The organism is Bacillus cereus group sp. Bce041, from assembly GCF_052646455.1.
In genome coordinates this window covers 1-57671 of the sequence record NZ_JBQXON010000008.1, presented here as the reverse complement: position 1 = coordinate 57671, position 57671 = coordinate 1, and the positions used below count along the sequence as shown (strand labels likewise).

Below are 57671 nucleotides of genomic sequence, written 5' to 3'. Positions count from 1 at the left end.
ATCAATACTATTCAGCTATCCTTAGTGATTTTCATGTTTTTGATAGGCTATATGGAATTAATACAGAAGGAATGAAAGCAGAAATCGATCATTATTTAGAACTTCTCCAACTGAGTGACAAGGTTGGCATTGAGAATGGGCGTTTTACTACTACGCAACTATCAACTGGACAAAAGAAAAGGTTGGCATTGCTGGTTACGTATTTAGAAGATCGACCTATACTTTTATTTGATGAATGGGCAGCGGATCAAGATCCTGGTTATAGACGCTTCTTTTATGAAGAATTGTTACCTCAAATGCGAGCGAAGGGTAAATGTATTATTGCTATTACTCACGACGATCAATATTTTCATTTAGCAGATAAGCTTATAGTGATGGAGATGGGAACTGTGAAAATGAATAAAACAAAGGAGGCATTATCATGAGTAAGGAAATTAAATGTGTTGTTTGGGACTTAGATTGTACAATTTGGGATGGTGTTTTATTAGAGAGTGGCACAGTTACTTTAAAACCTGGAATTTATGAAATTATATGTGAATTAGATCGACGTGGAATACTGCAATCAGTTGCTAGTAAAAATAATTACGAAGATGCAATAGCTAAATTACGGGAATTTGGAATAGAAGAGTACTTTTTATATCCAGAGATTCATTGGAACTCTAAATCTAGTTCCATTGAGAAAATTAGTAAAAATTTAAACATAGGTATTGATACTTTTGCGTTCATTGATGACCAACCTTTTGAATTAGAGGAAGTACAGAGTGTTCACAATGATATCCTGTGTATACATGTAAATGAATATAAGTCGTTATTAGACTTGCCACGACTACAACCAAAAAGAATTACAGAAGACTCACGTCGTCGAAGACTGATGTATTTAGAAAATCTTAAGAGAACGAAGGATGAAGAAGAATATGAAGGCCCAAAAGAAGAGTTTTTAGCTTCACTTGGGATGAATTTTGTGATTAGTGAGGCTCGTGAGGAAGATTTGCAGCGTGCAGAGGAGTTAACAGTACGTACGAATCAATTAAATTCGACTGGTATTACCTATGATTATGATGAATTAAACTATTATCGTAATCATCCAGATTATTTATTATTAGTATGTGAGTTATCAGATAAATATGGCTCCTATGGGAAGATTGGTTTAACACTTGTAAAAAGGACGGAGGAAGCCGACTGCCTAAAACTTCTTCTCATGTCTTGTCGTGTAATGTCACGTGGCGTTGGTACTATACTCCTCACATATCTAATGGAAAGAACAAAACAGGCAGGTAAACGCTTTTTGGCTGAGTTTCGACAGACTGACCGTAACCGTATGATGTTTGTTACGTACCGATTAGCTGGATTTAAGGAAACTAGCAACGAAAATGGAATATTAATTTTAGAACATAATCTTGAGAATATAAATCCTTATCCTCACTATATTAATATACAATTTCCGGAAACACCAACGGATGTGGATAGAGGGGAAGTGGAAATATGCAACAAACAATTGTAAAGCATTCTCTTACGCATCCACAAAAAAGAGTTTGGTATAATGAACAAATTTATCCAAACACATCTATGTATAACATCGGAGGGATGGTTCTTATTAATGGGGAAATTAATTTTACAATTTTAGAAAAAGCAATTCAATTATTCATTAAGAAAAATGATGGTTTACGTCTACGGATTTTTCAACAACATAGAGAACCCCACCAATATATATCACCATTTGAACCTACACCAATACGTTTAATTGATTTTTCTAATCACCATAATCCAAGTTTAGAAGCTAGAAAATGGGCCCAGGATGAATTTCAAAAACAAATTCCACTTGAAGGAGGCCCTCTGTTTGAATTTGTGCTCTTGAAAATAAGTGATGTAGAAAGCTCCTATTTTGTTAAGTTTCATCATATTATAGCTGATGGTTGGACAATCCAACTTATGACGAGTCAAATTATCGATTTTTACTCTAAGTTAAAGAATGATGAGCATATAAATGATACGGTTGAATCTACTTATCTGTCTTATTTACAAGCAGAGGAGAAATATCTGGGATCCCCTCGATACGTAAAAAATAAGAATTATTGGAATGAGAAATTTATGAATCTGCCAGATTTCTTTTTATCAAAAACATCTCATTCTCTAGAAGGGAAACGAAAGATATTTTTAATTGAAAAAGAAAAATCGGTTGCACTACAGTCTTTTATACAAAAACATAGAATATCTATGAATACATTATTTTCAACCTTTATGCTTATTTATATTCATAAAATGTATGATCAATCAGACATAATTATTGGATCTCCTGTACTAAATCGTTCCGGCGTACTAGAAAAGAAAATAGTGGGTATGTTTACTAGCACAATGCCGTTACGGTTAAATGTGGATGAAGATGAGAGTGTTCTATCTTTCATTAAAAGAGTAAATCATGAAATAAAACAATGTCTATTTCACCAGCGTTATCCTTATAACTTATTGGTAAAAGACTTGCAATTGACTAGTAAAGGATACGATGGTTTATTTCAATATAGTGTGAATTACTATAATACAAAACTTAAAAATACTATTGATGGATTTTCTTTAGAAAACGTGGAGTTTTACAGTGGTTACCAAGCCTATTCATTGCAGTTAGTTATTAAGGAATGGGCAGATGAAGGTTTAGAAATTCAATATGATTATAAAGTCGCGGATTTTGAAGAAGATCAAATCAATTGTATGCATGAGAGGTTTTTAGCTTTAATAGAACAAGTTTTACGTAATGAAGATCAATCGGTAAAAGAATTATCTTTGTTATCGGATGATGAGCAAAAGTTTATGTTAGAGAAATTTAACAATACAGCTGTTGTGTATCCGAAAGAAAAAACTATTCAAGAATTATTTGAAGAACAAGTAAAACAGACACCAGAAAAAATAGCAATTCAACATGCTGATAGATCAATGACTTATCTTGAATTAAATAAGAAATCTAATCAGTTAGCAAGAAAGTTACGAGAAAAAGGAGTCAAAAATGGTCAAGTCGTGGGTATACTAGCTAAACATTCACTTGAGATAGTAATTGCAATTTGGGGAGTTATTAAGGCTGGAGGTACATATTTGCCTATAGATCCTTCCTATCCAGAGGACCGAATTCGTTATATTTTGAATGATAGCGGCACAACATTACTTTTAACTGACTATACAAATGAGGGTAATTTAGAATATTTAGGTAAGGAAATTAATATATGTGATCAGAAACTTTATGAAGGAGATAATGCCAATCTAAACCTAGTAAATGCACCAAATGATCCAATATATATAATTTATACCTCTGGAACCACGGGGAATCCTAAAGGAACTGTAATCACTCAATGTGGATTGGTTAACTATATTTCCTGGGCTAAAAAGAACTATATTAGTAGTGAAAATGATGTTTTTGCATTATATTCATCCGTTTCTTTTGATTTAACAGTAACTTCAATATTCACTCCTTTAATAAGTGGTTTATTGTTAGTAATATATCATGATAATGAAGATGAGTTTATTTTGTCAAAAATACTCAAGGAAAATGTAGTAACAGTGTTGAAAGTTACGCCTTCACATTTAGCATTGTTAAATAACTATTCACCCCCAAGAGTTTCATCTCTTCGCAGATTGATTGTGGGTGGAGAGGATTTGAAAACCTCAGTAGCCGAAAAGATATATGATCTTTTTAGCGGTAAAGTTGAAATAATTAATGAATATGGACCAACTGAAACTGTGGTTGGATGTATGATTCATCGTTATGATCCAGATCTAGATCGAAGAGCATCCGTACCAATTGGTATACCAGCTGATAATGTTCAAATATATTTATTGGATAAGAATCTTCAGCCGGTTCCTATTGGTGTAAAAGGAGAAATTTATATATCGGGTGATGGGGTAGCTAAAGGTTATTTAAATCGTCCGGATTTAACAGCGCAACGTTTTTTATCCAATCCATTTATATCGAGTGAGAAGATGTATCGAAGTGGTGACTTAGCTGTCATGTTGCCAAATGGATTAATCGAGTATCAAGGACGGATGGATTCTCAAGTGAAAGTTAAAGGATATCGTATTGAAATAGGGGAAGTTGAGAATGCACTGTTACAACACAAGTCTGTTAAAGATGTAGTAGTGGTGAATTGGCAAGGTGAGGATAATTCAAATCATCTAGTTGCTTACATTGTTTTGAAAGACAGTGTTCAAAATATAGAAATACGCAGCTTTATTTCGCATATGCTACCAAGTTATATGATTCCTTCATTTTTTATCTATATGGATCAGCTACCGCTTACTATCAATGGAAAGGTAGATCGTCAAGCGTTGCCAGATCCGATGTTAAATAACGGTTCTAACCATACTCATTTAGAAGAAGTAGATGAAGATGTTACTGGAATGGTTAGTGAAGTTCTCAAGGAAATATTACAGACTGATAGAATCGAATTGCATAGTAATTTTTATCATTTAGGTGGAGATTCTATTAAAGCGATCCAAGTGAGCGCTAGATTACAAGAATTGGGATGGAAAATTAGAGTTAAAGATGTACTAAATTATCCAGTTGTAAGTGAATTGGGAGCAATGTTAGTTAAACAAAAAGATGTTACAGTCTCACAAACATTGGTAACAGGAAAGGTAGAGCCTACTCCTATTATGCGTTGGTTCCTTGATCAACAGTTTAAGAACCCGCATCATTGGAATCAATCGGTACTACTGTCTTTGAAGAAGTCAGTTAAAGAAGAATATATTAATGAGATGTTAAATACGATCATGCATCATCATGATTTGTTGCGGCTAAGGTATGAGGATAATCAGGATTACTTCTATTATGACGAAGATATGTCCATTGCTGATTCTAAGGTTACCATGTTTGATCTGTCTGAAATTCCAATTGAAATAGCTTTGAATCAAGTTCATATAAAAGGTGAAGAGTTAAAAGGAAGTTTAAATTTGAATGAAGGACCATTATTTAAAGGGGGCTTATTCCGGCTTCCAAATGATCAACAGTTGTTGTTATTAACTGCACACCATCTTATTGTTGATGCTGTGTCCTGGCGTATTTTAATTGAAGATGCAAACCGATGTTTGAATAGCTTGTATTTAGGAGAAGTTCCATCGCTACCATTAAAAACTAACTCTTTCCAAGATTGGTCTGAAGCTTTAAATAGTCGAGGCGTTAATTTAGTACGTGCTGAATTAGATTATTGGGAATCCATAGATAACACGCTAGATAATAATTTTCAAATTAATAGAGAAAAAGAAAATAGTACTGTTGAAAGTTGTACTACTCTTACCTTTACATTGAATGCAGATGATACAAGAAAACTATTAACTACTGCAAATGTGCCTTACAATACACAGCCAATGGAGTTGTTACTCGCTGTGTTGACAGAAAATTTAGGTAAATATACAAACCAAGATCAAATTAAATTTGAGTTAGAAGGTCATGGTCGAGAGGAATTATTTGAGCATCTTGATATTTCACGTACAGTAGGGTGGTTTACGACGATGTATCCTATTGTATTACAAGTTTCGCATAATATTGCTAATCAAATAAAGAGTGTTAAAGAAGAAGTTCGTAAAAGACCTAATAAGGGAATTGGATATGGAATTCTTAAAGAGAGGTTTCCTTCTTGCAAAGATTTAACTCAAAATACAATTCGTTTTAACTATTTAGGGGAGATAGATAATTCTCTCGGAGATGGATGGTTTACTATTGTTGATTATCAAAGTGGCAGTGAACAATCAAAAGATAATCATATTACTGCATTATTAGATATTGTGGCCATGGTTAAGAATAAAAACTTAGAAATTCATGTGACATTTAGTACAAGTCATTTTCAAAAGAATTTTGTAGAAAATTTATTTTCAGATTATCTAGAACGACTACAGATATATATCCAATCCTGTTGTCAAATGCAAACAAAAGAATTTACTTCATCAGATTTTGAAACCTTAAACCTTAGTGATGAAGAAATTGATAATTTGTTTGACTAAACAACTATTTGATGAAAATTTTATTTAATAAAGGAGAAGTCACTTGAGAAAATTAATGAAAGATTTATCGCCAGGATTGAATAGTAACAAATATTTGGTTTGTGTTCCTTATGCTGGGGGCTATTCGAATTCTTTTTTACCTTTAAAGAATTATTTGCCGAAAGATCTAAAACTTATTTCATTTGATCCCCCAGGCCATGGTCCCAATCTTTCTCCACTAGTTGATAACATAGATGATCTTGTTAATTTATATTTAATGGAGATGCAACCAATTTTAGAGGGAGAAGTTACATTATTTGGCCATAGCATGGGAGGAATTATAGTTCACCGTATGGCTCAAATTTTAGAAAGTAAAGGTATAAATCCTAAAAATGTTATTATCTCAGCTATGAATCCACCGGAAATAAGAAGAAAAACAAATCATTTAGATGATAAAGACTTTATAGATTATATAAAGTCTTTGGGAGGATTACCGGATGAAGTATTACAACATCAGGAGCTTTTAAACTATATCCTTCCAGTCATTCGATCAGACTTTCGCGCCATTGAGAATTATATAAATGATGACACAACATTGTTGAAAGCGCCCCTATACATAATTAGTGGAACAACAGACTCCAATTATACTGTAAAAGGGGCTAAGAAGTGGGTAGAATGGGGCAATGAGGTTCATTTTCTAACAGTGAATGGTGGTCATATGTTTTTACTACATCAAGCTGACATCGTGGGCGAGTTAATTATGAAAATACTAGATAGGGTAAAATCTGTGAAGTGAAAAAATTAAGAGATGTATCTGAGTAAGAGAAAAGTGCATTTCTATGCTTTATGTTGAAACTTCTATCGCTAAAGTAGCAATCCAATTGGTCGTCATTGGGAGTTTTATTACCGAGGAAGAAAACTCCCAATGACGAGTATGATTGTGCCCCCTCATGATAAAACGGATGGGTCTATGGGGAACATAACCACTAAATATGTAGTATTTAGTATCAATATCATAGAGAATGGTGGGAAGAAAAAATGCTTGATAAATTTACCCAGCAGGTTTTATTATCTAGTGAAAAATTTAAAAAAGAAAAAGAATATTGGTTAGACAAGTTATCAGGTGATGTTGAGTTAAGTAGATTTCCCTGTGATTGTCTGTCTTTAAATAGTATTCAGGCTTCTAAAGAAAGTTATTATTGTCAATTCCCATCGGATATTGCGAAGAGAGCTGTAGCAATTAGTAATAATTCTGATATGTTACTGTACACTATTTTATTATCAGGTGTGAAATATCTCTTAAGTAGATATACCGATAGGGATGATGTAGTAATTGGAATGCCAGTTTTTAAGCAAGGTCAAGAAGAGACGGTTTTTCAAAACAACTTTTTATTATTACGTACTCAAATAAATCAAGAAGATAATTTTAAAGAAATAATATATAAAATTAAAGAAACAATTTTAGAGTCAAATGAACATTGTCATTTTCCTTTTAATAAACTTACTCAATTATTAAGTCTAGGTGGAGAGAGTAATAATCTTCCCTTATTAAATACAATAGTAATGTTAGATGGTATTCATTGTTATGAGAGTACAGATAAAATAAACTCTGATATGGTTATTAGGTTTATGAAAAATGAAGAACAGCTAAAGGTTCAAGTGGATTACAATTCTACTTTATATAGTGAAGGATTAGTTAGTAGAATAGTTAATCATTTATATAATATTTTAGATATATTAATGAAAGATCCAAATAAATCTGCAATAGATCTAGATGTAATGTCTAAAACAGAAAAGAATCAAATATTATATGATTTCAATCATACGACTAGAGTTCATAAAACATTACTTTGTGAGACTGTAACAGCTCCTCAATTATTTGAAGAGCAGGTAAAACAGAATCCTAATCAAATAGCGATTGTATGTAATGAAAAAGAAATTACATATAAGCAATTAAATATAAAAGCTAATCAGTTGGCGAGAAGGTTATTAGACCAGGGAGTTAAAAGAGAATCCATTGTTGGTGTGATGATGGAACGCTCTATTGAGATGATTGTAGGCATATTAGGTATCTTAAAAGCGGGTGGGGCGTATTTACCGATTGATACCGATTTACCAAAACAAAGAGTGGAATACATGCTGACAGACAGTGGGTGTTCACATGTACTAACATATCAAAACTCTATTATAAAGGGAGTAGCATTCCAAGGTAGTGTAATAAATCTAATGGATATTCCTTTTGAAGAAGAACAAGTAGAAGATTTGCAGATAACGATGAAACCTCACAACTTGGCATATGTTATTTATACATCAGGTTCTACAGGCCAGCCCAAAGGGGTAATGATTGAACATCGTTCCTTAACTAATTTTTTGTGTGCAATGTATGAGGACTTCTCTCAAGATATAGGGATAACTGATAATGTTCTATTCTCTAGTAGCATCTCTTTTGATGTTACTATATTTGAAATATTTGTCCCATTGGTATATGGCGCAAGAATGACTATTTATCAAGGTGAGAAGTTTGATGTACCAAAACTTGTACAAGTCATTCTTGAGGAACAGGTCACTTTAGCATATATTCCACCTACTTTATTAAATGAAATATATGATTATTTTGTAAGGGCGAATCAGAAGATATTGTTAAATAAACTTTTCGTGGGAGTAGAACCAATTAAAACAAAATTACTCGCAAAATACGATCATCTATTTGAGGGGAATCTCCAAATATTAAATTTATACGGACCTACAGAGGCTACAGTCTGTTGTACATCTTATCAATATGAGACGAATAAAAAAATTACAACACAAAACGTACCGATAGGTTCGCCATTGTTAAATACTAAAATTTATATATTGGATTCATTGCACAGAATACAACCTATAGGTGTTCCAGGAGAAATATGTATTTCTGGCATAGGGTTAGCTAGGGGATACATCAATCGAAAAGAATTAACAGCAGATAAATTTATTGATCATCCATTTGAACCTGGTGAGAAACTATATAAAACAGGAGATATAGCAAGGTGGCTACCTGATGGTAACATTGAATACTTGGGACGAGTTGATCATCAAGTGAAAATAAGGGGATATCGAATAGAACTAGGTGAGATAGAAGCAAGTTTGTTAAAATATGAGACAATCAAAACCGCCGTAGTAATACAGCGAGAAGATGAAAGTGGAGAAAAGTATTTATGCGCGTATGTAGTTACCGAAAAAGATATTCCTATTCCAGAGGTAAGAGCATATTTAGCAACAAAATTACCATATTATATGATACCTCAACAGATCATACCCATTCAAAACATACCGTTAACACAAAACGGAAAAATAGATAGAAAAAAATTACCTCAACCTATTTATAATTTAAAATCTAGTCATATAGAGCCGACAAATTCTACAGAAAGAAAATTAGTTGAGATTTGGAAAGATGTTTTAGGAATTCAAAGGGTAGGAATACAGGATAACTTTTTTGAGATAGGTGGTCATTCGTTAAAGGCTGCTAAGTTAATTTCTATTGTTAATAAAGAATTTGATGTGCAATTATCTATTAAAATCCTATTTAAATTTCCTGTTTTGATTGATTTTTCAAAATGTATATTAGAAATGGAAAAAAGTAATTATATTTCCATAGAACCTATAAAACAACAAGAGTATTATTTAGCTTCTACGTCACAAAAGAGAATGTTTATAGTAGATCAATTCGAAGATGGTACAAATACAACTTATAATATGCCCACAATACTTAAAGTAGAAGGGGATATTTGTAAAGATAAGTTTGAAAATATATTTCAATCTTTAATACAAAGACATGAAATATTAAGAACTTCTTTTCAAATTTTAGATGGAGAATTAGTGCAGAAAATTGAGCCTAATGTAGAATTCAATATTAAATACGTTCATGTAAATGAAAAAGATGCGGATTATTTAATACATGAGTTTATAAGTCCATTTGATTTATCAAAAGCGCCATTATTAAGAGTGTTGCTTTTAAGGATAGCAGAAGAAAGACATATCCTTGTAGTAGATATGCATCATATAATCTCTGATGGTTTATCAATGGGGATATTAATAAAAGAGTTTGTAGAATTGTATAAAGGAAATGAACTTCCAAAATTGAGAGTGCAGTACAAAGACTATGTGATGTGGCAAAATGGAACTTACTATAAGAATTTAATTAGTGAACAAAAGAATTATTGGTTAACAACTTTAAAAGGAGAACTCCCGGTTTTAAATTTACCAACCGATTTTCAAAGACCGACTATACAAAGTTTTAAAGGTAAGGTTTGTTCCTTTAATTTGGGAACAGATTTAACTTTTAAAGTAAATAAGCTAGCAACTGAAACTGGTACCACGCCATATATGATTTTATTGGCTATTTATAACATACTTTTATCTAGATACACAGGTCAAGAAGACATTATTGTAGGTTCACCAATTGCTGGAAGGTCTCATTCTGATACTAATCATATGATTGGTATGTTTATTAATACTTTGGTAATGAGAAATTACCTAGAAAATGACGATGAGTTTATTGAGTTTTTGAGTAGATTAAAACTCAATACATTAGAAGCTTATGAAAATCAAGACTATCCTTTTGAAAAACTATTAGAAGATTTAGACTTGCATAGGGATACAAGTAGAAATCCATTATTTGATACCATGTTTGTTTTTCAAAATATGGATATGAATCCAATATCTATTGGTGAATTAGAATTTACACCGTATCAATTTAAACAGTCAGTTTCAAAATTTGATTTGTCATTAGTAGCAACGGAAATAGATAATAACATTCATTTAAAAGTAGAATATAGTACTAAGTTATTTAAAGCGGAGACAATAGAAAGGTTAATGGTACATTTTACAAATATAGTTCAGGAAGTAACTAATAACCCTAAAATACGATTGCATAATATTAATATGTTATCTGTAGAAGAAGAACATTGTATAATGAATGAATTTAACAAAAAAGAGAATTCAAATTCTAATCATTTTTTAGTGCATAAAATGTTTGAAGAACAAGTGAAACGGAACCCTAATCAAATAGCCGTTGTATGTAATGAAAAAGGAATTACATATAATGAATTAAATATAAAAGCTAATCGGTTGGCGAGAAGGTTATTAGACCAAGGGGTTAAAAGAGAATCCATTGTTGGAGTGATGATGGAACGCTCCATCGAGATGGTTATAGGTATATTAGGTGTCTTGAAAGCAGGTGGGGCGTATTTACCAATTGATACTGACTTACCAAAACAAAGAGTGGAGTATATGCTTATAGACAGTGGATGTTCACATGTATTAGTACATCAAAACTCTATTATAAAGGAGATAGAATTCCAAGGTAATGTAATAGATCTAATGGATATGTCTTTTGAAGAAGGGCAAGGAGAAGACATGCAAATGATGATAGAACCTCACAACTTAGCGTATGTTATTTATACATCAGGTTCTACAGGAAAACCTAAAGGCGTAATGATTGAACATCGATCCTTAACGAATTTTGTGTGTGCAATGTATGAAGATTTCTCTCAAGATATAGGGATATCTGATAACGTTCTATTCTCTAGTAGCATCTCTTTTGATGTTACCATATTTGAAATATTTGTCCCATTGGTATATGGCGCAAGAATGACTATTTATCAAGGTGAGAAGTTTGATGTACCAAAACTTGTACAAGTCATTCTTGAGGAACAGGTCACTTTAGCATATATTCCACCTACTTTATTAAATGAAATATATGATTATTTTGTTAGAGATAACCAGAAGATAGTGTTAAATAAGCTACTTGTAGGAGTAGAACCAATTAAAACAGAATTACTCGCAAAATACGATCATCTATTTAGGAGGAACCTCCAAATATTAAATGGATACGGACCTACAGAGGCTACAGTCTGTTGTACAACTTATCGATATGAGAGTGATAAAGAAATTACAACACAAAACGTACCGATAGGTTCGCCATTGTTAAATACTAAAATTTATATATTGGATTCATTTCATAGGATACAACCTATAGGTGTTCCAGGAGACATATGTATTTCTGGCATAGGGTTAGCTAGAGGATACATCAATCGAAAAGAATTAACAGCAGATAAATTTATTGACCATCCATTTGAACCTGGAGAGAAACTATATAAAACAGGAGATATAGCAAGGTGGCTACCTGATGGTAACATTGAATACTTGGGCCGAGTGGATCATCAAGTAAAAATAAGGGGATATCGAATAGAACTAGGTGAGATAGAAGCGAGTTTGTTAAAATATGAGACAATCAAAACGGCCGTAGTAATAGATCAAGAAGATGAAGATGGAGAAAAGTATTTATGTGCATACGTAGTTACCGAAAAAGATATTAGTATTCCAGAGGTAAGAGCATATTTGGCAACAAAGTTACCATATTATATGATACCTCAACAACTCATACCAATTCACAATATACCATTAACACAAAATGGGAAAATAGATAGAAGCAAGTTACCAAAGCTAAATACAATGAGCAATAGTAATTATGTACCACCAAGAAATGAAATAGATAGTAGTTTAATTGATATTTGGAGTAGTATATTAGGCGTAAATAATATTGGTATAAATGATAATTTCTTTGAATTAGGTGGTCATTCTCTTAAGGGATTAAAGTTATTCGAAAATATCAAGAGAATGTTTAATGTGCAACTGCCATTAAGTTTATTATTTCAAAAGGCTACTATTGAACAATTAAGTGATGTAATAAGTAGGAATAAAGGAATAGACAGTGAGTGTTTAATTCCAATTCAAAATGGAACAAACAAGGATAGTCAATGGTTCATTGTTCATGGGCAAGGCGGGGGTATATTAAACTATTATGATTTGGCTAGAGAATTAGGAGAGGATAAGACTGTATATGGGTTACAATCTATAGGATATGATGATGGTAGATTTCCAAACTTATCTGTAGAGGAAATGGCGGTAAGATATATAGAAGAGATTAAACAAGTAAAAAAGGAAGGGCCATATACCTTATTAGGATGGTCTTTTGGAGGGATAGTTGCATTTGAAATGGCTAGAAAATTAGAAGAACTAGGTGATAAAGTTAGTTTTCTAGGTTTACTTGATGTTCATCCTATTGAACAAGGTAAGGAGATTCTTAGTTTAAATATTAGGAATGCATTTGAAGAATTGGAAAAATTCAATGATCAGTTAGGGATTGAGAAAAATAGTTTTGAGCAAATGAGTGAAGAACAATTAATAGAATCTTTACTGAAAAAATTTACATTGAATGAAAATAGTTGTCAGCAAAATTTTGAAGATCCAATGATGAATAAGTTAAAAGTAATGATAGCTAATAGATATGCATACCTAAAATATAATTGTAAACAAAAAATAAAAGCAGATATCTTTCTATTTAATGCATCTATTAATGACATTCACCCACAAGTAGATTATAACAGATGGAATGAATATACATCAGGGGAAGTATACGCTTTGCAAGTGCCAGGTTCCCATCTGAGTATGTTAGAGAAACCGCATATTCATGAATTGGTAAAGAGTATAAAAATGAATTTTAAACAAATGCTCTTATTAGCACATGTAAATAAGTGAAATATTATTTAAAATTGTACACTATTAGTTTTCTAAAAGTCTCATAAATTCGTGTATAACATATTATGAGACTTTTTTCTTTGAGCCCATTCAATAATAAATATAAAGGGATTGGAAAATAAGTGGAAAATATGAAATAGAATATTATCCTCTGAAAATGTTTTTTACTATCAAAAATAAATAGGAATTGTTCATTGAGAGTTTTTAAATTTATATAAGATGTTAGGTGGGAAGGAAATAATGAATATATATAAGGTACGTGTGCCAGGAAATATAGAACATCATATTATGCAGAAACTTATGCGTTTGGTCTCAAAAGAAAAGCAGATGAAAATACAGAAATATAAAAGAAAGCCCGATCAATATAGCGCCTTAATTGGAGATATTATAATAAGATATTTAATTACTACAAATTTCTCAAAAGAAAATAAAGATATTAAATATAAATACAATGAATACGGAAAGCCTTATGTTGATGAGTTAAATAATTTTCATTTTAATATATCACATTCCGAAAGTTGGGTTGTTGGAGCTATTCATGAGGAAGAAGTAGGAATAGATGTAGAAAAAGTCCGGCCCATAGATACTACAATGATTAAAAATATTTTTACTGAGGAAGAATTTAATTATTTAAATTCATTAAATGTAGAACAACAATTAGATGTGTTTTATGAATTATGGACTATAAAAGAAAGTTTTGTTAAATGGATAGGGAAAGGACTAACTATACCTTTAAACTCTTTTGTTATTAATAAAAATACAATATTTTATGGTGACATGCTATCTAATGAGGTTTATTATAAAAAGTTTACTATTGGTAAAGATTATAAGCTATCTTGTTGTGCTTCTTTAGATAGTTTTCCAGAATCAATAATTGAAATTGATTTTGTTGATTTGTGTAATTACTTTATAGAAGATAAGCATTCTTACATAGTTTAAAATGATCGATATTTCTCTAAGGAAAGAAAATTTTTGGGGATTTAATTTTGAAAATTCTAAAAGTAAATATTTGAATAAGTAATTAAACTTGCTGGATATGCAATCATTTTACGCTTAATAGATTACTTTGTGTATATATTAGTATGTCATTCATTGTTTGTTTACTTAGATCAATGGTTGCAATAACAATTGTTAACGTTGTAGCTATAACAATTAAGAGATTATCATAATTACTAATAGCGAGCCAGTAGAAGGAGTATATCTCTTTTAAAGAGGGCTCTTTAATAACTGCAGCAGTAATTTGCATCTTAACTGACAATCTGGAAAACGTTACTTTTGAATGGGTGGGTTTTTTAGAGATGGGGCTATAAAAGAAACGGCCAACATTGTATGTATATTATTAGTAAAAAAGAGAATACAAGTATGAATTGACAGAAAATTGATAAAAGAATTGAGAAAGCTGAAAATTCAGTATTTTGAGTATATTTTTAGCGTTGTAGTGTGTAATATATTCAGCAGAGCTATATCATAAAAAATAAGAATATAGACTAACAATAGAATTATATTTAAGTATGTATGAGTAAAAATAGCATTCGAGTTCATATAGGCTATATGTCAACTGCTATACGTTAGTTTAAAAACAAATATAGAAAAGTGTGGTAATGGATCCACATGAATTATATTTGCAATCTATTATTTTTTACCTTAGCTGTTTTAATAGTTTGTATTTACATACATATGTAAATGCATTTTTGTTACATGCACTTATTCAAAAGGGAGGTAATATGATAATGGCTATTCGAAAACATTTAATTACTCTTGAGGATCTTACTGATAGTGATATTAACCAAATTGTAACTCGTGGGGTAGAGTTTGCCACAGGTAAATCGCAACCTAATCAAATATTAGCTGGAAATATAATTGGGATTTACTTCCGTAAAACATCGACTAGAACTCGATCGGCATTTTCTGTTGCAGCATTAAAGATGGGTGCACAAATTGTATCGTATGGTCCAAATGATTTGCAAGAAAATACAGGTGAGTCTATAGAAGACACTACTCAAGTACTTTCGCGAATGCTGGATGGACTAGTAGCAAGAACTGCAGATAGTCAAAAGGAAATGGAAAAACTGGCATCTCAAAGTCGTATGGCAGTCATTAATGCAATGAGTGCGGAAGAACATCCAACACAAGCACTAACAGACCTAACAACAATGAAACAAAAATTTGGTGAAATAGCTGGATTACGGGTTTTATATATGGGAGAAGGTAATAACAGTGCAGCAGCTCTAGCTCTTTCTTTATCTCGTTTTCCAGGTACGGAGTTATATCTTTTTACACCTGCTGGTTATGGAGTGTCTCCAAGTGTACTTGAAAAATCAAAAGAATATGCACGATTTTCTGGTGCTAAAGTTATTGAATGTCATGATATAAAAATGTTACCTAGTGAAGTGGATGTTGTATATACAACAAGGTGGCAAACAACAGGGACAAGCAAAATAGATCCTTTATGGAAAGATGCATTTAATCCATTTGCAGTGACAGAGGAAATTTTGACTTTATATCCGGAAGCTACTTTTATGCATGACCTCCCAGCACACCGGGGTGAAGAAGTAGCAGCAACAGTTATTGATGGACCGAAAAGTATTGTATTTACCCAAGCCGAAAACAAGCTAAATAGTGCTATGGCAGTACTTGAATGGTGCTTAGCTTACCGATACTAAAGAATCTAGCATTTATTGTCTTTCAGCTATAAGTTCTATTTGAGCTACATTCGAAAGGACATTTAAAGTAAACCTGAATATAAGTTAATTAAAAGTGATTTATATTTGAATTTGCAAATGTTTAATTAATTTTTTTTAGATTTTAATCAAGAAAGGAAGCAAATTATGCTCAAGAAATTAGAGAGTTTAGAAAGGGTAATCGGCAACACACCTATGATTAAATTAGAGCATGAAAAGATTAATCTGTATGCAAAACTAGAATATTACAATCTAATGAATAGTGTTAAAGTACGTGCTGCTTACCATATTTTAAAATCAGCAATAAGTCGCGGTGAAGTGACTGAAAATTCTACGATTATCGAATCTTCATCTGGTAACTTTGCGGTTGCTCTTGCTACTCTTTGTAGGTATATTGGTCTGAAATTCATACCAGTTATTGATCCAAATATTAATGATAGTTATGAGAATTTTTTAAGAGCAACTTCCTATCAAGTAGCTAAAGTGGATGAACGAGATGAAACAGGTGGCTATTTATTAACGCGTTTAAATAAGGTGAAAGAACTTTTAAATACTATTCCTAATGCATACTGGACAAATCAATATAATAATGCCGATAACTTTGAAGCTCATTATCAAGGAATTGGTGGAGAAATATCTAATGATTTTAATCAGCTAGATTATGCCTTCATTGGAGTGAGTACTGGAGGAACTATCGCTGGGGTATCTACACGATTAAAAGAAAAATTCCCTAATATTAAAATTATTGCGGTAGATAGTCAAGGATCCATTATTTTTGGTGATAAGCCTCGTAAACGATACATACCAGGAATTGGTGCCAGTATGATACCTGGTATGGTTAAGAAAGCATTGATTGATGATGTAATTATTGTACCGGAGGTTCATACTGTTGCAGGTTGTTATGAGCTATTTAATAAACATGCAATATTTGCTGGTGGATCATCAGGGACTTCATATTATGCAATCCAAAAGTATTTTGAAAATAGGGATGTTCAAAATACACCTAATGTTGTTTTCTTGTGTCCTGATAATGGACAAGCTTACACATCAACTATTTACAACGTAGAATGGGTAGAATGGCTTAATACACAAAAATTAGTAGAAGACCAATTAGTTTCTTTATAAAAATGATATAGAAATGAGGAAGCAATTATGATGTATTTAAATACTAAACATATCAATGAAATGGGTGTTAATTGGGAAGATACAATAAATGTCATTTCAAAGGCAGTACAAAGTCTTGATGCAGAAGATTTTTCTCAGCCAATTAAGCCATACTTACGTTTTGATGATCCGGCTAATAGAATTATTGCTATGCCAGCTTATATTGGAGGAGAATTTAAGGTTTCAGGAATCAAATGGATAGCTAGTTTTCCAAAGAATATTGAGAAAGGTATTCAACGTGCTCATTCAGTTACTATATTAAATGATGCTATGACTGGGAAACCATTTGCGACACTTAATACAGCAATGGTTAGTGTAATACGAACAGCTTCTGTTACAGGGTTAATGATTCGAGAGTTTGCCAAGTTAAGAGATTTAAATAATATTAAAGTTGGAATTATTGGATTTGGACCAATTGGTCAGATGCATTTAAAGATGGTAACTGCCCTATTAGGCGATAAAATCGAAAGTGTTTGCTTATATGATATTAATGGAATTAAAGACGAATTAATTCCTGAGGAAATTTATTCTAAAACTCAAAAGGTTAATGCATATGAAGAAGCCTATAATGATGCTGATATTTTTATTACTTGTACTGTTTCTGCAGAAGGTTATATTGATAAGAAACCTAAAGATGGGGCGCTACTACTAAATGTTTCTCTTCGTGATTTTAAGCCTGATATCTTAGAATATACAAAATCCCTAGTTGTTGATAATTGGGAAGAAGTCTGTCGTGAAAAAACTGATGTTGAAAGAATGCACCTTGAAAGAGGTTTACAAAAAGAAGATACAATATCAATTGCTGACGTTGTAATCCGAGGAGCACTGCAAAATTTCCCTTATGACAAAGCAATATTATTTAATCCAATGGGTATGGCAATATTTGATGTAGCCATTGCTGCTTATTACTATCAAAGGGCTAGGGAAAATGAAATTGGTGTTTTATTAGAAGATTAGTAAAATTAATAAACGTAGTTTGAAATAATTGTCTAATAGCTGCTAAATATCGGTATATACGACTAATCATTATAGAAAATTAGTTATTTGATAAGCTTAGAATTTATGTAATTATTTGAGGAGCTGTTTTTATGAGTGAAATTATTTCGGCCTTAGATCTCTTACATCCCAAGCAAATTCGCTTTCATGAATCATATGAACACAAAAGATTGGAACAAATTTGTCGTGTAATGGAAAGCGAAGGTGTTTTACGGAATCCTCCCTTAGTATCTGAGCTTAGTGATGGTAATTATCTGTTACTTGATGGTGCCCATCGTATGAAGGCTATGATGGCATTAGGTTGTAAACGCGTTGCTGTACAGGTAGTACCTGATGAAAAAATAAAAATTCGTGCTTGGAATCATTTATTACCAATGGGGGAATGGGTAAATAATTTAAAGAAAGAATCTACAATAATTTGGTCAGGTAAGAGTATTGCTAATAAACGTTTGCTTGCAAAAATTACAGAAGCAAATAAACAAGAATATTTTTTATATGCAAGGGATTTAAATAGCGATTTATTTACCCATTTAGAGATATGGCATCGTATTGTCGGTTTATATCAACATGAGTATACGGTACGCCGTCATTCAAATGATACTGAGGTCTGGCCTCATTCAAATGAAATATTGATGAGTTATCCAGAATACTCGTTGATGGAACTGAAAAAGGTAATTGAAGCAAAGTTTTTAATGCCAGCGGGAGTTACTCGTACGACGCTTAGTGGTCGGTTATTGAATTTACGTATACCACTTCATATATTGCGTACGGAAGTATATCCTGCTGGTGAATGGGAAACGTTATGTGGAAATTGGTCAAAATGTTTACGCCTTTATGACGAGCCAATATATGTTTATGATGCATAATATATTGTTTAGTGATTATGATGTATATTTTTTATTTATTTGTAAAAATTTCATTATATGATTTATGTTAATTCCAAAATATTTTTATTATGCTATAAAAACTGTTTGAATTAGTATTTAAGACTAATCTAAGAGAGGTTTGTTATCGGATGGGGTAAATATTACCAAAAAAGATAAAGTGGAGATCTCTAAAAAATTAAAAACTTTCTTGGGTGATCAATATTCACTTGAATTAGGAGATTACATAAGTTTTGAGATACTTGAATTTATAATAAAAGAATTAAATCCACATTTTAATCTAGCTACAAAAAATAGATTGGAAATTCTCTTGAAAAATATAGAGAAAGAGATATATAGTGAATTAGTTTCACATGAAAATAATAAAGTATAGGCAATATTACATGTATTTAAATGTAGAATAGTATAAACCTATACCTACATAATGTGATGCTATTAATTTGGTAGAATAGCGAGGAACAAGAGAATTGATGATATACAATTTTTAAAAGAGATGGAATTGAGAAGTGAACATACTTACAATTTCATCTTTTTATTTTTGACACGCTTTTTGCAATTCAAGCTTGATAATAGATCCTGACAAAGCCTTTTAGGCAGGGTGGATTTTGTAAGAGAAATTAAATATATTAAAGTTATTTCATAATTGAAATTTTTGGTTGAAGTCTTATACAATTAAAGAAAAAGAGTGGTTTATCCCTTTTTATGGAAAAATATTCTTGAGTTATATCTTCTATAATCTAATTTTTTTCATAAGTGTAATTACAATTCTTAATCGTTAGTTAGGAAAATAGTGTTCAAATTTTAAAGATATAATAAGTAAGTCTCTTTTAATTATATTAATATAATTAAATATCCTATTATTTTATTTTTTTATAAATATATCTTTTTTTTATTAACATTTAATGGTATATTATTTTCAGACAATGTTGTGGTAAATTATTGAATTTATAACATCATTTTCAAAAAAATAAAAAGGTAGGTATCGAAATGGAAACTGAAAAATATTTACAAGTCGTAGAAGATGAAGAGATTGAACAATTAGTTGGTGGGGCAGGACCTGGTTGGGTTGAAACTTTAACTAAAGATTGTCCTTGGAATATGCCTGTAGCATGCGTCACGATTTTGGGACAAAGAATTTGTAAAAAATGCTACTAATAGTTAAAGAGAGTAAGGCGAAAGGCCTTACTCTCTTTAATGAGAATGAATTTCTAACTGTTTCTCCTACCTATAAAAAGAAGAGGTTATTATGAAAAATAATTCACATGAAATTTTGAATACAATAGATAATGGATCACATTCTTTAGTAACAAAAGAATATCTAGAAAAAAATTTTGTTATCTTTTTAGAGGATTTTTCATGTAATGATGTCATTAAGAATGACGAAAACTATAACTTTCAAAAAATAATACAAACATATGTAGTATTCTTTAAAAATATGATGTTAAATAAAATTGATTTTTTTGGAAATGTTGAGAGGATTTCTGAATCAATAATGTTTGATTTAGAAAGAAGACTATACCAAGTTTTAAGACCAAGCTTAATTGTATACATAAATAAACTTAGAGTAGAAAACGTTTTGATAGGAATGGATAGCGGTGAAGAATATAAGTATTTTACAAAGAACTTCTTTCATTTTAAAAGGTTCTATATAAATTTTTTTGAAATATTACCTTTATTAAATGAAAAAATTTTTACAATCATTGAAAATGAAATAAATTATATGATTTGGTTACAAGGAGCTCTTGAAAAAGATCAAAAAGAAATTCATAAAATGTCAGCTTTTAATATTATGCATGTAGAAAAAGTTACTAACCTAGGTGACTATCATAATAATGGAAAGAGAACAATACTTTTAGAAGATAAATTTAATAATAAGGTAATCTTAAAACCAGTTGATTTGAAAAATTCTATCTTATATCATAGTTTAATTAATCAACTGAATAAGGATTTAAATACTAATATCTTTATTCCGCAAGTAGTTAATAAGAGAAATTATGGATATATGGAATATATTAATCATGAATCATGTGAATCTACTGAGCAAATTAAAGCTTATTATTATAATTTAGGTGTAGTGCTTTCTGTAATGTATTTGATTAATGGAAGTGACATACATAATGAAAATATCATAGCTAAACAATCCTCACCAGTCATAATTGATTTTGAGACATTAGGAAGTACATTAAATCCAAGTATCACTGAAGAAACCAGTAGTTTTATATTATCTAATTCAGTATTAAATTCTAGAATGCTACCTATAAAGTTTAGTGGAGGTAGAGAGGTAATAAGAGATTACAGTGCCATTGGGAGAGTAATGAAGAATTTGGTAAAAACAATTAAAATAAAAAATGAATTTACATCGAACCCGATTGAAATAAAAGAAGAGACAATAGTAGAAGATACAGTTCAGAATTTACCGTTTTTTAACGGTGATATATACGAGTATGATAATTATATAAAAGATATTATTAAAGGTTTTGAGGATGCATATAATACAGTCTTAAAAAATAAGAAGGAATATTTGTATATTTTGAAAAATAGTGTTTCTAAATGGAATTATCGAAAAGTATATCGAAATACAAAAATTTATTCTCTTTTATTAGATAGACTAAATGTTCCAGATCTATTAGAGAATAAATCAAAGACTATAAAGTATTTAAAAAATATACTTGAGAAAAATATCTACTTGGCTACTAGGAAAGATATTATTCAAAAAGAGATAGAGGCACTATTATCTTATGATGTTCCATATTTCTTTAATAAGTATGAATGGGGGTCTTACGAGAGTTTATCAAGTAATGAAATAGATTTAGAAATGAAATTCGAAAAATTTTCATATGCTGACTTTTTATTACAAAGAAAAATCATAGAAATATCCCTTTCTAATCAAAATGATAATCTATATAAGCTGAATACAGTAAAGGAAACAACTAATTTTCAGACTAATTTGCCTACAAATAAAATATGGGAGGCAATTACAGAGAAAATTCTTGATGGTTGTTATATATCAAGAGACGGTGATGTAGATTTTATTGGATTAAAAACAAATTGGCAAGGGGAGCTCGAGATAAACCATTTGAATAATGGAATATATGATGGGGTATTGGGAATAAGTACATTATTGAGAAATAACGCTGACCCTAATTACATTGAAATTATAAATAAACTCGAACAAAAAGCTTTGCAAGAAATACTAAACAGAAATAAAAATAATTATGGTTTTGTAAATGGTGTTAATGCTATCATTTCTTATTATTTAACAAATTTTCCGGATACAACATATATTGATGAAAAGGTAGTATTGCAAATATTTATGGATATCAACTCTGATATTGAAAAAGGTCGATATAACGATAAGCATTTTGACATATTAGGGGGTTCAGCTGGTTTAATTATAACTGCAGTTAAGTTCTATCAAGTTAATCCTAAGTATAAAATATTACTTGAAGTGGCTGAAAATCTCGGTGACTACATTGTCAATAATATGCAAACACATAATGAATTTGTATATTGGAAAGCTCACGATACTCTAAATTTAGAGGATTCATTAAAGGGGTTTGTTCATGGATTATCAGGACAACTTCTTGCATTTTATAAGTTAAAAGACATATTAAAAACAAATAAGTACGATAGAGTAATACATGGTATACATAAAAGTGAGAAAATGAGTATGAGTAAATATGAGTATACAGATAGCTGGTGTAAAGGGTTTAGTGGAATGGGAATATCGAGAATTAAAATTTTAGAATCGTATCAAAATGAAGATATACAATCAGATTTAATCTTTTTTAAAAAACAAATCTTAAGTACATTACATGAAAATAGTGATTATTGTTTATGTCATGGTTTAATGGGGAAACTAGACTTTTTATTGGAGTTAGAAAATAGAGGTATGCTAGAGCGCAATGAAAAACAAATTGTTATGAAAGTAACAAATAACTTTTTGAATAATTTTGATATAGAAGATTTTAATCCTCATAAAATCGCATTATTTACAGGTCTAGGAAGTATTTTGTATTTTTTACAAAGGTTAGAGGATAATAAACTAAATAGCATTTTATACTTTAATGCCTAGAATAGGTGATAAATATGTTAAGAAAGAAAATTAAATTTATACCGCAAATGACATCTTTTGATTGTGGGCCTAGTTGTCTAGCGATGATTATGCATTATTATGGTTCAGCAGTACAAGCTTCGGAAATTAGAAATAGTAAAATTATCAATAAAAAATCGGCATGGAGTTTGTTGGATATTAAAAAAGTTAGTAAATCGTATGGACTTTCTGCAACTGCATATAGGATAGAAAATATAACTGATTTACAAAGGATACAAAAGCCGATGATAGCATTTTGGGGCTTTAATCACTTTGTAATTATTGAAAGGGTTAAAGCAAATAAATTTTATATTGTAGATCCTAAGGCAGGGCCGATGATAATTGATATAAGAAGTTTTGAGGAAATGTTCTGTGACTATATCCTAGTAATAGAAAACAAAAAAGATATACAGCCAAATACTAAAAGGCGTGAAAAACATATATTACTTAGATATATTGATCATTTTGTATCTCCTAGCCAGATTGTTTTATTAGCACTATTAGCATTGTTAGCACAAATCTCAATTCTTGCTTTTCCCTTTATTTTGAAAAAGTTTATGGATATTTTGAATGCTTCAAAGGAAGTGGATGTAAGATACCTTTTAATTATTTTGGGAAGTTTAATCGTTGTTATAGGGATAAAATCTATAACTTCTATTATAAAAGTAAACTTTCAGAAAGAAATTGATAGAAAAAGTACAACAAAAGTTTTTGAGCATATGTTTAATACCCCCATAGAAAAGATTACTACACGTCATGCAGGGGATTTAAATGTAAGAATCATGAGCTTAGAATCAATAAGAGGATATATTTTAGAGGATCTAATTGAAATGATTATATCAATAGTAGTTATCATTCCATTATTGATGTATCTATTATATACTGAGACTTTTTATACTTTAATATTGATGTTTTTTATTGCTAGTTCCCTATTTATCAATATTTCCTTAGGGAAATTCATATATAATGCTAATTTAGTCGAAACGTATTACCTAGGAGAACATAGAGGGAAAATTAATGAATCATTAAAAGCGATGTATTATGTAAAGGCTACAGGGATTTTTTCTAGAATTAAATCTGTATGGCAAAAAGATTATAATAAATACCTAGATACGGTACATAAACGAGCGCTAAAACAAAATGCTTTAGAATCATTTAATAGTTCCCTATCAACAATATTTATTATCATAATGCTTGCTGTAGGATTTTATAATTTTAGTAAAGGAGAAGGGGATTTAAGTAATATTTTCTTCTTTATTGCTATATCTAGTATTATATTTTCTCCTGTTTCAACAATTATAGGATCAATTTTAAATTGGAATTCAGTTAAACCACTTTTATTAAGAACTTTAGATATCTTGGAAGAGGAACTAGAAAAAGATGGATCAGATACTAAAGTAAACATTCTTAGAGGATCGATTCAATTTAATAATATTTCGTTTAGTTTTGATGACAAAAAAATAATAGAAAACTTAAGTTTGAACATTAAAAATAACGAAAGTATTGCTATTGTTGGAGAAAGTGGCAGTGGTAAGTCCACTTTAGCTAACTTATTATTAAAATTGCATACTCCCGATAAGGGGAATATATTAATAGACGATAGAGATATTAAAGATTGGAACAGTGAGGAACTAAGAAAAAATGTAGGACTAATGACTCAGGATGGAGTTTTATTTAGAGGAAGTTTATCTGAGAATTTATCTTACTTTGATATAAATTATGATCCTTCAAAAATCCAGGAGTCTATTGATAAATTGAATCTAAGTAATTATATTCAATTTCAAAGTATAAATGATATTTTAATCTCAGAGGGAGGAACAAATTTCTCCGGTGGCCAAAGACAAAGGTTGGCTATGTTACGATTGTTCATGAAAGAATATCCGATTCTTATTTTGGATGAACCAACTAACCATTTAGATAGGGAAACGGCAAATGCTGTTATTGAAAATATATTTGCCATGCCATCCACTAAGATTATTATCACTCATGATGAAAATATTTTAGAGCGTGTAGATAGAGTTTATGAACTTACTGATAAAAAATTAAAACAACGAGAAATATTTTCTAAATCTAAATTGCAAACATTAGTTAAAGGGTAAATAGAATATCTAATAGATCAAGAATTTAATAGATACTTACTTTTATTTGAGAATAAGAAAGTGAGGAACAAAATGAAATTAGCAATCCAAACTAAAAATTTAACAAAGTCTTTTGACAATCAATCCATTGTAAGGGATTTAAACTTATCTGTTCCTGAAGGAAGTTTATATGCTTTTATTGGACCAAATGGTGCAGGAAAAACAACAACAATGCGAATGCTATTAGGGTTAATTCCATTAGATAATGGAACGATATTATTTAATAATAAAGATATCAAAGAATGGAAAGAAGAATTATTTGAAAATGTGGGTTGTTTTATTGATTCACCTACCTACTATCCTAATTTGACAGCATATGAAAATTTAGCCTATGTACAAAAAATGATTAATAAGCCTTTAGATGAAATAGACAGAGTATTAAAAATTACGGGAATATATAAAGCAAAAGATAAAAAAGTGAAAGATTTTTCTTTAGGAATGAAACAAAGGCTAGGTATTTCCTTTGCTATTCTTAATGATCCTAAAATACTAATTCTTGATGAGCCGACAAATGGATTAGACCCAGAGGGAGTACACGAGATAAGGCGCTTATTACTTCATTTAGTAAAAAATGAGGGAAAGACAATATTTATTTCTAGTCATAATTTAGCTGAAATTGAAATGATAGCAGATCACATAGCATTACTACATAAGGGTAACTTACTCTATGAAGGGAATTTAAACAGTATTATTACTTCTAGAGAATATATTGTTCATGTTAATGACACTACTGCCACAGAAAGGATTTTAAATACAAAGGATATACCTTATAGCATAGAAAAAGAAGGGGTATTCAAACTAATGATAGATCAAAATAGTGTTCCTAATTTAACCAGAATATTAATTAAAAATGATATAGATATTTTTGAAGTTAGCCCTAAAAAGCTAACATTAGAGGAAGTATTTTTATCTTTAACTAAACAAAAGGAGTTACTATCATAATGCAATTTATCTTTAAAAGTGTGAATAGTGAGATGAGGAAAATTGGTGGGAGAAAATTATTGTTATTTTCTTTGTTTTTTTCATTATTATCAAGCTTTTTGTGTATAAGTTATTTTATTTTTAACAAGAATAATCCCGATATGTTTCAATCTACGAATCTTATAGCAATTACAGTAAACTTTAATACACTAACATTAAGCATTTTTTCTGCTTGTATGTGGTATTTTATCATTTCTTCTGAAAATAAATATGGCACTTGGGCCATTATCTATACAAAGCCAATTTCAAAGTTTAAATTATTGGTAGCTAAAAATTTATTGTTTATACTGTTTTATTTAATCTTTAATATTTTAAATTTTTCAGTTATGGGTATCTATATTTTTATAAATGGATATGAAATATCTATACTTTATTTTTTGAAAATGTTGATGCTTTGTACAATTCTATCTTTAGCAATACCATATTCTCAATTACTTTTTCATTTGATTATAAAAAAGGGAATTCTTGCGGCGTCCTTGTCAGTTATTTGGATTTTTTTTAGCGTAACTTATGGATTATTTCCTGTAGTATTCACAAAGACATTTCCAATATTTTATGCATTGAATATAGTAAGTGATGTAATGATGAAAGAAACAACTATTTTAATATATCTTGCAAGTTCTTCAATCTATATTTTAGGAATTATGTTATTAGCTGTGAGTTTTAAATATTATACATATGAATAATAAAGGGTGAAATAAGTGGGTATATTAGGTGAATATAAAAAAAGTCTTCATAATGGATTGTATATCCTGTTACTAGTATTTCTGTTGATACCAATTAGTTTTCAAATCTTTCTAACTGTATCATCTCAATCAAAAGATGGCGTTTTCATGCATATAGCGATTCTAAGCCTTTTTTGTAGATTATTTTTACCTATTGCAATAGGTCTATTAGTGTCATTTTCTTTTGTAAACGAGTTCAGAAGAAAAGGATATATGTCTGCTATTTATCACGGAATCACTTTAAAAACTATATTAAGTAATAAGTTTTTGTTTTGCTTAATAATTACTTTTGGTTATTTAATATGTGCTTTAGTCATAACTAGTATACCTATAGTATTAACGGTTGATAATCTTGGGACTGTTTATCAAAGATTAATTTTTTCTATACTTTTTATGGTGATTAGCTCTTTAACTATTGTGAATTTACATTTTTTAATAAATATAATATTTTATAAAATCCCGTTACTTTCATTATTAGTAGGGGTTATAGGCGGGTTGGGTAGCTTTTTTATCTCTCATACAAACTATTGGATACTGTTTCCTTGGTCATATCCAATTATGAGTCTTTATATCGATAGCATTGAACCAAAACAGTTGTATATTATTCTTATTGTATATCTATTATCATTACTAAGTTGTATATTTATTATTAAAAAATCGATGCAATGGAATTAAAGTTAAAATAAGAAGAGTAGTATTATTAATAATAAAGCGTGTTGTAGTTGCTATAAGCTGAATCTCGATACGTTAAGTGGAGGAATAAGACAAGCTGATTAAGTACTATTGAATTCAAAGAAGTTAAAATATGAAGAATATAACTTATGGCTGATAGAATATCTATTAAAAATTCACCATATGAAAAAGGTAGCTGTACAAAAGTACAGCTACCTTTTTCACAAAATCATTCGTATACAAGAACAATTTTAGCGTAAACTTGCGCTTAATGGCACTTGAGAATAAACTGTGAAACTGTTACCATAAGTACCGTGTTTAGAAAATGAGGAAGAAATTGAACCGTTCCAACTTTTGTAGTTAGCTCCAGATGTATCTGTTCTTAGAAGTACGTTTGAAAAACTAGCTTGGCTAAAAGAATTACGTCCAGTATCTTCAACGCCCTGAACCATTTTTACTGGTTCGTATTGAGAAAATGAGCCATATACAGGCTGATTTGCATATCTAGGAATTCCATTTACATACATAGTAACCGTACCATTTCCGTTATTAATTATTTTAAGGTTTACTCGATCACCATCTTTAATTGATGTATCATATTGTGTGTTCCAATACTTACTGTTTTGACCTGATTCATTATATCCTGAATTAAGAAATACTTTATATCCACTAGGTGTTTTTGAAATACCACCTTCAACTTTAGATGCTCCAATACCTAAATACCAATTCACATATCCATCTTTGACAACAACTGATTTTGGTAGATTTATGTCAGCTGCAATCCCGGTATAGCTACTATTTGTAACACTTTTTACAGCACCTTCTGTAGCTGCAAAACTTGTAGTTGAAAACATTGATAGAGAAATTAGAAGTGAACCGACTAGATACATCATTTTTTTCTTACTTTTACTTAATACTTGATTCATTTTAAACCCCCCTTATTTTTAATTATTAAAGTGTATTGAAAGCTGGCCAACTAACTACGACTTACAAATCAAAGATACATTAGGTTTAATTTAATGTATATATTTTCCTGTCATAAGTCATTGAAATGTCAAATATATTGGATATTTCATATTTATCAATATAAGAGGAGTTGACAGAATAAAGTGTTATATCTATTTAAAATTAAGTAGGTTTTGTTAAAAATACGATTAAAGCTTATAAATGTGTTGGGTATAATATGTATTACGATTTATTTAGGAGAGATAAATATGGAAGGAATACAGGGGATTTTTCAAAAGATATATATCAAATTCTGAGAAATAAAATACAAACAAATGAAATAAATGGATTGTTTGTGTTAAAGAATTTATTGCAATAGTTCGTAGGTAAAGGGAAATATATGATTTAAAAGGCGTGGAATTCCTATATAAAAAGAAGAAAGGGGATCCAGCTATGGAAAAGACAAGATCAAAGTTAAATAATGCAACTATTGAAGGGGTTATAGAGACATTAAAAGATGAAAATGAATGTTTACGTATGGAAATCGATTATTTAAAAAAGTTAAAGGCCTTACTTCAAAAAGAGAAGAAATTACAGAACAAGACTAAGTGGAAGTTCTAGTCTACCATTCTACGTACAATTATAGTAACGAGAATAGTCCGAAACAAATCTGTTTCGGACTAGGGGTTCAATATTTTATCCATTGTATTCTACATTTTTTATAAAAAGTTGAATTTTCTGATTTTTAACCTAAGAAAAATGTATTACGTTAATCAATAGATACTTCTGCAGAGACACTAGGTATTGTTGGTGATGGTGTATCTCCACCATTAGAAGAAGATTGTTGAGGTGAAAGTAAACTATTCATGCCACATGCTAATGCACTTATTACTACCATACTTAGTACAATCTTTTTTATTTTTTTCATCACTTTAACGCTCCTTTTTTCAAATGTTTCTTACCAGCATTACTGCTAATGTAGAAATATTTGCTCGCCTTAACATGGTTATCTGCCTCATAAAATTGAAGTGCTAAAACCTCTGCATATTCTTTTACACAATCCCACATTTCTTCTTTTTCAAAATAAGAAATTGCATCATTGACTACTTTTTCTAGTTTAATTCTAGGTAATTCTGTGAGTAGTTCATTTAAAACTGCGAAACGGTGCTTATATTCCTCATTTCCTGCTTCATTCGTATAGTTTATTCCTTGTTTGATATATGCTTTAGCTGTTTCAATGCCTTCTAATTTATAATATGCTCTTGCTAAGACAAATAATGCTTTAAAATGATTCGGTATTTTATTTATAATTTCAGAACTCTGTCGGATCGCCAATGGATATAAATCTTGAATATTATATAACCAGCCTAAATTGTAACGTGCTCTTAATAATAAATGTTCCTCATCATGCTTATTAAAAACATCAATAACCGTATTGAGACATTCTTCCGCTTTTTCAAATTCTCTTAGATCTATACAGGCTAAACCATATACATTGTCGCATAAAGCAGTATTAATTTCATATCCTACATGGTTCAAATATATTTTTTTGGCTTTTACTACATGTTGAATCGCTTCAAATGGTTGATAAGATTGATAACAGTAAGTTGAAAATCTATACTCAAACTCGGCCTTTTCTACTTCATCAGGTATATCAATTAAAAGCTCTTCCGCCTTTTCATAGTGTGTTTTCGCTTCAGTATAATTTGCTATAATTGTAAAGTGGATTGCCTTAAAGAAATGATAATAATAAGCTAAAAATAAAAAATCCTCTTCGATATTAGGGAATTTTTCTATATTCTTAAAGGAATCTTTTGTAATACTCACTCCATCTACCAAGACTTTATATCTAAAATCTAGTAGTGAGTAATAAAATGATAAATATGGATCAGTTTCTATTACTTTTAAGCTTTCCTTTACTTGTAGATATGTTTGTTTTGCTTCTTTTACATGATATAAACGAATTTTTTCATACCATTCATTTAATAATTCCATCAATTGCTTATTACTTTTTTCTTGAACAGTCATAATATCCCCCTTTTCTCTGTAAAGGCTTAATCTGATAATAACAGGAAATGGATAGTTTATATTTAACTATGATTTTTTTCACGAATAGTAGGAATATTCTGAATAATTAAGGTATCCTTATTCTATTGATATAGTCAATTTGTTTTAAAACAGACCGTCTGTAATAGGCGGTCTGTTGTTTGTTATGGTCGGCGACTGCTATTCTTTTACTCATCTCATATTATATTTAGTTTAAGAATTGAGAATAGAAGAATAGGATTAGAAAAATTAATGTTTTGCCAAATAATTTATTGAATAGACTTAAAGGGATAAACAGCTCTCCTATGGTAAGGCTTTTGAGTTTATTCTTCTTTGGTCTTTTTATCAATTCTTTAAATGTTTGAAAGTTTATTTTATTAACGAAAGACCAATTTGGCATAGCTTTTGTATCTGAATCTATTTTGAAAATGATATGAATATTATGTGGGTGAAAGCCGCCTATACTTAAAATAAGCATAAATCCTAAAATAATGAAGCAAGTCATTTTCTAGCGCCTCCTTGCAGTATTTAATATTAAGATATTATTAACGTTGAGGAAGTGTGCTATTGTCCATGAAAAATATTGAGAAATTGTTGAGGAAACATTGAGAATGTTGCAATGCAATTAATCGTAGCGTAGTTAACTATGCTTGTCCTGTTTTTTTGTAAAAAAGGAAAAGAGAACAGTTGCGTAGACTGTTCTCTTAAGGAGCGGAAGTCCTGAACATTTTTTAATGACAATGATTCAAGCTTTCCAATTATAGTGTGTGCAAATAGTTACAATTCATACAAAGAGGCAGCTGTAAATTATTCATACATTAAAATTACTTTATTATAGAGTGAGTGTATTACAAAGTACAAAGAGCACTTTTCAAAAGTGCTCTTTGTACGGCGTACATTAGGACTTGAAAGAGGCATCATTGCAATTCGAAAGGAGATATCTATATACAACATATGAAGATGATTTGAAAAGGTGATGATAAAAACAAAAAGAACAGTAAGGATGTACCAATTGCTCAGATTAAGGGGAATTGGAGAGGGAGGATTTATATTGTTAGGGAGATTTTTGAATGCTATTCCCATTATAATATTGATACACTATTGAGGTGATTAATAAGAGTGACATCGAAGCGTTTAAGAGAATAGTTTTCTCATCTCGTGCTTTTTGCCAAGCCTGTGAACACGTTCCTATTTTATTTTTACGTCTGGGAATGTCACGGTCAAAGTTAAAGTGCTTCCGCCGAAAGAACAAATTAGACTATTGGAAAAAGTGGTTCTGATTATATTAAACTCATTAATACACTGGTATCTGAAATGGTTGAAGTGAAAAAAAGCACGAAGAAAAACACAAAGGATATTGAAGTCAACCTTCCAAGTGCAGTTAAAAATCAAGCGATTAAAGATGCAAAAAGTGTGTTTTCTACAAAAGTGAAAAAGAGTAAATATAAAATGGTTTTGATTCTAAAAAAACCTGTTTGTGTGTGGAATAACCAAAACTACTCATTTGACTTCACACACATTTTAATCCCCTTTATTGGTGAAGAGGGGAGAAATCTCTCTTCTTTTTTGTTCCATGTAAAGTTCGAAGGTGACTTAAGGGGGGAAAAAGGTGGATATGTATTAACAAAAACATGTTTGTTCACTTTCGGTAATTTCTAGAGATATTTTTTTAGGGATAGAATATTATAAGTTCGTAGAAATTGACTATATTACAGGAGCATTCACGCTGGGATATAACGGAGAATTAGAGAGTAAAGTAGGATTTGAAAGTATTGTAAAAAAGTTGAAAAAACACTATTCCTTCCTTTAATTTGCAAGAAAGAATAGCGTATTTATTTTGATAAGATTAACAATATAATATAAAGTTTGAAGATTTTTGGAATTAATCCAGAAATCTTTTTCTTACTTCTGGTGACGGTAACATACAATGTTCTTGTTTACCAAACCATCGGTATCTATTTTTTGCGAATTTTTCATAGCAAAAGTTTCGAATCGGCCTTGGAATTAATATAAAAATAGTGAAAATCTTCCATATACCTTTCAAATTTCTACAAATGTTTAGTATGGCATCTGATTTAATATAACTATTATTTTTATCTATTAATACTATGCTGTCTATTGTTTCGTCTATTTCATACTTTTTTAATAATGTTTTACCTAATGCACTTTGAAGCGATGCAAATTGAAAATATCCTTTAGGATCCCTCTTAATAATGAATTGAATACTCTGATTACAGAAATTACAATCACCATCAAATAATACAATGCTCTTCATAATTTTCTCCTTCCTATAATTATTGGCATTTTATTTAATTATTACCAATATATATTATTTTAGTTTAAAAATTAAGAATAAACAAACTAAAAGGTAAAAAATATCTTAATATTATGAAAGGAACTTAAAAATTCTAAATATGGGTTTATATGTAATTTTTAATTACAGTTGTAATGTGTTTTGTGAAAAACATATTACCTTAGTACAAAGGGGAGAGTATTAAAATTATTCAATAAATTTGTAGTGATAACAATAATTTAACATAAATATACAAAAAAGAAAAATTAATCTAATCATTCTAGTGAATATTTTTTGCCTACTTCAACCTTTTTAAAATTTCTTGAAAGGATATATTATAGTTAATAGTTATAAAATTTAAATTTAGATATTATTAAACATGAAAGTATTTTGTTTACTGGAAAAAGTGGTAGTGGGGAATCGCCTTTAGTTGATTTGCTATTAAAAATACGTGATCCTGATAATGGTGATATTTTAATAGATAGGCAAAATGTTAAACAATAGAAGAGTGATGAATTTAGAAAGAAGATCGGGTTAATGCTCCAAGATGAAGTGCTTTTCAGAATAGGTTTTCGATAATTTAGATTATTTTGATATTAGATATTATATATAATCATTTAAAAACACAAAATTCTATTCAATTTCAAAGAATAAATGATGTTGTTATATCCGAAGATTGAATGAATTTATCGGGTGGACAAAGATTAGTTATATTACGTCTATTATTGAAAAATATCCCATTTTAATTTTAGATGAACCTACTAATTATTTAGATAGGGAAACAGCAGATTATGTAATTGATTTCATATTCCTTAAACCAAAATTATTAATACTCATAATGAAAAGATTTTGTAACATGTTGATAAGATTGATGAACTTACTGAAGGACATTTGGAGCAAAAAGATATAGATTTAAAATATAAAATGATATGAATAAGACATATATATAGCAGCACTATTTTGTTGGTCAATACCAACAACTTTAAAATAGCTAAAGAGAAAATAACCATCTTATTAATATTTGACACTCCCACGGCTAAAGCCGCAAGTCCTACACCTTACGGTGTAACGGATGGGATTCTTGAATGACTAAGCATTCGCAGTCCATTTCTGTTTTGAACAGCCTTCAAGATGAGGGTGTGCCATCACCCCTCCTAAGACAGACCATATAGGTTCTTAGGCTGATTGACTATTACCGCCAATCACAGTTGCGTAGCGGATATTCATCGCCCCAACGATATCACGATGTTTCTCAAACCCACATTGACACTTGTATTTTCTGTCTTGCGCCTTGTTCTTTTCAGAACATTTCGGACATGTTTGACTTGTATAAGAAGGATTCACATATTCGACCTTTATGCCAACTAATGTCGCTTTGTACTCGATGAATTGTGCTAAACGATGGAATGACCAAGTGTGTAGATTCTTTTCGTTTTTACGGCTTGTTCGTGCCGTCTGTCTAATGTTCGTTAGTTGCTCTAATCGAATGACAGAAATATTATTATCCGTTGCAAAATCAACGATTCCACGACTTACTTTGTGGTCTTGGTCTTGCATCCATCTTTGTTCTTTATCATCAAGTTGACGAAGGGCATTCAGTTTCTTAGCTTCTCCTAATTTCTTGCGAACACTGAGGAACTTACGTTTCATAAATTTGTTTTGCCTACCGTTCCCGAAGAAACGAACTTTATCATCATCTGTGATAGCTACCGCAGGAACTTTGAGACCTAAGTCTACTCCTAAAATCTTTGTTCCCGTTTTTTCGTTTGTAGGAATCGTGACAGATATTTGAGCAAACCATTTAGCAGATTTCTTCGTGATACGAAGTGTACCTAACTTGTGCTTCAACAATTCGAAATTGCGATTATATTTGTCGATTAATAAAGCGCGAACCTTTAAACGAGTTGACTTTCCGTTTACCATAAACGGAATTGAAATGTGTGTGAAGTCAAATGAATAGTTTTGGTTATTCCATACACAAACAGGTCTTTTTAGAATCGGAACGATTTTGTATTTACTCTTTTTCACCTTTGTAGAAAACACACTTTTCGCATCTTTAATTGCTTGATTTTTCACCGCACTTGGGATATTGGCCTCAATATCCTTTGTACTTTTCTTCGTGCTTTTCTTTGATTCAACCATTTCAGATACAAGAGCATTAATGACTTTTATATACTCGTGGCTACTTTGTTCCAATAGCATGATTTGTTCTTTTGTTGGAAGCAATTTAACTTTAACCGTGATGGTTTGTGGCACAAGTTTCACCCCCTCGTTTTTTGATTTTCCACATAATGTTTTATTGTCTCACTTGATACACTTCCAGCAGTAGAAACAAAATAAGAACGCGTCCATAGGCTCGGCAAGTGTTGAAGATGTGGAAATTCTTCTCTCAAACGTTTTGATGTCACTCCTTTAATTTTTGCCATTGTATCAGCAGGACTAAGTGTTGGTGGTGTATTTAAGAACAAGTGAACGTGGTCTTTGTCGCATTCCATTGCAACAATAGAAATATCCAATTCTCCGCATATTTCTTGAACCAACTCCTTGAAACGTTCTTCTAATTTTGTATTAAGAAAAATCTTTCTTCTGTATCGCGGGCAAAACACAAAATGATAGTTAATTAATGACACGGTTGTTTTGGTTCTTCTATAATCATTCATCATGTTTGTATTGTATCAGTTATATTGTAAAACTGCAACACGAAAGATAAAAAATAAAAGATACCAACATTTTGGATACTTAGAGTGCCACAAACCTTGCGGTTTTTAGTGCACTCCTTATCCAACCTCACTTTCATCCCATGCCTAAAGGCGAGGGGCTTTCTCGTTCGGGAAGGGCTGTAATTAATATTTTTACTTCAGATAATAAAGAATATAATAACATGTTCTCAATCAGTTCTTTTATCGGCCGAGTTAATTTGTTTTCCTCCTTAATGTTTTCACATATGCCGTCAAACTGTGTTGTTAATACTGCAAAAGGAGTTCATTTTACCATATTATCAAGCTGAGAATCCTAGCTATATCAATGTCTTTATCATTTTACATATATATAGTTTCTCATAGTGAGTTTAGGTGTCAAAAAATAAGATATAAAAAAGACCTGATATAATAATATCAGATCTGTTTTATATCTTACTTTACACCAATTGCATCATAAGCCTTCGTTACTGCCTGTACTTCTTTCGAGTTCTCACCATATAAATCTTTTGCTGATTGAATTGCAGCTTGACGCATCATGCTAAAGTTCGAATTTGCTGTTAAATATTTTGTAAGTGCACGATAATAAATTTTCTCCGTTGCTTCGCGGCCAACGCCTTTTACTGATACTCCATAATGTGTTCCGCCTTCAGCAATTAAATATGCCGCTTTATTGTTTATACTACTGTTAATATGAACACCACCGTAATCCAACTCACCAGTGTAAAGCTTGCTGTAATGATCTGGGTAATGATCTGGAAAATCATGCATTGGACTTGGTGGAATTGAAATTGATGTTGGGTCACTTAAAGAGCGGAGCGCATCCCCATCGGTGTCTGGTGTATAAATATCCTCACCAAGCTGCCAGTCATCACGGTCTACCATCGCTCCAAAAATATCAGATATAGATTCGTTCAATGCACCTGGTTCGTTTTCATATACTAAATTCGCAGAATGCTCTGTTACTGCGTGCGTTAACTCATGAGCAATAACATCTAAACTTGCGGAGTACGGTAAGAATATTTCGCCATCCCCATCCCCATATAGCATTTGTCTTCCATTCCAAGCTGCATTGTTCCATTGATCGCCGACATGAACAGTTGAAATTAATTTTGCCCCTTTATTATCAAACGAGTTACGGTCAAATGTTTTTTTGAAATAATCGTATACTTTTGCTGTATTTACGTGGGCATCAACTGCAGCTTTATCCTGGAACATTTTTGATTCACTTACTACTTCCCAACCTGTGAAGCGAGATCTTTCCCATTCCTCATACAGCCATGGTACAGAGGAATTTCTTGCGTCAAGAGTATGAATTCCATTCCCTCGTGTACCATCCAACAAATGATATGAACCTGCTTTATTTTGCTCAATTTTAAATGAAGTTCTTTGTCCGAGTACGCCATAACCGAAGCCTTCCATATGATCGATTGCATTATATTTATTGATAACATTTCCATTTGTCGCATTAATGAAATAATGCCAATATCCTGGTTGTGGCTTAGAAATAGAAGCTTTTACTAAATATGATAAGTAGTAATTGCCGTCTTTCTCATATACAAATAAATCTTTTTTGATACTATCGTAATTCTCTACTTTTCCAATTTCTTTCTCGATATCTGCTTTTGCAATTTTCTCAGCTTCTTCTTGTGAGATGTTGGGTTCAGCTGGGATGTTTTTACCAGCCACATCAGGAACAACCTGTCCAAAAAATGCTTTTACATTGTTATTTTCATCAAGTGCAATCGTTTGATCCGATCCATAAACGGGCACATTGTTATGCGTCTCAACTAATTTCACATGCGTTGTATTTGTCTTTTCATCTTTCTCTTCAGATACAATTTCAAAGTGCTTTTCCATATTTCCTGCTAATTTAAACATTTCTTTCTTACTTTTTAAATACTCGAACACCGTTTCTTTTTTATCTAGTCCTTTTGGTGCTTTCCACTCTTCCCCAATATAAGATGGTGTCTGGAATTCTTGGTTGTATTGAATTTTTTGCTCTGCTGCATATGTACGTGGCGTACCTAATGTCGCAAATGTCCCTAAAGCCATAGATAAAGCTAGTGTTGAAGATAAAACTTTCTTTTTCAAAAATAACACTCCCCATCCCTAATTTCACATATTCCATTTTTTTGCATATATCTATCTTTTTGACACTTTTATATAATTCTGAATATGATAATAATAACCTCTGAATAAAACTTTAGAAAGTTAATGCAGAAAATTCTAATAATTGTTATATAAAAAAGTCCACTTATTTTTATAAGTGGACTTAAAGATACTATGTTTTTATATTAACCTTCAATCGTTTCAACAGTACTTTCAAAATAATAAAAGAATAAGTTGGGATGCTGTATGTAATGGAAGTCGCATGTGTAGTATTAAGCGGTGGAAATATCGTGAAATATGATATAGAAGAACGTCCGGAATGTAGCAAGTTAATTAAAACTCTGTATAGACGATCAATGGAACATGAAGGACCTAATCTTTACTATTGGTGTTATCTGAAACGTGTGAAGAAGAAAAGGAAATGCACGTGCAAAAATAAAAATCCCAGCACTTTAAGCAGAGATTTAGAGCAGAAAATTTGTTGCAATTGTCGATTCCATAATAATAACTGTTAAGAATTTAATAGTATAATTTATCATTTTAGCCAAGAAGACTCCTTCCTCAAGGAGCGTGAAGGGTCAAAGCCTAGTGAGTAGGTGGGAGATGAATTGGCTTTGAAAAAGGGATGGCAAGAGCTATCTTAATTGTTCGACATACATAAAGTGTTACGTCACTATCCATTGAATATATGTTTGGTATATAATAGTCATACATATAAAGCCTTTTAATATTAAAATGTTCAACAATTCCGTTACAACTATTCCATAAATGTTAATATTATCTATTAATGGAAGTGTTTTTGTGTTATAATTCACTAGGTGAACTATTGTTGTTCCTTTCATCTTTTGATGGATGTATGCCCTTCCTTAATTGTAAATATGTTCGATTTTATTGGTGAAGAGGGAAGAAATTCCTCTTCTTTTTTTGTCTCTTGTAAAGTTCAAAGGTGTCTTTTATCCATAAAAAGGGGAGTAATATGAAATTGACATCAATCTAAGTTGTAACTATAATAGTTACAGTTAGTTTCGTAAACTAACTCAAATTTCTATGTTATTGATAGTATATTTTCATTTCTTTTTAAGTGTGACAGTTAGCAACTAAATATAATCCAATAGAGGATTATATTCTATCTCGTATTTAAAGAGTAGATAAGTTGAACCATCCAAATTCAAGATATCCAAATACTAAAAAAACTCCATTTCTCAACTTATCCTTTTTGGAATCCTCAGTATTAAAAATTGTAAACATCTAAAAAAGTTAACAAGACTGTTGTATGTAGAAAGAAATCTTTTAAAAAGGTCATAATATGGATAATAGGTAGCACACATTTTAATTAGTAGGAGTTGTGCCACTATCAAGACATTTTTAATAAAAGTATAGAAAAAACTCAAGAAGGTGAGTCCATTGCGTAAACATGCATATGTGCAATTTTATGTATTGATATTGGCTTTAATAGCTTATATAAGCTTTTGCTTTATATTTTTATTTGTTTTTCCGAATCATTATTTCATATCAGATTTTAATATCCGACTATCATCTTTAGTCGTTGAAACTACTGTATTTATCTCATTACTGTATTCTATATTATCCCAAAAAATTAAGTTAGGAGTATTCTGGGTTTGCATTACTATTGCAATAGGGTGTTTTTTGATAGGGAATTTCATATCCGCTTTTCAAGTACTTAATGTAGAATTACCAATACAAAATTTTAATATTTCTGATGTGTTTCTACTGTTTTTCTTATTTTTCTTTCTTTTTGCGTTCTTTTATAAAATCATGATGGAATGTAACAAATGGGAGAAAGCATATTTACTTTGTGATTTATGTATTGTTGTTACTGCTATTTTTACATTAGAGTGGTATTTATTTAATAAACCTTCTGCAAATATCTTATTCTTATCAATTGGAGATGTTTTTCTTTCATTTATTTTTCCAATTATAGATTTATTGCTTCTATTGCTAGGAGTTACCCTAATCTTTCGACCCGCTATTTTCAATGCAAAAAGTAAATTATTTATTTTTATCCTAGTATTAACTGGATTGGCTATTACGGACTATTTGTATTTTTATTTACAAGATGATTTATCAGATCGTTCCGTTATATTTTTAAGGTGTTTGTATAGGGTTTTCCTATTATTTATCGCTATTGCTGCTACAATCCCAAAGAATACGTCTTCTAAAAGAAATTATTTTATTATTAATCCGACATTTGGAGAGAAACTTCTTAGTATATTCCCTTATCTTGCAGTTGCAGTCTTAATTGGCTTTACTTTGAAAGAGCAAACTTCTTCAGCTACATTAATTACGGGAAATTGTATTGCTTTTGTATTTGTACTGATTCGTCATACAATCGTACGAATGCAAAACAAAGAGTTAACTAAAACATTAAAAGTGTTTAATAATCAATTAGAACAAACAGTATCTCAAAGAACAAGGGATTTAATAAACAAATCTAATGATTTGGTAAAAAATCAAGAGAGATTTAAGTCATTATATGAGTATCATCCGGATCCTATTTTAACGATTGATTCAACTGGTACCGTATTAAATATAAACCAGGCTGGAAGTATGTTATTAGGAAAAGACAGTGCTGCATTAATAGGGAAAGAATGCTTCTCTATTTTTTTAGATGAAGATAAATCTGAGTTGGAAGCAGCTATAAAGAAAGGAAGACGATGTAGTTCATCTTCACTACAGTTACGTGTGAAAAATAACAATGAGAAGGACATGCTCTTTTGGTATGTCACTATAGTTCCTATTATGATAGAAGGTCAAATTTTGGGGAGTTATGTAATGGTAAAAGACATAACGAGGATGAAACAACAACAGGAAGAGATAAATTACCTTGCATTCCATGATACGGTGACGGAGATTGGAAATCGAACATTCTTCCAACAAGAATTAGATAGATCCATTAAACGTGCACAAAAATCACAGGATAAGTTTGGACTCCTATATATTGATTTAAACCGCTTTAAGACTATTAATGATACACTGGGGCATTCGATTGGTGACAGGGTTTTAAAAGAAGTTGCCAAACGTTTTAGGACATGTTTGTCACCGACTATTCCTCTAGCAAGAATAGGTGGAGATGAGTTTGCGATCATTGTCCATAACCGCACAGAGCAACAGCTATTGGAGTTATGTGAAACTCTATTTCGTATAACTGAAGAACCATTTGTAGTTAATCAACATAGTTTTTACTTAACTCTTAGTATAGGAATATCAGTGTATCCGTTTGGAGGAATAAATACTACTACACTTTTACAACATGCTGATATTGCTATGTATAGTGCAAAAGAAAAAGGTAACAATGCTGTTTGCATGTATGACGAGACATTATCAAAAAAAATAACAAGACGATTGCGATTAGAACAGGATTTACCGAATGCATTAGAAAATAATGAGTTATTTTTATTATATCAACCACAAATTGATAGTAAGACGGGTATCGTTATTGGTGCAGAGGCTTTAATACGTTGGCAACATCCAGAGCTAGGGCTAATTTCACCTTTTGAGTTTATACCTATCGCGGAAGAAACTTCGCAGATTATTTCAATTGGGAAATGGACGTTACAGGAAGCATGTCGACAACTGAAAGAATGGCATTCAGCGGGCTATGTAAATCTAAAGATGGGGATAAACTTATCAGCTATAGAGTTTGAACAGAAAGGTTTTGTTCAAACAATCATATCTACCATAGAAGAGGTAGGAGTACCCGCCAATTCGATTGATTTGGAATTAACAGAGCGAATAGCAATGGTAGATGAAAAAGAAACCTTATCGAAGTTAAAAGCATTGAAATCATATGGTGTACATTTATCAATTGACGATTTTGGTACAGGATATTCCTCATTAGCGTATCTTCCTTTGTATCCAATTGATACCTTGAAAATTCCAAGAGAATTTGTTAACAGGATCGGAACTTCTACGGATGGAAATGAAATTATACAAACCATTATTTCACTGGCACATACTTTAAACATGAAAGTGATCGCAGAAGGGGTAGAAACGAAGGAACAATTAACAGTGTTACAGCGTAATGCATGTTATCTAATTCAGGGGTATTACTACAGTAAACCTGTAAATGAAGATGAATTTATCGATTTTTTAAGTACAATGCGATTTAAGTAAGTAAAAAATCTTTATATGTTATGAGATAAAGTGAAAAGACGTTCTACCTATATGGAGTAGAACGTCTTTCTTATGTTTGTTTTCAATAGTTATGCAGCTATGTTTCAGCCTTTAAGGGGGACCGCCCATGCCCATCAACCTAAGGTTTTTAATTATTCCCATAACGAAAATTTCAACTTCTTACAATTATTCATGAAAATTCGGCTCAATTCTTTCGTTTTGAACAACAATCAATTTCTTAAGTTGATGGCAATGGGGATTTTCCTATTTTTAAATAAAACGGACTGATATTAAAAAAAGAAAAAACTTACGTGAAATTAAAGTTAGATAATCTTGGATTGATGGGGATCTAAAAGCAAAAATGCTCAAGATCAAACAGGTCAATAATGTGCTATAATCTCATGTGTTGAGGTATCGATTGGAAAAAGATATCAGGCACATTAAATTAGAAAAGGAGAAGGAAGGATATGCCACTTATTGTTGACAGAGAACAGGTACGGCAAGAAATACTGCATGCACTTCAGCAATGTTTAGAGGAAAAGCCTCTTCTAAAGGTTTCTATGCGAGATATCGCAGCAAAGGCCAAAATTGCTCACTCAAAAATCAACTATTATTTTAATACAAAAGAGAAACTTCTACTGGCTTATATCGAATTTTTTGCTATTTCATATAAAACGGAGATTGAGCATTGGTACATAAAGTATAAACAAAATAACGCCAATCTCAACGAAAGTTCACAAACGATAGTAAAACATTTCATTAAAGATATGGTTTTGATAAGTCATCAAAACCAATCGTGGGCTTTCACGCAAATAAGCACTATGGGTCAATACAATACGGAAATAAGGTCTGCAATCAAAAATGTTTATAACGATTGGAGAGAGTCCATCATACGTGTTTTGGAAGAGATTTATCGAGGCGAGGATGGCCACATGGTATATAAGGCAGAAGCAGTTTTAATCATTATCGATGGGCTTCTTATTTATTCACTTCACGAAAAGATAGATGAGTCAAGAATAGATGCTGTGCTAGCAAATATTACGCTTTGATTTTTTATTATTCAAAAAACTTTGACAAAATTTGATGTGAGTAATATGATTTATTTAGTCCAAGTGGACTAAATAAATCATATTGGAGGTCGATTATGTCAAAAATTACTGTAGTTGGTTGTGGTGTTATGGGAAGCGCTCTGATTCGCGCGTTTATGAAAGCAGGTCATACTATTACCGTTGTCGATAAAAATCCCACGGTAGCCAAGCCATTTGTAGCTGAAGGAGCTACGTTCAAATTATCATTGGATGACGCTCTAGATTGCGATTTCGTTCTGTTAAACTTACCAGATCATAAGATAGCAATGCAGGTTATTGAACAATGCAAATCGAAAGCTATCAAAGGAAAAATCATTGTAAACACTACTACAACAACCCCAACTCAAGCCCAAATTTTTGAGCAAATGATTAAAGACAGAGGCGCTATCGCCCTTGAAAGTGTGATTATTTGTTATCCTCACGATATTGGCACACATCGCGCATATCTTGTATATTCTGGCCCCAAGGAGGCTTTTGACCAAATTGAAGATCAACTTTCGGCACTTTCTTCGCCACATTTTGTTGGGACAGACATTCGCTTTGCAGAAATAATTGAGATGAGCACGTCAGCTCTGCAATTTGGTCTTTATTGGTTTGCCCTACTAGGTTCAGCGCTTTGTATACGAAACAAATTACCTATCTCCGAGTATTGCAAACATATTAAGGCAGCACTTCCAGTGGTGGGTCACCAACTGGTTACCCACCTGCCTGATAATCTAGAAAACTACACTGGCAAATTCCAAGATGCTATCGTCGCATCCTTGGATGTTCATACGCATGGACTCCAAACGGTAATGAAAACATTAGAGGATAATAACATTGATACCAGTGTATGTGAAGTTATGGAAAATCAGATGAAAGCAGCTATTGATGCAGGATATGGAAAATGTGATTTTGAAGCAGCAATTACTCAATTATTGAAATAAAGAATCTTCTTTAATCATCCTTGATCTTACATATATGCTTCAACCTGAGACTAAAAATAATATACTAACTACTGTATAATAATTGATTAATTGCAGTGATACCTACTATCAAAAAGTTAACTGAATTGGTGATGATTTATAATTTAGAGATGATTGTGTTATAATCTCGCTAAATTGCTATTAATCTAACGAAATTAAATTATCCTCAAATGAAAAATACGCTATTCTTTCCTATAATTCTACAGAAAGGATAACGTATTTTTGCTTTATGGGTAGTGTAAAACCTTAGATTGATAGCGATGTGATAATGCCCCTTTTTTAGATTCATACTATCAGTATGTACAAGATTAGGAGATTACTTGTAAGAGTCCTTGGATGACTGCAACCGTGCTGTGTTATACTTCTAAAGTACTGATATTTCATGTAGGACTTATAGATGTCGGTTTGGCATATGAAATGTAAAATCAATCCGTTATTTTGAAGGTTCAGACTACCATTATTTAAACTAACATTCACACTAAAAGAAGTACAAGGAGGAAGGTATATCTATTAAAACAGTGAGGTATACCAAATTAGAAATGAACATTAAATTTAATAAAAAAGTAGTAGCATTCACGGCAGGATTAACGGTATTATCTTCACCATTGGTATCGTTTGCAGAGGAACAACAATCAGTAAACAATAAGCAACCTACAAACGTTCAGGAACAAAGTAAAACAACATCAGATGAACAAGCTTTAAAAAGTATTGAAGCTAGTTTTGAAGGGGTAGATGGACGTGGTGGAGGTACTGTCGATAAGAAAAAAACAGACAGTCTTCAACGTTCAGAAGGTATTCATGAAGAAACAGGTACATTAACTGTGCCTAGCAATTCAAACAGAATAAAACGTAGTCTGTCTCCCATATCACCTAGCACCTCTAGTACAATAAACGGTGTTCCATTCACTGAATGGATTGTTCCAGCAGGTAACGATAATATTCGTCCTCAAAACTACATGAGTCCAAAGTATATTACAATTCATGAGACTGATAATACAAGTGTAGGAGCAGGTGCTAGAAACCACGCTCAATACCTATATAACCAAGCAGTAGGGAACACAGACCGAGCTGCATCGTGGCATTTTACAGTAGACGATAAAGAGATTTATCAACATCTACCATTAAACGAGAACGGATGGCACGCCGGAGACGGTGATGGTCCAGGTAATAGAGAATCCATTGCAATTGAAATCGCAGTTAACAGTGACGGTAACTATAGTAAAGCAGTAGATAATGCTAAGAAACTTGTAGCTTATTTAATGAAAGAAACTGGTGTACCGTTAAATAACATTGTAAAACACCAAAAATGGAGTGGTAAAATCTGTCCTGCTAATATGATTAATAATGGACAATGGGATACATTCGTAAATGGCGTTGGTGGGTATTATAATAATCTTTATCAACCAAAAGATGACATTACTGGAGGTTGGTATGAAGAAGCTATTCGAGAGTTAAATAGAAGAGGTATTATGATAGGGGAAGGAAACGGAGTTTTCGCACCTAATAGAGCGATAACAAGAGCCGAATTTGCTCAATTAATCTCTAACTCTCTAAACCTGCCAGCTGGAGATGCTTCATTTAAAGACCTAAACGATGCAAATTCAACTTTACGAGATGGTATTAAACGTACTGCAAGTGCAGGTATCATTCAAGGTAGAGGAGATGGTTATTTTGACCCAAACACACCTATTACAAGAGAAGAATCAGCAATTATTGTAAACAAGGCTTTACAATATAAAGGTATATGGGGACCAGTTGTAAACCTACCATTCTCAGACAAAGACCAAATTATTTATAAAGAAGACGTACAAAGACTGTATGGCCTAGGTATTGTAAGAGGTAAGGGTGACAATCAATACGACCCTAAAGGAACAACAACTCGTGGTGAAACAGCGACATTCATTCTAAATATGCTACAAGTAATTGAAAATGGTAGTGTTGAAAAGGTAATTGGAACGGCTCAAATTAATGGTATTGGGGTAAATGTTCGAAGCGGATCGGGTACAAACTATTCTATTGTTAGAAAGACAAGTAAAGGCGAAAAAGTTACAGTATATGAAGAAGAGAACGGCTGGCTAAGAATTGGAACAGGGCAGTGGATTTATTATGACTCTAGTTATATCGACTATAACAGATTATAAAAGACTTAATAGTTAAAAGAACAGGTCATATTTGGATATATAACTTACTCTCAGGTTGTGAAGAAGACTTTCTCCACAACCTGTTTTTGTGTCTGGCCCCTCTATTACCTATCAATATTGATAAAAAGAGGAGAAGGAGAGATTCATTATGGTGCTGGTATTGGGAAATCATCGTAATTAGCGTGTACGCAATTAAAGACTAAGGTTTTTCTGATAATTAAGTGGAGGTCACTATACGTACCCATCCAGCTCATATTTTAAAACGAAAAAATGAGCTGGATGGGTAAAAGTTAGCACAAAATTTCGTTCTGAGGGTACTATAAAACCTTCGCTTGATAGAAAAGAGATAACATTAACTTTGTTGCCTAGAATTGCTCGTGCTAGATGTGGGTAGATTCAAAATTTATAGGCTTTATTAATCATCATTTGATTCACCTTCATTTTGGTATGTGTCTTCTTGGTTAAAATGATAAAAAATACAAAAAGAACTTGTAGGCATCACTACAAGTTCTTTTTTAGATAATATAAAAAGGTAAAACAAACTATCTCATTACTCGTAACAGGGAAACTATCTTACTTAAGGCTTGGTTTCATTATATAACAAATATCAACATGCAGCGTTTTAATGTGTGAAAATTACGTGAATTAGCAAACGAAATTTCATCTCTATTCCTTAAGAATTCCACTTATTCGTTTTTTAACTCCTTTAAATCAACGTTGAATAGATTAACAATATTTGCTAAAATAATATTTTTAAAATATAATATACAGTAATTTGTATGATGAAAATAAAAAATTTACATATCATTAATTGAACGCTTAGCCGCTGGTTTCTGGAGTAAGGTAAATAACGAAGTACATTTAATATACAATTCTTTCTGTAGCAGAAGATACGTAATTAAGACATTTGATAGGAATAGAGTGCGAATAATGAGAAAGATGCTAACTTGTGAGTTACACTAATCAACTTGAAATGTTATGGGGGTGTACAAGTACTGCAGCCAAAAAGTGATCTGTAATGAATATCGAAGAGGCTTACGCAAAGTTATATGTGAGTCTATGTGCGAAGGGAAAGGATAACGTTTATAGGAGGAAGCATGAGGGGGCAATTTAATATATGTAACGGGGGAATAATATTATGAAATTTAATACGAAATTATTAAAGAAATTACTTGTATTAAGTACAACGTCTGTATCAATTTTCAGTGCCTGCTCTGCAAAGGAAGATGGGGATTACAAGCCATATAAGGAACAAGACTCTATAGAAGTCGCAAAGGTCGAAGAGGAGAAGCCTAATCCCCCTAAGATTGAAGAGAAGAAGTCCACTCTGCCTAAGGTTAAAGAGGATACAGAAGAACCTAAGAAGAAAAAAAGGTACAACAAGTGGAGGAATCTCAGAATAAAGATGAGGAAACTAATGACAAATATCCGCATTATAAAGATGTCCATGAAGACGGATCAACAGTATCACTAGAACAGTATAATCAAATCAAGACTGGAATGTCTGCGGACAAAGTCATAGAGATAGCAGGAAAGCCTGGATTTAGCGAGGTGACTAAATTGTTCTCTATCTACATATATTCTGGTCACGATGAAGAGGGTTCGATGACTATAAAGTTTGACTCTAATGGAAATGTAACGAACAAAGAGCAAGATGGTCTTAGTAATACTGTAGTTAAAGAGGAGAAGGCGAACAAAGAACATGAAGACCCTAATCCTGAATCTGTTAAGAAATCTAGTGCTATAATTCCAAACGATTTTTGCGGACATGGACATGACGAAACGAAGGAGCTAGCGCACGACTGTGAAAAAATTACTGATAAAAAGGCATATAGAAGATATCAACTACAACAAAAGAGAGAAGAGCGAAAAAGACAAATTAGAGGCGAAGAACAGGAAATAATTGATTACGATTAGGGAGATGCAGCTTACAAGGAGCAGCAGCGTATGTACGAAGAAATACAAGAGTGAGATGAAGAAAAAGAGAGTAAAGTGGAAACTAAAAAAGCTAAATGGTGCGAGGAGTACATTTTATAGGTAGAAATTTAAATTATTGAAAAACCAAAATATAGAAGGGTAAATAAAAGACGCTAGGTGGGCCTTTTATTTATCGTTATTAATGAAAATTCACTGAGGATTTCTATTAATATTACAATATCTGATCTTGGGATTAACTTATTAGAAAATGCTATTGATTTTATAACATTTGATAAATAACAAAAGATAATAAAAAAATTCTTGATACCAAAATCTAAATTGTATAATATATAGGTATATTGTTATTCGTTGAATTCCGTTTATTCCCACGCCTTATGTGTTGTGGTTGAGTTGCAGAAGCAAGTTGTGTTCTTGTTTCAATTTTGAAAGGGCTTCTTTGAGCCGATTAGTGCATATATAGCTTATTTTGTTATGCACATTTTTAATCGACTTGAAGAAGTCCTTTTTATGTTGTTTTCAAGTTGCAGGTGGGATTATTTATGATTCTTAACAAAATGAAATAAAATAATGTTTGAATAGTATTAGTTGATCTAAAAGAGTAATCTAAAGAGCCGGATGATATATTAATTGATATAGATAAGTTATTAGGGAGTACAAATGAAGAACTACGATATAAATCATGTGATGGTAGTTTATACAGGGGAAAAGGAAGAACTAAGTGATATGAATACTTGGAGCTTCCTTTTTTATTGCAATTAGAAATCTGGTAGATGATTATGCATATAAAAATGATTTAGCGGAAAAATTTCATTTAATTTCAATACATAGAAGAAAAAGGAAAAGCAAATTCGTAAAGAGCTAGTTTAAGTACGATTCATTTGAATAATTGAGAGGGAAAATGTATTGGTGAAACGTCTTGTTTCTTGCTGACCAAGGGAATGCAGGATGATTAGTAAGGAGTAAGAGCGTATTACTCTCATAAAGGAAATTACATTAGAAAAGGGTCTGTCAGTGTTTACAATTTATTTGTTACATCGGTCTAAAAGAATTTGGATGGAGAAGTAAATGCTAAGTGAGAACATGAATGACATTTCTAGAACTTGAACAATTGTGCTTTTTGTTAATAGTGAAAATCAGAAGTAGGAGAGGCACAAGCGTTAAAGTGGACTGCAAAAGTGACAGAAAGAGAACAAGGATTAACATTATTTATAAAGATATCTAATAAGAAGTGCTATCGGATTTATACAGAAGGAGGGATAATACCAGAAAATATATGAATGTATATAAAATTTGAGGTGAATCCACCTATTTTCTATACATTAGTTGAATCAAATAATAGATGACTAGGGAGTGTATAACATCCATTTCCCAGTTAAATTTTCTTAGATAAATAGCATGAAATACAGTATGTTCTCACTCATTTGTATAAGGATAAAATAGCCTTTTATTTTTATGCAAATGAGTGAAACAGAACGATTCACCATATAAGAATATTCGACTATAATGAAACACTGTACGTCATTGTAATATTAAGATATTTTAAGATTAAAGTGATTATTAGTCATAAAATATGAGTTTCGAGACCTCAGCAAAATATTGCAATGCTTTATATACATGAGATTGTAAAAATTATTTTATTAAAATTACTGGAGGCTGATGAAATATGATAATAGATCATATAAGCAACAATGTAGTAAAAAAATTGGAACAAACGGTGCGCTATGAAAAGAAACAGGTCCAGGTATTACGTGTAAGTAAAAGTAGTTCTAATATGCACGCTTACATGATTTTTCCAGAATTTTCAGAGGTTAAAATTTCAAATACTGAACTGGATGAATATATAGAAAATCTATCAACAAGTCTGAAATATGTCATTGATCGCAAGTTAAATCAACAAGAAATTGAAAAACAAAATCATTCTTTCATTATGACGTGCGCAGTTGAGGAAGATGGTGTTATAGATGATGAAACGATTCATTTTAATACGACGTATGTTAAGCCACCTACACTTGCGAGTAAGGTATTTAAGCTAGTGTGTGGTTTAGGAAATCGTTTGAATAGCTTAAAAGAGTTACATATAACAGTATTAAATAATAATATTAATCGAATTGAAATAGAGTTTTATAATGAAAATGAAACATATGTAGCAGTAGAAAAAGAAGAAATTGCAAATGCGATTATGGGGGCATATACAAAAGCCAATATCTATTATTCCGCAGATCTCCGTTATGTTGCAGAAGGAAATGAAATCAAATTAAAGAGCATTAAGCCAAAATTAGCGGGTGATGTGTTGTGAAGCGAGAAAAAGGGATGATTGGAGTTTTATGTACATTTGTTTTTATGATCCTAGTACTCATACCTTTACATACAGCTCATGCATCTGTAAAAGTGGATTTTAATGAATTGAAAGGAAATGATGTTTCTTCATCTTTTAACGAAGGATTAAACAATCGAACAAAAACGACAGAGAAAGACGATTCATTTGGGTCATCAATTATACAAAAAGTTGAGGGTATGTATGCACCAGCTTTTAAAGTAGGGGTAAATATCTTTTCTATCTCTTTCATATTAGGTGTTATTGTCATGGTTATGGCGTTAATTACAAAGAATGGTCAATGGATGAAATGGGCAACAGGGAGTATGATTTTCTCGTTCGTTAGTATGATGGCAATGAGATTAAGTGTATATTTCTTATTTAGTTCGGATGTATTTTCGTTTATGAACATTTTTACGGATTTTTTAGACCTGTTTAAAGCAACAGCACTTATTTTTACACCCTTTATGTTAATTGCAGGAATTCGTTTACGAAGAATTCATGAGAGTACAAAACAACCTGAGTATTATCGTTGGTCTAATCGCGTTATAACGGGATCTTGTTTACTATGTATGTTAGCCGTACTGGCTCCATGGTTATTTGCGAATATGTAAAGAAATATATATAGATGCAAAAGGTACTGAATGTTCATTCAGTACCTTTTATCTACCCATCTGATTTTTCCTTTCGTATTCTGCAAATATCTCCTCTGATATAGGGGATAATTCGTTCGATTTTTAATCGTTTTTTGTTGTAAAGGATTTCCATTTGTAGAATGAATACTTCTCGTAGTAGAGCTGGTATGCCTACAAAACAGACGAGGAAGATAGAAACTAAAATAATATTTTACTTAGAAAAGTATTTCACCTGTTTAAAAATGACTTAATTTATTTTGAAAGGATTGCTTGTTTTGAAAAGAAATCAAGAATATGCCGCTTTACGAAATTCTATCTTGATAGGTTGGCTGCTCACAATTATCGCTATGGGCCTATCTATCTTTTTTTCTTCTATTGTATATTTACTAATTGGATGTTTCATTTTGTCATTGAAATACGGATTAATGGGCACTATAAAAAATGTAGAAAAGCGTTTGCCAACCTGGGCTAATTTTGGAGTAATTGAAAAGCCAGTGAATCGGAGGGTGACAAGACCGTTTCAATTTCGGGGCGGACTCATTGTTTCATTAGCATTAGGATTCATAGAGATGGTGATAAAAGGTTTATGTATCTCATATTATATTTTAGGATTAGAAACTCATGTATATCGTTTAATGCGTAGAAATACAAGAGTGTGAAAAGGAGGCTTATATTATGAAAGTATTAATATTTGAATTAATTCTAATTGTGCTTCTGATACCGATAAATATTATGGTAAAAAAACATGCACCAAAATGGAAAGGGAAAGCCGGAGAAAAGATGGTAAAACGTATATTAAGAAAATTAGATCACGAAAGGTATCGGGTGTTACATGATGTGACGGTTCATACAGAGTATGGTGATACAACTCAAATTGACCATATTGTAATCGCAGAAGCAGGTATATTTGTTATAGAGACGAAGAACTATGAGGGCTGGATCTATGGAAGTGAGAAGGCAGCAAGATGGACACAAGGTATTTTTAGAAAGAAATACTCTTTTCAAAATCCATTTCGACAAAACTATAAACACATGAAAGCAATTGAATGGGTGATGGAACAGCAGCTGCCGTGTATTTCTATTGCAGTGTTTCATCCAAAATGCAGCCTAAAAAGAGTAAATGTTCATTCTAAAGATAAACATGTCCTATATTATAACGATCTAAAAAAATGTATCGAATCCTATATTGATGTGAAATTAACAAAAGACGAGGTCGAGCATATTTACCAAACTATTTTGCAAGCAAATATTACTGATAAAAATACTGAAAATAAACAAGTGAAGTATTTACAGAATAAGTTCGCTAAACAATAAGAAACGGAGAAAGGAACAATGTTATATATAATAGGATTTTTGGTAATCATCGTAGTAGTTATTCGTCTTAACGTGAAGTATTACCAGTTAAAAGGTAACCCAAAAGATTTTGTGATGAAAAAGAAGGATTAAGGATATATTTTAGAGATAGAGGTAATAGAATACGTATATTATTTTGGTCGTTACCAAAAGGCCATAAGAATCGTTTTACGACCGATAAATACATACATTATTATATTTATGTTAATTGATTTGAATGATAAAATTGATAAATAAAAATAAACAGGAGGTTTAGTTGTGAAAGAAGTGTTAGATGTTGAAACGTATTTAAAGAAAATGAAGAATCAGAAAATAAATTATGACAAATTATTAAGAAAAATGATTAAAGATTGGGAAGCAAGGAATGAAAGACCAAAAGTGTTACTTCATTCATGCTGTGCCCCTTGTAGTACTGCTTCTTTAGAATTTCTTGCAAAACATGCAGATATTACAATTTTCTTCTCGAATTCAAATATCCATCCGAAAAGTGAATACATGAGACGCTCTAATGAACAAAAGATTTTTGTAGAAAAGTTCAATGATCGCACTGGGCACACAGTAGGATTTATTGAAGATGACTATCGTTCAAATGTATTTTTTAAAATGGTAAAAGAAGAAGGTTTGGCGGAAGAGCCAGAAGGTGGGCTTCGTTGTTCAGCTTGTTTTGATATGAGATTGGATCGTTCAGCTGAGGTAGCACAAGAAAAAGGATTTGATTACTTCGGTAGTGCGATTACTCTTTCTAAAAATAAAAATAGTCAATTAATAAATGAACTTGGAATCGGTGTGCAACAAAATTATGATTCGCGTTATTTACCAAGTGATTTCAAAAAAAGTAATGGATATCAACGTTCAATTGAAATGTGTAATGAATATGATGTTTTCCGTCAGTGTTATTGTGGATGTTCATTTGCAGCAGAGAAACAAGGTATAGATTTACGAACGGTGAACAAAGATGCAATAAATTATCTAAAAGAAAATAATCTTAGTTTGAAAAAATAGATTTAATGGAGAAAAATTCGCTTTAAAATTAACCTGTGATCTACAAAAGAAACGCAATATGTTTCTAAATGATAAACGTAAAATGCTAAAATAGTTCTGGAATAACTCCTTACTAGTTAAAGTTCTAGAGAAGAAAAAACAGTAAGGAGTGTTTTCTTAATCTCGCATTGCCCCTGCCTCTCGGGAAGTCATTGCTCCTTGTCCTGCCCTTACATCATTTTGAATTTCTTGTTTCACTTTTTGTGCATCAGTTTCAGCAAAATCTGGTTTCATAACAGAACCAGGACTTTTTATAGCTTTTTTATCATTTTGCATAAAAACCCTCCTTAACTAAACGTTTAACAACCTTATTATTTACAAAAATACACTTGGTATACTCGATTAGTTGAACTGGTCTCATGTAAAGTACAAGGAAGGAATTAAATAAGTTTCCAAACATACTATTTATGTAGGGATTAATATTGTGAAATCATTAATTTTATATATAAAATTAATGAGAAATATGATATAATGAAAGTAACAAAATACTTCTAAAACTATCTTGCAAAAGGACACACCTACGCATACATATGCCATAGGTGTGTCCTTTTTATTTGTTTTAAAACCTCGGAAACAAAAGGGAATACAACAGAGTGTAGAAGGGAAACGTACTGTTGTAATATCCCAGAAGTCTATAAGGATACATTAAAAGGCTTAAAAACGGTTAAGGGGAAGAGGTAGTAAAGGTAAAAGACTAAGATAGCATTGATGTGAACATAAACGGGGAAAAACAGACTATAAGATTGCTGTTATTGGATACTTCTGAGTATGTATCTCGAAAAATCCTACCACAAAAGATGGGGAAAGAAGCATATACATTTCTAATGGAACAAATAAAAGAAAAAAGTGTAACATTTGTCTATGATCATGGGCCAAAAGAGGACAAGTATGGTAGGAAATTAGCATATGTATTTTGTGAAGGGATGCATATAAACGAATTAATGGTCAAATCAGCATATGGCATTGTAGCTTATATTTCAAAACCTAACACTACGTTGCTACCACATATGCTAGAAAGCGAAAAAGAAGCAAAAGCATCAAAGGCTGGCGTTTGGAACATTAAAGGTTTTGTAGATAACAAGATACGTCATTATAACCGTAATGATGCGTCTTAGCAATCAATACAAACTTAATCAATTATGATACAAATTATCATACAAAATGGAGGTCTCATACATGAATGAGAATAAAAGAAATATGATTTTATCCTTTATTATTTCAAGTTTATTTATTTTTGCGAGTCTATTGCCGTTTAGTAGTAATGAATATGTGTATGTTATCTCCAAAATTGGTGCTGCAGCTGGTGTAATAAATATTGTTATGATGAGCGTTTTCTTATATTTTCAAAGTAAAAAAACGGGACATTTACTAAATTAGTAAAGTAAGATTTAATAGTTTTCCTTACCTGCATCTTTTTAAGTTTGGTAAGGAAAAAAACAAAAAAGTACATACACATATTGTATATAGATTTGGTCTCCTAGAAAAAGCATTAGAAACTGTGGTGATTTTGAGAATCTTTTCCCCCTAGAATTAAAGGATAAGGAGCATGACCGGGAAGATATTAAAGATTGGATATGGTCTATTGAAACAGGATGCTCAAAGCATGGAAATAAACTAGTCATATATTAGCAAATGTTTTGCATTTTAAAAAACAGGTGAGGCGAAAATAAGATGTCGATCATTCAAAAGGATCACATTGCAATTGCTTGGACGATAGCTACTACTGCAATGCTAGTAAGGTTGATTTTTAGTGAGTGGATGAAGCTGCCCCCCGTGTAATTTATGCTGGTATCAAAGGATGGCCATGTATCCATTGGGATTAATATTAGGTATAGGAATGTATAGAAAAGATCCATACGTAAGAGCATATGCATTCCCATTTGCATGTATTGGCTTATTGATAGCTGTTTATCAAATAATGGTTCAGGTTTTTCCAACAAGTGAAATGAAGAAATGTTCTGTAGGGGTTTCCTGTACAGAAGGTTACTTGAATTTGTTTGGATTCATCTCGATACCTATGCTATCTTTTGTTGGATTTTTGGCTATCATAATACTTTTATATATTAAACCTGAGAGAGGCAAAAGATTAAACAATACAGTGATTATGAACAATATACTCGAATAAACACAAAATACCTATAAATAGATAAAAAATAAAAAGAAATTAAAAAAGGAGAAATAAAAAATGACAACAATGCAAGTAAGTAATGAAATGTACAAAATTCCAGAGGCGGATATAGAATTATTAAAAATTATGGCCCATCCAGTTAGATTACAAATTGTGAAGGAGCTAGAACGCCACAAAATTTGTAATGTAACACAGTTAACAGAGCTACTAGATGTGCCTCAATCTACCGTATCTCAGCATTTATCTAAAATGCGCGGGAAAATTCTTCGCTCAGAAAGAAGGGGATTAGAGATGTATTATCATATTGTGAATTTCAAGGCATGTCAGATTGTCGGAGTATTAGGTCTATAATTCTAACTCGAAATAGGGTGATAGAAAGAGTGTTGTTAAATATAGCTGCAAAAGCTGATGTACTGCAGAATGATAAATTCATAAGCTTAGAGTGTAGTCCTTCTAATAATGGGGAGCTGACTGTGGTGAAAAATTGATACAAGAGTTAATAAAAAAGAATGCACATTTCTGCACTCTTTTTTATTGTGCCCTAGCTACAATAGATAAAGTATTTTGTTGTGTATGACTCTGAATAGGGGATGCTGTGTTTTGCTAAGCGAAAACGATATTTTTGACTTTTTAAGCAAAGGAAATATTTAGTTTACTGATTTGTATAGTTTGAATTAAAGTTTAGAATATTCTGTGTCAACATTATCAATTTACTATAGTTTCCAATTGTGTAAAGATAGAATTGATTATAATTTTCCGTAAATATTAGATTGAAAACTATTATAAGGGGAATTTGAGTATTTATAGCTTGTTTATAAACGATGATTGGGGATACAGACAATAGGGTGATCAAGTACTGGTAGAATTTATCAAACGAAATGAGGTGACTGTAACTTGAGAGAAATTGCGAAAAAAGTACAAATGATACGTTTACAGGAGGAGCATTCCGGGCGTAAGGCAGACGCAGAACAGTATTCTGCCAAGCGATGTAAAATAGAAAGAGAGAGTATTAAATTAGAAAAACATAGAGTTAAAAAAAGAACTCAAAAATTTCAAACGACAGAAGAAAAGTGGGACACAAAATGTAAAAAAGCAGTACAATTATTTAATCAAGGAGAGGAATATCCAACTATTGCAAAAAAACTGAGGTGCAATGTGAGTAGTTTGTATAGAGAACTTAAGAAACGAGGCACATTACAAATACCAAAGCAGGTAGCAGTATCTAAATCATTAAAATCACCTACAACATCAGCACAAACAAAAAAAACGAATTTTGAAAGATACAAAGAATATTATATGTACAAATAGAAGAATTCATGGCTATAAATCTATACTTGATTCTTTAGTGTTAAAAAGATCAGGTTATAAAGGGTACAATGAAAAATGCATGTTTAGCAGCAAATCTTCTTACAGTATTGATAGAGCATCTTTTTATTTTTTAGGATATTTATTTTATGATAATAACATCCAACAAATATTGAAGGCTATTACCTGTTGCTTAGATCATAAAAATATTCATAAAACTAAATCCTTACTTATATTTGTTGAGTAGTTGGTTAAGAAAAGTTTTTTTACAAATGTTAAAATAAGAATAATTTGTCTAAAGCAAAAGAATCCCCATGTCATGAAGGATTCTTTTAGAAGAGTTAGAGAGATGTTGTCACTTGACTCATATTGATTTTATGTTAAAAAGAAAGAATATTCAATCTTATTTTATATTTCTCAATATATTTCGTTTATTTTTATATTATAATATAGTTAATTCTTTTTATTGATGTATCTCATTCTATATATATTCCTGGAGTGAATCCTTATACTAAGGATTCCTTTTTTATTATTAATAAAAATAAAAGCCCTCACAATGTGAAGTGCACCCCAATTGTTAGACACAGTCTAACAATTGGAGGTGCATTTTTTATGGCTAAATTTTCTTCAAAAGAAAAAATCCAAGCGGTGAAACGATATTTAGATGGTA

General features: G+C 31.4%; 41 protein-coding genes and 6 pseudogenes (1 of these 47 running past the window's edge). 37 read left to right on the top strand and 10 right to left on the bottom strand.

All coding sequences use genetic code 11. From position 1 onward, the window contains the following. From ACUN13_RS22260 to ACUN13_RS22180, 17 genes are all read left to right on the top strand, one after another. Positions 1-425: the final stretch of a cyclic peptide export ABC transporter gene (locus ACUN13_RS22260; protein WP_089607886.1), read on the top strand. It extends 2659 nt beyond the left edge of the window; the window shows 425 of its 3084 coding nt (coding positions 2660-3084); the start codon falls outside the window, past its left edge; it ends in the stop codon at positions 423-425. Further along, a complete protein-coding gene (locus tag ACUN13_RS22255; RefSeq protein WP_000031546.1) occupies positions 422-1501 on the top strand; it encodes an HAD-IIIC family phosphatase in 1080 nt (359 codons plus the stop codon). Before ACUN13_RS22260 ends, ACUN13_RS22255 begins: the two co-directional genes overlap by 4 nt. Further along, complete coding sequence (locus ACUN13_RS22250) at positions 1483-5979, top strand: amino acid adenylation domain-containing protein (protein ID WP_409532316.1); 4497 nt, start codon at positions 1483-1485, stop codon at positions 5977-5979. Before ACUN13_RS22255 ends, ACUN13_RS22250 begins: the two co-directional genes overlap by 19 nt. Before the next feature lie 43 nt (positions 5980-6022). Continuing rightward, positions 6023-6754, top strand: a complete 732-nt coding sequence (locus ACUN13_RS22245) for a thioesterase II family protein (protein WP_232732766.1) — start codon at positions 6023-6025, stop codon at positions 6752-6754. Positions 6755-6996: 242 nt separating this feature from the next. Then, positions 6997-13533: an amino acid adenylation domain-containing protein gene (locus tag ACUN13_RS22240; protein ID WP_088346281.1), complete on the top strand. Its 6537-nt coding sequence runs from the start codon at positions 6997-6999 to the stop codon at positions 13531-13533. Between the two features lie 240 nt (positions 13534-13773). After that, positions 13774-14472: a 4'-phosphopantetheinyl transferase superfamily protein gene (locus tag ACUN13_RS22235; protein WP_088346279.1), complete on the top strand. Its 699-nt coding sequence runs from the start codon at positions 13774-13776 to the stop codon at positions 14470-14472. A gap of 791 nt (positions 14473-15263) precedes the next feature. Continuing rightward, positions 15264-16196: an ornithine carbamoyltransferase gene (locus tag ACUN13_RS22230; protein WP_001007707.1), complete on the top strand. Its 933-nt coding sequence runs from the start codon at positions 15264-15266 to the stop codon at positions 16194-16196. A 165-nt stretch (positions 16197-16361) separates the two neighbouring features. After that, positions 16362-17339 carry a 2,3-diaminopropionate biosynthesis protein SbnA gene (gene sbnA, locus ACUN13_RS22225; protein WP_409532314.1) on the top strand — a complete coding sequence of 326 codons (978 nt, stop codon included), beginning with the start codon at positions 16362-16364 and terminating at the stop codon, positions 17337-17339. 27 nt (positions 17340-17366) lie between these two features. Beyond that, positions 17367-18335 (top strand): 2,3-diaminopropionate biosynthesis protein SbnB, encoded by a 969-nt coding sequence (gene sbnB, locus ACUN13_RS22220; RefSeq protein WP_409532313.1) that lies wholly within the window; start codon positions 17367-17369, stop codon positions 18333-18335. A 131-nt stretch (positions 18336-18466) separates the two neighbouring features. Next, positions 18467-19240, top strand: coding sequence for a ParB N-terminal domain-containing protein (locus tag ACUN13_RS22215; protein WP_089607881.1), 774 nt, complete (start codon positions 18467-18469; stop codon positions 19238-19240). Between the two features lie 139 nt (positions 19241-19379). Beyond that, positions 19380-19631, top strand: a complete 252-nt coding sequence (locus ACUN13_RS22210; protein ID WP_000947505.1) for a DUF2164 family protein — start codon at positions 19380-19382, stop codon at positions 19629-19631. Positions 19632-20245: 614 nt separating this feature from the next. Then, entirely contained in the window at positions 20246-20413 is a 168-nt protein-coding gene (locus ACUN13_RS22205; protein WP_088346271.1) for a type A2 lanthipeptide, read from the top strand. Positions 20414-20504: 91 nt separating this feature from the next. After that, positions 20505-23333 carry a type 2 lanthipeptide synthetase LanM gene (gene lanM, locus ACUN13_RS22200; RefSeq protein ID WP_445423957.1) on the top strand — a complete coding sequence of 943 codons (2829 nt, stop codon included), beginning with the start codon at positions 20505-20507 and terminating at the stop codon, positions 23331-23333. Between the two features lie 14 nt (positions 23334-23347). Continuing rightward, the gene (locus tag ACUN13_RS22195; RefSeq protein WP_025689504.1) at positions 23348-25450 is read left to right on the top strand and encodes a peptidase domain-containing ABC transporter; all 2103 of its coding nucleotides are present in this window, start codon (positions 23348-23350) and stop codon (positions 25448-25450) included. Between the two features lie 72 nt (positions 25451-25522). After that, the gene (locus tag ACUN13_RS22190) at positions 25523-26431 is read left to right on the top strand and encodes an ABC transporter ATP-binding protein (protein ID WP_025689503.1); all 909 of its coding nucleotides are present in this window, start codon (positions 25523-25525) and stop codon (positions 26429-26431) included. Further along, complete coding sequence (locus tag ACUN13_RS22185) at positions 26431-27156, top strand: ABC transporter permease (RefSeq protein ID WP_021728630.1); 726 nt, start codon at positions 26431-26433, stop codon at positions 27154-27156. The genes ACUN13_RS22190 and ACUN13_RS22185 overlap by 1 nt, the downstream gene beginning before the upstream one ends. A 15-nt stretch (positions 27157-27171) precedes the next feature. Then, positions 27172-27870: a hypothetical protein gene (locus tag ACUN13_RS22180; RefSeq protein ID WP_021728631.1), complete on the top strand. Its 699-nt coding sequence runs from the start codon at positions 27172-27174 to the stop codon at positions 27868-27870. Positions 27871-28118: 248 nt separating this feature from the next. On the opposite strand, the gene ACUN13_RS22175 is transcribed toward ACUN13_RS22180, so the two are convergent. Beyond that, positions 28119-28793 carry a hypothetical protein gene (locus ACUN13_RS22175; protein WP_089607878.1) on the bottom strand — a complete coding sequence of 225 codons (675 nt, stop codon included), beginning with the start codon at positions 28791-28793 and terminating at the stop codon, positions 28119-28121. 472 nt (positions 28794-29265) lie between these two features. Between ACUN13_RS22175 and ACUN13_RS22170 the strand changes: the two genes are divergently transcribed. Beyond that, the gene (locus ACUN13_RS22170; RefSeq protein WP_025688691.1) at positions 29266-29433 is read left to right on the top strand and encodes a hypothetical protein; all 168 of its coding nucleotides are present in this window, start codon (positions 29266-29268) and stop codon (positions 29431-29433) included. A gap of 148 nt (positions 29434-29581) precedes the next feature. Here ACUN13_RS22170 and ACUN13_RS22165 read toward each other — a convergent pair whose 3' ends face one another. From ACUN13_RS22165 to ACUN13_RS22155, 3 genes are all read right to left on the bottom strand, one after another. After that, the gene (locus tag ACUN13_RS22165) at positions 29582-29740 is read right to left on the bottom strand and encodes a Phr family secreted Rap phosphatase inhibitor (RefSeq protein ID WP_000721350.1); all 159 of its coding nucleotides are present in this window, start codon (positions 29738-29740) and stop codon (positions 29582-29584) included. Then, positions 29740-30840, bottom strand: a complete 1101-nt coding sequence (locus ACUN13_RS22160; protein WP_025688693.1) for a response regulator aspartate phosphatase — start codon at positions 30838-30840, stop codon at positions 29740-29742. The genes ACUN13_RS22165 and ACUN13_RS22160 overlap by 1 nt, the downstream gene beginning before the upstream one ends. Before the next feature lie 226 nt (positions 30841-31066). After that, a complete protein-coding gene (locus ACUN13_RS22155) occupies positions 31067-31363 on the bottom strand; it encodes a hypothetical protein (protein ID WP_025688694.1) in 297 nt (98 codons plus the stop codon). A 726-nt stretch (positions 31364-32089) separates the two neighbouring features. On the opposite strand from ACUN13_RS22155, the pseudogene ACUN13_RS22150 reads away from it, so the two are divergent. Both ACUN13_RS22150 and ACUN13_RS22145 read left to right on the top strand, forming a co-directional pair. Continuing rightward, positions 32090-32394 (top strand): annotated as a pseudogene (locus ACUN13_RS22150) (RNA-guided endonuclease TnpB family protein); the annotation flags it as partial. 115 nt (positions 32395-32509) lie between these two features. After that, positions 32510-32668 (top strand): phage holin family protein, encoded by a 159-nt coding sequence (locus ACUN13_RS22145; protein WP_142292996.1) that lies wholly within the window; start codon positions 32510-32512, stop codon positions 32666-32668. A gap of 72 nt (positions 32669-32740) precedes the next feature. On the opposite strand, the gene ACUN13_RS22140 is transcribed toward ACUN13_RS22145, so the two are convergent. After that, a complete protein-coding gene (locus tag ACUN13_RS22140; protein ID WP_088346261.1) occupies positions 32741-33133 on the bottom strand; it encodes a DCC1-like thiol-disulfide oxidoreductase family protein in 393 nt (130 codons plus the stop codon). Positions 33134-33541: 408 nt separating this feature from the next. Here ACUN13_RS22140 and ACUN13_RS22135 point away from each other — a divergent pair, with 408 nt between their 5' ends. Then, positions 33542-33655 carry an ATP-binding cassette domain-containing protein gene (locus tag ACUN13_RS22135; protein WP_232732765.1) on the top strand — a complete coding sequence of 38 codons (114 nt, stop codon included), beginning with the start codon at positions 33542-33544 and terminating at the stop codon, positions 33653-33655. Between the two features lie 672 nt (positions 33656-34327). Here ACUN13_RS22135 and ACUN13_RS22130 read toward each other — a convergent pair. The 4 genes and pseudogenes from ACUN13_RS22130 to ACUN13_RS22115 form a co-directional block, all read right to left on the bottom strand. Continuing rightward, positions 34328-35407 (bottom strand): RNA-guided endonuclease InsQ/TnpB family protein, encoded by a 1080-nt coding sequence (locus ACUN13_RS22130; protein WP_025687309.1) that lies wholly within the window; start codon positions 35405-35407, stop codon positions 34328-34330. A gap of 5 nt (positions 35408-35412) precedes the next feature. Beyond that, positions 35413-35814, bottom strand: coding sequence for an IS200/IS605 family transposase (tnpA, locus tag ACUN13_RS22125; RefSeq protein ID WP_015406545.1), 402 nt, complete (start codon positions 35812-35814; stop codon positions 35413-35415). A 175-nt stretch (positions 35815-35989) separates the two neighbouring features. Then, positions 35990-36097 (bottom strand): annotated as a pseudogene (locus tag ACUN13_RS22120) (YolD-like family protein); the annotation flags it as partial. Positions 36098-36282: 185 nt separating this feature from the next. Then, positions 36283-37941: a M4 family metallopeptidase gene (locus tag ACUN13_RS22115; protein ID WP_025687308.1), complete on the bottom strand. Its 1659-nt coding sequence runs from the start codon at positions 37939-37941 to the stop codon at positions 36283-36285. A gap of 1422 nt (positions 37942-39363) precedes the next feature. Between ACUN13_RS22115 and ACUN13_RS22110 the strand changes: the two genes are divergently transcribed. From ACUN13_RS22110 to ACUN13_RS22065, 10 genes and pseudogenes are all read left to right on the top strand, one after another. Next, positions 39364-42093: a sensor domain-containing protein gene (locus ACUN13_RS22110; RefSeq protein ID WP_242278419.1), complete on the top strand. Its 2730-nt coding sequence runs from the start codon at positions 39364-39366 to the stop codon at positions 42091-42093. 467 nt (positions 42094-42560) lie between these two features. After that, positions 42561-43142, top strand: a complete 582-nt coding sequence (locus tag ACUN13_RS22105) for a TetR/AcrR family transcriptional regulator (RefSeq protein ID WP_060852576.1) — start codon at positions 42561-42563, stop codon at positions 43140-43142. A 95-nt stretch (positions 43143-43237) separates the two neighbouring features. Then, a complete protein-coding gene (locus ACUN13_RS22100) occupies positions 43238-44107 on the top strand; it encodes an NAD(P)-binding domain-containing protein (RefSeq protein WP_025687305.1) in 870 nt (289 codons plus the stop codon). 578 nt (positions 44108-44685) lie between these two features. Beyond that, complete coding sequence (locus ACUN13_RS22095) at positions 44686-46287, top strand: S-layer homology domain-containing protein (RefSeq protein ID WP_025687304.1); 1602 nt, start codon at positions 44686-44688, stop codon at positions 46285-46287. Between the two features lie 1138 nt (positions 46288-47425). After that, positions 47426-48201, top strand: a pseudogene (gene bamE, locus ACUN13_RS22090) (outer membrane protein assembly factor BamE domain-containing protein); the annotation flags it as partial. Positions 48202-49888: 1687 nt separating this feature from the next. Further along, the gene (locus tag ACUN13_RS22085; RefSeq protein WP_000582596.1) at positions 49889-50521 is read left to right on the top strand and encodes a hypothetical protein; all 633 of its coding nucleotides are present in this window, start codon (positions 49889-49891) and stop codon (positions 50519-50521) included. Next, positions 50518-51153, top strand: coding sequence for a hypothetical protein (locus ACUN13_RS22080; RefSeq protein WP_000817900.1), 636 nt, complete (start codon positions 50518-50520; stop codon positions 51151-51153). Before ACUN13_RS22085 ends, ACUN13_RS22080 begins: the two co-directional genes overlap by 4 nt. A gap of 296 nt (positions 51154-51449) precedes the next feature. Then, positions 51450-51833, top strand: coding sequence for a hypothetical protein (locus ACUN13_RS22075; protein ID WP_000828156.1), 384 nt, complete (start codon positions 51450-51452; stop codon positions 51831-51833). A gap of 16 nt (positions 51834-51849) precedes the next feature. Next, complete coding sequence (locus ACUN13_RS22070; RefSeq protein WP_409532310.1) at positions 51850-52488, top strand: nuclease-related domain-containing protein; 639 nt, start codon at positions 51850-51852, stop codon at positions 52486-52488. Positions 52489-52794: 306 nt separating this feature from the next. Then, positions 52795-53529 carry an epoxyqueuosine reductase QueH gene (locus ACUN13_RS22065; RefSeq protein WP_409532368.1) on the top strand — a complete coding sequence of 245 codons (735 nt, stop codon included), beginning with the start codon at positions 52795-52797 and terminating at the stop codon, positions 53527-53529. 156 nt (positions 53530-53685) lie between these two features. On the opposite strand, the gene ACUN13_RS22060 is transcribed toward ACUN13_RS22065, so the two are convergent. Continuing rightward, a complete protein-coding gene (locus ACUN13_RS22060) occupies positions 53686-53844 on the bottom strand; it encodes a hypothetical protein (RefSeq protein ID WP_409532309.1) in 159 nt (52 codons plus the stop codon). 298 nt (positions 53845-54142) lie between these two features. On the opposite strand from ACUN13_RS22060, the pseudogene ACUN13_RS22055 reads away from it, so the two are divergent. The 6 genes and pseudogenes from ACUN13_RS22055 to ACUN13_RS22030 all read left to right on the top strand — a co-directional run. After that, a pseudogene (locus ACUN13_RS22055) lies at positions 54143-54683 on the top strand (thermonuclease family protein); the annotation flags it as partial. 61 nt (positions 54684-54744) lie between these two features. Further along, entirely contained in the window at positions 54745-54945 is a 201-nt protein-coding gene (locus ACUN13_RS22050) for a hypothetical protein (RefSeq protein ID WP_025690082.1), read from the top strand. A gap of 49 nt (positions 54946-54994) precedes the next feature. After that, positions 54995-55197 (top strand): annotated as a pseudogene (locus ACUN13_RS22045) (hypothetical protein); the annotation flags it as partial. Between the two features lie 42 nt (positions 55198-55239). After that, positions 55240-55693, top strand: a pseudogene (locus ACUN13_RS22040) (disulfide bond formation protein B). A gap of 60 nt (positions 55694-55753) precedes the next feature. Further along, positions 55754-56047: an ArsR/SmtB family transcription factor gene (locus tag ACUN13_RS22035; protein WP_000210392.1), complete on the top strand. Its 294-nt coding sequence runs from the start codon at positions 55754-55756 to the stop codon at positions 56045-56047. Positions 56048-56590: 543 nt separating this feature from the next. After that, on the top strand, positions 56591-57004 hold the full coding sequence (locus ACUN13_RS22030) for a hypothetical protein (protein WP_025690081.1): 414 nt from the start codon (positions 56591-56593) through the stop codon (positions 57002-57004). Positions 57005-57671 lie beyond the last annotated feature (667 nt).

Coding starts and splice junctions, on each gene's coding strand:
- ACUN13_RS22140 (WP_088346261.1), bottom strand. CDS start 33,133: ATGAAGAGCATTGTATTATTTGATGGTGATTGTAATTTCTGTAATCAG.
- ACUN13_RS22185 (WP_021728630.1), top strand. CDS start 26,431: ATGCAATTTATCTTTAAAAGTGTGAATAGTGAGATGAGGAAAATTGGT.
- ACUN13_RS22195 (WP_025689504.1), top strand. CDS start 23,348: ATGTTAAGAAAGAAAATTAAATTTATACCGCAAATGACATCTTTTGAT.
- ACUN13_RS22205 (WP_088346271.1), top strand. CDS start 20,246: ATGGAAACTGAAAAATATTTACAAGTCGTAGAAGATGAAGAGATTGAA.
- ACUN13_RS22230 (WP_001007707.1), top strand. CDS start 15,264: ATGGCTATTCGAAAACATTTAATTACTCTTGAGGATCTTACTGATAGT.
- lanM (WP_445423957.1), top strand. CDS start 20,505: ATGAAAAATAATTCACATGAAATTTTGAATACAATAGATAATGGATCA.
- ACUN13_RS22085 (WP_000582596.1), top strand. CDS start 49,889: ATGATAATAGATCATATAAGCAACAATGTAGTAAAAAAATTGGAACAA.
- ACUN13_RS22215 (WP_089607881.1), top strand. CDS start 18,467: ATGAGTGAAATTATTTCGGCCTTAGATCTCTTACATCCCAAGCAAATT.
- ACUN13_RS22165 (WP_000721350.1), bottom strand. CDS start 29,740: ATGAAAAAAATAAAAAAGATTGTACTAAGTATGGTAGTAATAAGTGCA.
- tnpA (WP_015406545.1), bottom strand. CDS start 35,814: ATGATGAATGATTATAGAAGAACCAAAACAACCGTGTCATTAATTAAC.
- ACUN13_RS22095 (WP_025687304.1), top strand. CDS start 44,686: ATGAACATTAAATTTAATAAAAAAGTAGTAGCATTCACGGCAGGATTA.
- ACUN13_RS22240 (WP_088346281.1), top strand. CDS start 6,997: ATGCTTGATAAATTTACCCAGCAGGTTTTATTATCTAGTGAAAAATTT.
- sbnB (WP_409532313.1), top strand. CDS start 17,367: ATGATGTATTTAAATACTAAACATATCAATGAAATGGGTGTTAATTGG.
- ACUN13_RS22175 (WP_089607878.1), bottom strand. CDS start 28,793: ATGAATCAAGTATTAAGTAAAAGTAAGAAAAAAATGATGTATCTAGTC.
- ACUN13_RS22050 (WP_025690082.1), top strand. CDS start 54,745: ATGAATGAGAATAAAAGAAATATGATTTTATCCTTTATTATTTCAAGT.
- ACUN13_RS22155 (WP_025688694.1), bottom strand. CDS start 31,363: ATGACTTGCTTCATTATTTTAGGATTTATGCTTATTTTAAGTATAGGC.
- ACUN13_RS22060 (WP_409532309.1), bottom strand. CDS start 53,844: ATGCAAAATGATAAAAAAGCTATAAAAAGTCCTGGTTCTGTTATGAAA.
- ACUN13_RS22100 (WP_025687305.1), top strand. CDS start 43,238: ATGTCAAAAATTACTGTAGTTGGTTGTGGTGTTATGGGAAGCGCTCTG.
- ACUN13_RS22255 (WP_000031546.1), top strand. CDS start 422: ATGAGTAAGGAAATTAAATGTGTTGTTTGGGACTTAGATTGTACAATT.
- ACUN13_RS22235 (WP_088346279.1), top strand. CDS start 13,774: ATGAATATATATAAGGTACGTGTGCCAGGAAATATAGAACATCATATT.
- ACUN13_RS22170 (WP_025688691.1), top strand. CDS start 29,266: ATGGAAAAGACAAGATCAAAGTTAAATAATGCAACTATTGAAGGGGTT.
- ACUN13_RS22190 (WP_025689503.1), top strand. CDS start 25,523: ATGAAATTAGCAATCCAAACTAAAAATTTAACAAAGTCTTTTGACAAT.
- sbnA (WP_409532314.1), top strand. CDS start 16,362: ATGCTCAAGAAATTAGAGAGTTTAGAAAGGGTAATCGGCAACACACCT.
- ACUN13_RS22035 (WP_000210392.1), top strand. CDS start 55,754: ATGACAACAATGCAAGTAAGTAATGAAATGTACAAAATTCCAGAGGCG.
- ACUN13_RS22160 (WP_025688693.1), bottom strand. CDS start 30,840: ATGACTGTTCAAGAAAAAAGTAATAAGCAATTGATGGAATTATTAAAT.
- ACUN13_RS22070 (WP_409532310.1), top strand. CDS start 51,850: ATGAAAGTATTAATATTTGAATTAATTCTAATTGTGCTTCTGATACCG.
- ACUN13_RS22105 (WP_060852576.1), top strand. CDS start 42,561: ATGCCACTTATTGTTGACAGAGAACAGGTACGGCAAGAAATACTGCAT.
- ACUN13_RS22250 (WP_409532316.1), top strand. CDS start 1,483: ATGCAACAAACAATTGTAAAGCATTCTCTTACGCATCCACAAAAAAGA.